The following is a 55867-nucleotide window of genomic DNA, read 5'->3' on the forward strand; positions in this document are numbered from 1 at the left end:
GGACGAACTCTTCACCGTGAACCCCGACCTCGGGCCGCCGCCGGAGCCGGCCGAGCCGAGGGACGTCGCTGTACCCGCGGGCTCACCGCTGGCGGTGCGGATGCGGCCGCGTTCGCTCGACGAGGTCGTCGGCCAGCAGCACCTGCTGCGCGAGGGCGCGCCGCTGCGGCGGCTCGTCGAAGGCGCGGCTCCCGCTTCCGTGCTGCTCTACGGTCCGCCGGGCACGGGCAAGACCACGCTGGCGAACCTCGTCTCGGCCGCGACCGGCCGCCGCTTCGTGGCGATGTCGGCGCTCTCGGCCGGGGTCAAGGAGGTGCGCGGGGTCATCGAAGAAGCCCGCCGCCGCCGGAACTACAACGCCGAGAACACGGTGCTGTTCATCGACGAGGTCCACCGGTTCTCCAAGACCCAGCAGGACGCCCTGCTCGGCGCGGTGGAGGACCGGACGGTACTGCTGGTCGCCGCCACCACGGAGAACCCGTCGTTCTCCGTCGTCTCGCCGCTGCTCTCACGGTCGCTGGTGCTGCAATTGCGGCCGCTGACCGACGCCGACATCGTCGCGCTGATCGAGCGCGCGATGGCCGACGAACGGGGTCTCGGCGGCGAGCTAACCCTGACTGAAGACGCGCGGGACCATCTGGTGCGGCTGGCCTCCGGTGACGCGCGGCGCGCGCTCACCGCACTGGAAGCGGCCGCCGACGCGGCGAGCGCGACCGAGGCCAAGACGATCGACCTCGCCATCGTCGAGTCCACAGTGGACAAGGCGGCGGTGCGCTACGACCGAGATGGTGATCAGCACTACGACGTCATCAGCGCGTTCATCAAATCGATCCGAGGGTCCGATGTGGACGCCGCGCTGCACTATCTGGCGCGGATGATCGAGGCGGGGGAGGATCCGCGGTTCCTGGCGCGTCGCCTGGTGGTGCACGCGAGCGAGGACATCGGCATGGCCGACCCGACCGCGTTGCAGGCGGCCGTCGCGGCGGCGCACGCGGTGCAGTTCATCGGGATGCCGGAAGGCCGTCTCGCGCTGGCGCAGGCGACCGTGCACCTGGCGACGGCGCCGAAGTCGAACGCCGTCATCACCGGTATCGACGCCGCGCTCAGCGATGTCCGGTCCGGGCGGATCGGGACGGTTCCGCCGCATCTGCGGGACGGACATTACGCGGGGGCGGAGAAACTCGGCAACGCGAAGGGCTACCGGCATCCGCAAAAGGTGCCGGAAGGTGTTCTGGCGCAGCAGTATCCGCCGGACGAGCTGGTGGGGCGGGATTATTACGAGCCGACCCAGCGCGGGGCGGAGCGGACGTTGTACGAGCGAGTACCGAAGCTGCGGCGTACGGTCCGGGGTGAGCGATGATTTCGCATTCGGAGCAATGTCGGGATGATCGGTAACGTTCGACGATCATGAGGCTATATCCCTGGTGGCTGGGGGATGCCGGGTTGTCACGCTGGGTGGGGTCCCCCGTGCTCGACCACGACGGCGAGCAGAACTGAACCGACAACCTCAACCTATGACTTGTTCCGGATTTCGCGTTCTCGTCGCTGCTTCCGTCGCGGCTTTCGCCGTGGCGACCGCGGCCCCCGCTGTGGCGACCGCAGCTCCGGCCGGGCCTTCGATCGTGACACAGACGCCGGACGAGGTGCGTACCAACGCCGCCGCCGTCGTCGGGCTCACGGTCACCCCGGAACTGTTGCGGATCAACGAACGTGACTTCGTCTACGAGCTCTACCGGACCGCGAAGCAGCGTGGCGAGATCGCTCAGGAGGTCCAGTTCGCCGCGCTCGACGCCTACAACGGCGGATGGACCTCGTTGTTCCTCAAGACCGGGATCTACGAGGCGCATCAGCGGGACCTGGACCGGGAAGCGGTCTACCAGGTCCGGCGTGCGGAGCGGCAGCCCGCCGCCGCGCTGCTCGGGTTCGAGCTGACCTCGATCCTGCTGGCCAAGGACGACGGGAACTTCGTCTTCGCGTTGTGGGAGCGGGCCGCCAAGGGTTCGTTCGTGAAGGCGGGCGCGGCTGCCGCTTTCAGCGCAACGCCGGCGGAGCAGAAGGACTTCATCGTCCGCGGCATCTTCGTCGAGCACCAGCGTGACGTGGACGCGGCGAAGGAAGCGGCGGAGAAGGAAGCCGCGGAAAAGAAGCTCCGCGACGCACGGGTGAAAGCAGCCGCCGTCGTCGGCATGGATCCGGCGCTGGCCGCGCAGCTGACGGACGAGTACTTCGTCCAGCACATCTGGACCCGCGACCTGGCGCCTGAGGATTCCGAGGTCTGGTACCAGGCGTTCCACAGCCGGACGCCGGAGCAGTGGCGAGCCTTCATCGACACCGGCATCTTCGAGGCCGCGGCCAAGGACAAGGTGGACGCCATCAAGGTCCGCGCCGCCGCCGTCGTCGGTATCGAGGCCCGATACGCCAGGTACCTTCAGGAAGGTCCGTTGGTTCGCGAAATCTGGACCCGGGCGCGGTCCGGCAGCCAGGTCCAGGCGGCCGCCTATCGGGCCCTGCAAAGCGAATCTGCCGCCCAGTGGCGCGTCTTCCTGGAAACGGAGATCTTCGTCGCCGAGGCGGCGGACCGGCCCTGAGGATCCTCGCTGGTCCGGGGTCTCGGTATTGGGGTGTGGATTTTGGGAGGTCAGATGTCCCGGAATCCACATGGTCACCGACTGCGGGCATGGCGAGGGGCCCGTCGCCGGTGTGGCTGGCGGGCTCCTCGGGGGTTCAGCGGTGGTGCAGGGTGTTGCGGCGGGGTTGTCGGAGCGGATCTCGGTACTGGGGTGGGATGAACTCCGGTAACCCGTCGGCGGCCATCCGTACTGCCCAATCACCGTGATGGATCAACCGGTGATGAAAACCGCACAGCAGCACCAGATTCCGAAGATCCGTCGGTCCGCCGTCCACCCAGTGCTCGATATGGTGGGCGTGACAATTCTTCGGCTTCCGATCACATCCAGGGAACGCGCAGCCACCGTCGCGGATGTTCAACGCCCGGCGTTGCCCTGGGGTGACGAACCGTCTCAGCCGTCCCATATCCAGCGGTTCACCCGAGGCGCTCATCACGATCGGGAGCATCAGGCAGTCGCAGGCCGCTAGCCGAGCTTCGCGGGCGGTCATCGTCCCGACGAAATCCAGGCACGCGGTCCCGAGACCGGATTTGAGTTCCTCAAGGCCGATGGTGACATGAACAAGCGTGCGGTAGCCGCTCGTGCCCGGTTGATCCGGGCAGGCGATCGCCAGATCGAGCAGATCGACCCAGGCGTCGCCCATGCGTTCGCACTTCATCCGCAGATCCGCTTGCCCGAACTCGTCCACCGGCCGCGGCTGCGCATGAGCCTCCAACGCCGCCGCCGTGCGAGCCCCGGTCTCATCGTCCAAAAGGCCGGTCAGCTTCCAGAAGCCGTCCTTGCGGCGCTCCAACGTGATTTCCCGGCGTGGTTCCTTGGGTTCGGGTTCCTTGGGTTCGTTGCCGTCGGGGTCGAGCCAGCCCAGGAGGTTCGCCTCGGCCTCGACGAGTTGGTGAGGACCGGCGTTAGGGGCGAGATCGGCGAGGATCTTCTCCGCGGTGGCGCGGTCTTCGGTGGAGGTGTCGGCGGGAAGGTTCTTCAAGATCTCCAGGATCTGATCGATCCGCTCGTCCCCCACCAGTCCCTGAGCGGCGACAGCGGCGGTGGCGGGAGCGACCGGTGGAACCTCGGTACCGTCCAGGGCGCGGGTGGGGTTCAAGGCGAGGGCACGGTTCACCACCGCACGCGCCTCACCCACCGATAGCCCCGCCATATCGGCGAACCACTTATCCGTACGGCCATACCCGTACAAGTCTTTGGGGCCCCGATTCTCGATCTCCGCCAAAAACTGCCCCAACCCGGCAGTCGCTATCCGAATCACCCGCAAGGACTGCTGCACACCATGCGCAAGCTCCAGCTTGCCAGCACGCCACAGTTCTTGCGGCAACTCGGGGAGAAAGGTCTCGGACACGTCTCCAGAATACCAGGATTCGTCGAACAAGTGTTCGTAATTTTAAGCAACCAGTGAAACGCGCCGACAACACTGAAGGGTGACTAAGCCTCGTTTGGAGATCACGCAATGAAGGCGTGCCGCAATTAGTCGGCTAAATGCGCTCGGTCTCGGGCCGAAGTCTCGTCAGGTGATCGACGGGCCGGTCGGACCCGGCTGTTGTCGCTGCCTGTGAAGCCGCTGCGACCATGGCGCCGACTCTCGTCAAGGCCGCGCAAAGAAAGCGTGCCGCAATCAGTCGGCTAAATGCGGCGCGGTCGAGCGACGAAAAGGTAAAGGAAGGTTGGGAATTCCTTGAGTCCATCCTGGACGGTTCGACCACTCCCGTTCGTCTCACCGTCGCGAGCCGAACACATTCGTCGGCGAACATCCCGCGTATGGAAATCCCGAGGGTCGGTGTTCCCGACGCGCTGGCTTCGCACCTGTCGATGGCCGAACAACACGAGTACCTGAGCCGCCGCACGGTGCTCAAGGGGACCCTCGCGGCCGGGCCGCTTCTCTTGCAGGGCACCGCGTACGCCGACGGCGACAAGGTCGTCCCGGCCGGGCGCCATCTCGCGTTCGGCCGGAATCCGCGGACGTCGATGCGGGTCGCTTGGCAGGTGCCGGCACCGGTGCGGAAGCCGTTCCTGCGGATCGCCGACGGCCACGGCGGCTGGAGTCACCGCATCCCGGCCGAGGTCCGCGCGCTGCACTCCGAGGTCGCCGGGGTCATCGCGCCGTACGACCAGTACTACCTGCACGCCGAGGCCGACCGCCTCTGGCCCGGCCACACCTACCGTTACGCCGTCGGGCACGAGGGTTTCGACCCGGCTTCGGGGGATGGCGGGCCCGCCGCGATCTCGACCTTCACCACCGCGCCCGCGCGGGGGATCCCGGCGGGCAAGTTCACTTTCACCGCGTTCGGCGACCAGGGTGTCTCGACGACGGCGCTCGCGCAGGACGGTGCCGTCGCGCGGCAGAACCCGCGCTTCCATCTACTGGCGGGCGACATCGCCTACGCCGACCCGAGCGGCGCGGGCAAGCCGCCCGGGTCCAAGCCCGACGCCGGCCATGATCTCTTCGACCCCAAGGTCTGGGACGCCTACTACCGGCAGATCGAGGGCGTCGCGGCGTCGGTGCCGTGGATGGTCACCACCGGCAACCACGACATGGAGGCCCTCTATTCGCCCGACGGCTACGGCGGCCAGGTCAAGCGTTGGGACTTCCCCGGCGGCGGCCCGCACGACTGCCCCAGCGTCTACTCCTTCATCTACGGCAACGTCGGGGTGATCTCGCTCGACGCCAACGACGTCTCCTACGAGATCCCCGCCAACCTCGGCTACTCGCACGGCTCCCAGACCGCGTGGCTCAAGCGCCGCCTGCGGTATCTGCGCTCGCAGCCGGACGTCGATTTCATCGTGGTGTTCTTCCACCACTGCGCCTACTCGACGACCGATCAGCACGCCTCCGAGGGTGGCGTCCGCGAGCAGTGGGTGCCGCTGTTCGACGAGTACCGCGTTGACCTCGTGATCAACGGGCACAACCACATCTACGAGCGCACCGACGCCCTGCGCGGCGGTGAGGTGACCCGTGAGGTGAAGATCGGCGACACCGTCGAGCCGGAACAAGACGGCACCGTGTACGCGACCTGTGGTGGCGGCGGGAAGAGTCTCTACAGCTTCCCGGTGCCCGACACGTTCGCGGGGGAGTTCCAGTCGTACCACTGGGTCAAGGGTGGTGAGAAGGTGACGGAGACCGTGTCCTGGTCACGGGTGCGCTACACCGGCTACTCGTTCCTCGCGATCGACGTCGAGCCCGCCTGGCCCGGCCGCCGGACGACGCTGACCGTGCGGACCCTGCGCAACGATGGTGCCGAGATCGACCGCTTCACCCTGCGCCGCACCGCCGGGCTCCCTCGGTCGCGACACGCTGTCCTCGGCGCCGACCCGGGCGACGTATAACGACCTACACGGTTCCGCATGGTGGGAATCGGTGTCATATCGTGGACCGGCGACATACAGTCCGGGACATGTCGCCGAGAACCCTCCTGCGGGCCGTCATGGCCGTTTCCGCCGTCACGCTCCTCGCCGCGTGCAACGCCTCGGCCAAGGATCCGGCCGCCCGGAACGCCGCGGGGCCGGCGCTGGTCCTGATCACGCCGAGCCCGGTCGGGGTCAACGACTTCCTCAAACTCGCCGTCGAGGGCATCGAGGATTCGGCCAAGAAGCACAACGGGACGCAGAAGGTGTACCAGAGCACCGATCCGGCGTCGATCCAGCAGAACCTCGCGGCCGCGGTGCGCGAGAAGCCCGCCGTGATCGTCGCCGTCGGCTTCAACTTCGCCGACGCGATCGCGGCCGAGGCCGAGCGCAACCCCGAGCAGAAGTTCCTGTTCGTGGACTCCTGCACCACCAAACCGTTCCCGAACGTCACCTGCGCGACGTTCCGTGAGCACGAGGGCAGCTACCTCGCGGGCGCCGAAGCCGGGCTGCTGAGCAAGAGCGGCAAGGTCGGCGCGGTCGTCGTGCTCGACGCGCCCCAGTTCCGCCGGTACTCGATCCCGTTCGGGCAGGGCGCCGAGAAGGCCAAGCCGGGCACCACGCTCGCCCCGCTGTTCATCGGCGGAGCGAACCCGTTCAACGATCCGGCCCGCGCGAAGGCGCTGGCCGGCACGCTCGCCGGTCAGGGCGTCGACCACGTCATGGGCGCGGCCTCCGCGGCGGGCAACCTCGGCGTGTTCGAGGCGGCGAAACAGGGCGGGTTCTTCGCGTTCGGGGTCGACGCCAATCAGTGCCCGGCCAGTCCCGGACAGGTCGTGGACAACGTCATCAAGCGCACCAACGTCGTCGTCGGCGACGGGGTCGACGCGATCCTCGCTGGCAAGGCCGGCGAGACGAAGTCCTACGGCCTCAAGGAGAAGGGTATTTCCCTGACCGGGCTGGAGCCGGACGCCGCGACTTCGCAGTGCGTCGTCTCGGGCCACCCCGACGTGCTGGCCAAGGTCGGCGAACTGCGGGACCAGATCATCTCGGGCGCGATCGTCGTCGATGACCCCGCCAAATCCTGACGCCGTCTCGCTCCGGGGGATCGTCAAGCGGTTCCCCGGAGTACTCGCGAACGACCACGTGGATCTCGACGTCGGCCGAGGTGAGATCCACGCCCTGATGGGTGAGAACGGCGCGGGCAAATCGACGCTCATGTCCGTGCTCTACGGTCTGCACCGGCCCGACGAGGGCACGATCTCGTTGCACGGCAAGGAAGTCTCCTTCGGCTCGCCCGCGCAGGCGATCGATGCCGGTGTCGGCATGGTGCAGCAGGGTTTCGCGCTGTTCGGCGAGCTCACCGTCACCGAGAACGTCGTGTTCGGCAGCGAACCGACCCGCCGCGGCCTGCTGGACCGCAAGGCGGCGACGGCCCGCGTCACCGAACTGATCGAACGGCACGAACTGCGGCTGCGGCCCGGCGACCGCGTCCGTGACCTGCCGGTCGGGCTCCGGCAGCGCGTCGAGATCCTCAAACTGCTGTACCGCGAGGCCGGCGTGCTGATCCTCGACGAACCCACCGCCGTGCTGACCCCGTCCGAGACCGAGCGGTTGTTCGGCGTACTGCGCGCCCTCGCGGCCGAGAATCGCACGATTCTGCTGGTGTCGCACAAACTGCAGGAGGTCCTCGCCGTCAGCGACCACGTCACGGTGCTGCGGGACGGCCGGGTCAGCGCGCGCGGGCGCACCGCGGAGCAGACGGCCGCCGGGCTCGCCGCGGCGATGACCGGACGCGAGGTCGACCTCGGCCGGGTCCACCCGGCCGGGAGGCCCGGTGACGGCGTCCTCGAAGCCCGTTCCCTGACAGTTCCCGGTATGGAAGGAAAACCGTTGCTGGACAACGTGTCCTTGACCGTTCGCGCCGGGGAGATCGTCGGCGTCGCCGGTGTGGCGGGCAACGGACAGGCGGAGCTTTGCGCCGCCATCACCGGACTGTTGAAGACCAGCGGCAGCATCGTCCTCAAAGGACAGAGGCTCGACGGTCTGTCGGTCCGCGCACGCAGGGACGCCGGGCTCGCCCATGTCCCGGAAGACCGCGCCGAGGTCGGCTCCGCGCCCACGGCGAGCCTCCGGGAGAATCTGGCCGTCGGCTTCCACCGCAAGCGACCGTTGGCGCGCAAGGGATTCCTGCGCCGCAAGGCGATCGACGACCACGCATCGGCGATCATCGAGGACTACGACGTCCGCGCGTCCGGCCCCGCCGCCGCGATGGGCACGTTGTCCGGCGGCAACCAGCAGAAGGCGATCTTCGGCCGGGAACTCACCCACGACGCACCCTTCCTGCTGGTCGAACAGCCCACGCGTGGGGTCGACGTCGGCGCGATCGAGAACATCCACGCGAGGCTCGTCGCCCATCGCGACGCCGGGCACGCCGTCCTGCTGATCTCCGCCGAGCTCAGCGAGATCCTCGCGTTGTCCGACCGGGTGCTGGTGCTGTTCGAGGGCCGGATCGTCGCGGAGTTCATCAAGGACGAGGCCGATCAGCACACGATCGGCCTCGCGATGGCCGGTGGTGCCGGATGACCCGCGTCCGCCTTGTCGCCGTCCCGGTCGCCGCCGCGCTCGTGCTCGGCGCGATCCTGTTGCTGGCCACCGGAACCGATCCGCTGGCCGCGTACGGCGCGATCGTCTCCGGCGCGTTCGGCCCCGACGGCATCGGCGACACCCTCGCCTACGCCGTCCCCGTCGCGGGGATGGCGACCGCGCTGGCGATCCCGCTGCGCGCGGGCATGGTGAACCTCGGCGGTGAGGGGCAGCTGGTGCTCGGCGCGGTCAGCGCGCTCGCCGTCGGCCTGTACGTGCCCGGTCCCGGGCCGGTCAAGGTGATCCTCGCGCTGCTCGCCGGCATCGTCGCCGGAGCCGCGTACGCCGCGCTGGCCGCGGTCTGCGAGAACCGCCTCGGTGTCCCGTTGCTGATCAGCACGCTGCTGTTGAGCTATCCGGCGATGTCGCTCGCCGGGTATCTGGTGCGTTTCCCGATGAAGGACGCCGGCTCCAGCCTCCCGCAGAGCCCGCAATTGGCCGAAGGCGCGAGGCTGCCCGAAATCGACGGCGTGACGACCGGGATCTTCCTGGTGGTGGCGGTGATCGCGGTCTACACGGTCATCGACGCCCGCACTCCCGCCGGTTTCGAGACCAAGGTGACCGGCTGGGCCCCGCGGTTCGCCGCCTACGCCGGCATCGACCGGCCGAAACTCACCCTCCGGCTCCTGGCCGCCTCGGGCGGGACGGCCGGGCTGGTCGGCGCGATCGCCGTCCTCGGCTTCCCGTACCGGTTCATCGACGGCGCGCTGATCACGCCGCAGTACACCTGGATCGGCCTGCTCGCGGCGCTGCTCGCCGGGGCCAGCCCGCTCGGGACGCTGCTCGCGGCGGTCTTCTTCGCGGCGCTGACCAGCGGCGGATTCGCGATGGAACGCGCCACCCAGGTGCCGCGAGAACTGACCGCCGTCCTGCAAGCTGTGCTCATCATCTTCCTGGCGGCGGCTTCGGGCGTCTTCAAGCGGAAGGCGAGGCGGGCATGATCGACGCGAGCCTGTTCTCCTCGGCGCTCACCGCGTTGACGCCGATCCTGTTCGCCGCGCTCGCGGGCGCGCTGTGTCAGCGGGCCGGGGTCTTCAACATCTCGCTCGAAGGTTCGCTTTTGGTCGGCTGCTTCGGCGCGGTCGCGGGCAGTTGGTACACCGGCAGCGCCTGGATCGGCGTCGTCGTGGCGGTGTTCGCGGCGACGGCGTACTCGCTGATCCTCGCGATCGGCTCGATCACCTTCGACGGCGACCCGATCGTCCTGGGCGTCGCGAGCAACCTGCTCGCGGTCGGCCTGACGAGCTTCCTCATCCGCACCGTCTTCGGCACCGAAGGCTCCTTCAGCGACCCGTCGCTGCAAGGGCTGGGCCAGTTCGGCCCGATCCCGGGGCAATCGTTGCTGGTCTACCTGTCGTGGCTGGCCGTGCCCGCGCTCGCGGTGCTGCTGTACCGGCATCCGTGGGGGCTGCGGCTGCGCGGCGTCGGAGAGCGTCCGGAAGCCGCGTCCAGCCTCGGCGTCAACGTGACCAAGTACCGCTACGGGGTGATCCTGGCCGGGGGAGCGCTGTGCGGTCTCGGCGGCGCGCAGCTGGCACTGGGCTCGGTGACGCTCTTCGCCGAGAACATGACCGCGGGCCGCGGCTGGATCGCCGTCGTCGCGGTCATGCTGGGCCGCGCGCATCCGCTCGGGGTGCTGCTCGCGGCGCTGCTGTTCGGCCTCGCCGAGGCGTTCGGTTTCCGGCTCCAGGGCATCGGGTTGCCGCAGCAGGCCACCGACGCCGCTCCCTATGTCGTCACGCTCGTGGCGCTGTTCCTGTCCAATCTCAAGCGCAAGAAGGGACAGCCCGCGTGAGCGACGTCCTGCCCATCACCAAGATCCCCCGGCACGGGCTGCCACCGCGCGCCCTCGTCGTCGGCGACCCGGACCGCGCCACCGCGGTGGCCGGATCGCTGACCGACGCCGTCCTCGTCGGGCAGAACCGCGAGTACCGCAGTTACACCGGCACCTGGAAGGGCATCCCGGTCGTCGTGTCGTCGCACGGTGTCGGCGGGCCCGGCGCGCTGTGCCAGTTCGGCGAGCTGGCCGAGGCGGGCGTCGGCACGTTCCTCCGGCTCGGCACCGCCGGTTCGCTGGCCGACGGCATCACCGACGGCGACCTCGTCATCGCCGAGGCGGCGGTCCGCGACGACGGCGTCACCCAGCAGCTCATCCATCCGGAGTACCCGGCGTTCGCCACTCCGGAGCTCGTCGTGGCGTTGAGCCGCCAGGCACCGGAAGCGCACCGGGGCGTGGTGTGGACGCGGGCCGCGTTCAGCCCGCTGGTGCTCACCCTCCCGATGACCGAGTACCTCGCCGCGCGGGTGATCGCCATTGAGATGGAACTCTCCACGTTGCTGGTGTTCGCGGCATTGCGTGGCCTTCGGGCCGGTGGTGTGCTCGTGATCGACGGCGACGCGCGGCCCGAGCACCCCGACCCGTCGGCCTACGACCCGCATCGCGACGTCGTGGCCGAAGGGGTGGCGAGGGCGACCCGCGTGGCGCTGGACGCGCTCATCGACGTGGAAGGGGCGGAATGACCGAAGTGTGGCGAAAAGCGGCGCTCGAACTGGCGAGCACCCTGGCGGCGGACGCGGCCGAGCGGGACCTCACCGGAGATCTCCCGGTCCGTGAGGTCGGCCTGCTGCGCGAGTCCGGGCTGCTGCCGTTGCTCGACACCTCGGGCTGGGCGGCCGCGAACGAGGCCACCCGGATCGTCTCCGCCGCGGACGCGTCGGTCGGCCATCTGCTCGGTTACCACTACCTGCAGCTGTGGCGCACCGGCCTGTTCGGGCCGCGCGCGGCGAGCGAAGCGGGCTGGTTCTGGGCCGGCGTGAGCAATCCGCTCGACGCCGCCCTGCTCCTGACCCCGGCCGACGGCGGGTTCACCGTCGAGGGCACCAAGACCTTCGCCACCGGCGCGGCCGTCGCCGACCGCTTGGTCGTCAGCGCGACGAGAACCGACAACGGCGAGAAGCTGACCTTCGTCGTCGACGCGCGGGCCGACGGGATCACCTTCCCCGGTGAGTGGGACAACATCGGCCAGCGGCTCACCGCGAGCGGTGCGGTGCGGTTCGAGGACGTCCGCGTCGCCAAGGACGACGTGCTCGGCGCCCAGCCGGAGGACCAGTCCGATTCGAAGGTGCCCCGCATCTCCCTGGCGGCGATCGGCTTCCAGCTCATGCTCGCGCAGGTCTACGTCGGCCTCGCGTTCGGCGCGCTCGACGCCGCGGCCGTCTACACGCGGGAGTCCGCGCGGCCCTGGACACTGTCCGATGTGGACAAAGCGGCCCAGGACCCCTACATCCTCGCCGGATACGGCGAGCTGGTCGCGACGGCACGGGCGGCCGGTTTCGCCGTGGACGCGGCGGTTTCCGCGCTCGGCGAGGCGGACGAACGCGGCTTCGACCTGACCCCGGCCGAGCGTGCCGAAGCGGCGATCGCCATCTCGTCGGCGAAGATCGTGGCGAGCCGGGCCGCGGTCGAGACCACGAGCAAGGTCTTCGAGTTCACCGGCGCGCGGGCCACCGCGACGAAGTACGGCTTCGACCGCTTCTGGCGCAACGCCCGCACGCTGACCTTGCACGACCCCGTGACGTACAAGGCGCGCGAGGTCGGCGACCACTTCCTCAACGGGATCCCGCCGTGCCTTTCGGGGTACAGCTGATGACGCCGCCGATCCTCGCCGAAAGCGTCCACCTCGACGACGAAGGCGTGCACATCCTCGACCGCCGGGTCTTCCCGTTCAAGCGCGAGTGGGTGCTCTGCCGGACTTCGGAAGAGGTCGCGGTGGCCATCGAAGAGATGGTCACGCAGTCTTCCGGGCCGTATTTCGCCGCGTTGGGCGCAATGGTGCTCGCCGCGCGCGAGGCGTCCGGCCTCGCGGACCCGCGGGCGTATCTGGAGCGGGCGGGGGAGCGGATCGTCGCGACCCGCGAGACCAACAACCACCTGCGCAAGGCCGTCGCCGTCGTACTGTCCGAAGTGGACAAGTCGGCGGACGATCTCGTCGAGGCCGCGACGGCCGGGGCACGGGTGGGTGACGAGTTGTATCGGTCGCGCAGCCGTGCGCTCGGTGAGCACGCGGCCGCGCTGGTGCCGGGCGGGGCGACCGTGCTGACGCATTGCTGGGCCGACCTGTACCTGGTCGAATTCGTGCTCGCCGCGCGGCGGCAGGGCAAGGAGTTCTCCTTCCTGTGCACGGAAACCCGGCCGTATCTGCAGGGTGCGCGGCTGACCGCCGAGACCCTCGCCGAGATGGGCGCCGACACCCGGCTGATCACCGACGGGATGGGCGCCGCGGTGCTGTCCTCCGGCGAGGTCGGCGCGCTGGTGACGGCGGCCGACCGGGTCACCATGGACGGCCACGTCGTCAACAAGATCGGCACCCTGGGGCTCGCGGTGGCGGCGGAGGCGTTCGGCGTGCCGTTCCTCGCGATGGTCCAGGCGCCCGACCAGGCCACGCCGACCGGCGCCGACGTGCCGATCGAATACCGCGACGGCGACGAGGTGCTGAGCGCGCTCGGCCACCGCGTCGCGAGCGAACGCGTCCGTGGGCACTATCCGGCCTTCGACGTGACGCCACCGCGGTTCGTGACCGCGGTGGTGACCGACCGCGGGGCCTTCGGGCCCGGACGGCTCCGCGAGTACTACGCAGAAGGGGAAGCGAACCAGTGACCGCAACGCTGAACGCCCGATGGGTGGTCCTCGACATCGAGGGCACGCTGACCGCCACCAGCTACGTGCACGTGACCCTCTACGACTACGCGCGCCCGCGGCTGGGCCCGTGGATCGACGAGCACGCGGAAGACCCCGAAGTCGCCCGCGCCGTCGCCGAGATCAAGGAACTCGGCGGGCTCGCGGCGGACGCGTCCACAGTGGACGTCGTGCGGGTGCTGCACGGCTGGATGGACGCGGATCAGAAGATCGCGCCGCTGAAGACGTTGCAGGGGCTCATCTGGCAGCGCGGGTACGCCGAGGGTGACCTCACGACGGAGTTCTTCGGCGACGTCGCTCCGGCGCTGCGGTCGTGGCACGAGTCCGGGCTGCGGCTCGCGGTGTTCTCCTCCGGTTCGGCCGCCGGGCAGATCGCGTCGTTCTCGCGGACCACCGACGGCGACGTCACCGGCCTGTTCGAGAAGCATTTCGACACCGTCAACGCCGGGCCGAAACGTGAGGCGCCGTCCTACCGCGCGATCGCCACCGCCCTGGACGCCGAGCCGGGTGACATCGTGTTCTTCTCCGACGTCCCGGCCGAACTCGACGGGGCCGCCGCCGACGGCTGGCAGACCGTCGGCCTCGCCCGGGAGGGTGAACCTTTCGGCGACGCCGATTTCGGGGCGCACCGGACCATCCGGACGTTCGACGAGGTCAAGGTCGTTCCTCAGTGACGACGCCGAGCGTGCTGGAACTGGCCGGAAGCGCGCTGGCCGAGGAGTCCGCCCGGTTCGCCGGGCTGGGCTGGATGCGGGGCACGTCCGGCAACCTCTCGGTGGTGCTCGGGCGTGATCCGCTGCGGGTCGCGGTCACCGTCAGCGGCCGGGACAAAGGCGAGCTGACCAGCGACGACGTCGTGGTGGTCGGGGAGGACGGGCTGGCCGTCGCCGACCAGCCGCATCCCGACAAGGTGCCGTCGGCCGAGTCCGGACTGCACGCCCGGATCGCGGCGGTGTCGGGCGCGGGCGCGGTGATCCACGTGCACGCCCTCGCGCCGGTGGTGGCCGCCGAGCACTGGCCGGACGGCGTCGAACTGCGGGACCTGGAGATGCTCAAGGGCTTCGGCCGCGCCGCGCACGACGACCTGGTGACCATCCCGGTGATCGCCAACGGCCAGGACATGCGCGTCCTCGGCGACGCCTTCGAGGCGGGGTTCCGGGCCGACACGCCGGCGGTGATCGTCGCGCGGCACGGGATCTACGTCTGGGGTGATGACCTGCGCCACGCGCGCCATCGCCTGGAATGTTTGGAGTGGTTGCTCCGGTTCCGGGTAGAGACAAGACTTGTCGGTGGAGAAAGGGGAGTGCGATGACCCTGCTGACCGTGTGGCCGGACGACCGGCCCGGCGAGATCGCGCTCAGGACCGAGGACCCGGCCGTGATCACCGGGGAACTGGGGCGGCTCGGCGTCCGGTTCGAGCGGTGGGACCTCGTCCCGGATCTGCCGCGCGAAGTGACGCCCGAGCAGGTGCTGGCCGCCTACGAGGAGCCGATCGGCAAGGTCTCGGCGGCCGAGGGCTACACGTTCGTGGACGCCGTCCGCATGACCCCGTCGGACGAGCCCGGCTGGGCGGCCGAGGCCGCCGAAGCGCGGCAGAAGTTCCTCGCCGAGCACACCCACGACGATGACGAAGACCGCTTCTTCGCGCGCGGGTCCGGCGTGTTCTACCTGCACGTCGGGGGGAAGGTGTACGCGGTGCTGTGCGAGGCGGGGGACCTGCTGAGCGTGCCCGCGAACACCACGCACTGGTTCGACATGGGGACGCGGCCCGACTATGTGTCCATCCGGTTCTTCCACGACGACGGCGGGTGGGTCGGCAACTTCACCGGCGCGACCCTGGCGGGGGACTTCCCGGGGTACGACGAGTTGACGGCCGGGCGGTACTGAAGGCTTTGGGCCTCGTGAGTGGTAAGGACGGTTAGAACCGTCCTTACCACTCACGAGGCCCTTCAGCGCGCTGCCGGGCTCGGTCAGGCGGGGGACCAGAGGGCAGGCACGTTCGGCGGCTCCCAGCCGGGCAGCGACCGGTGGCCCTGACGGCACACGTAGGCCGCGCCGTTGTGGGTCACGCGAGTACCGGTGGCGTAGTCGACGTTCGGCTTCCAGGCATCGGACGGCACCGACGTGGTCGTCGTCGGACTGGTGGTGGTCGTCGGACTGGTCGTGGTGGTGGTCGACGTCCCGGTGGTCGTGGTGGGCGTGGTCGTCGTCGGCGGGGCACCGCCGCCACGCGGGTGATCCGACGCGATCGCGTACGTCGTCCCGCCGAAGGTGAACGTGAAGTTCGACGGCGACGCGATCGGCATGTAGTAGTTCAGCCGGATCTCGACGGTGGCGCCCGGGGCGATGTTCTGCCAGGTCGGCACGGTCACCGCGACATGCTGGAAGTCTCCCTTCATCCCGCCGACGTTGGGCCCGCTGTGGCCCTTGCTCGTGACCGTCAGGCCGAAGCCGGACTGGTCGGACATGCTGCCGGGCGCGCTCGTGCCGTAGTCGAACTCGATCTTCGTCCCACCCGGGATGGTGGTGGCCGAATTGTTGGTGATGCGCATCCGCGGGGTGATCGGGTAGTTCGCGTCGCCCAGCGCGAAACCGGTCAGGTTGACGTTCGCGTTCAGCACCGACGACGGAGCGGGACGCGGCGACTTGGCGTTGCCGTACGGGGCGGCTCCGCGCAGGCCGTCGTTGATCTTCGTGATCAGCGTGTCGCCCATGAAGTATTGGCCCTTGGCTTCGTCGAAGGCGTAGTCGCCGGCCAGCTCCCAGATCATGATGCCGCCGATGCCCTTGTCGGCCACGTACTTGGCCTTCGTGGCGAGCGACGCTTCGTCCTCAGTGGACAGGAACACCTTCTTGTCGTTGTTCCACAGCCACGGCGTCACCATCGTGTTGTCGTAATACCGGTTGTAGGAGCCGGAGATCCGGTCCGACGGGTCGGTCTTCGGGGTCAGCCCGTACGCCTCCAGGTAGTCCGGGGTGATCTCGTTCTCGAGGTTCTTCGCGTGCCACATCGGGTTCGCGCCCGCGGGGACCTCGCCGCCCGCCAGGCCGAGGTCGTGCCAGAGGTTGTCGATGCCGATCGCGCCGTTGCCGCACGGCACCGTCGAGCCGACGTGTGACCCGGTGCCCGGTGGACACTGTTTCTGATCCGGTAGCGGAGCCTTGCCCCACAACCCGTTCGTCCCGCCGGACACGCCTTGCCAGCCGCGGGTGTAGAACCCGACGCCGACGTTGATCCGGCCGGCCTGCATGGCGCCGCGGAAGTAGTGATAGGCCCAGTCGGTGTTGAGATAGCCCTGCCCGTCGTACTGCGGTGTCGTGTACACCTGCCAGTGCGCGAGTTCCGCGTCGTTGCCGGAGTCGTAGAGCGCGGCGTTCGGCCCGACGAACTGGTTCCACGCGCCGTGCAGGTCGTAGCTCATCATGTTGGCGTAGTCGAGATACCGCGTGACGCCGTAGACCTCCTGGCCGCGCAGCAACCAGCCGGACGCGGGTACGGCGGCGGTCAGCAGGTAGTGCTTGCCGTCGGCGGAACCCGCCCGGTCGAGCTTCTCGCGCAGCGTGCGCATCAGGTTCTCGTAACCCGCCCAGAGGGTGCCCCGGTTGGCCTGCGCGATCCAGTAGTCGTCCGGGTTTCCGGCGTAGTTCGCCGAGGTCGCGTACTCGTAGTCGATGTCCGCGCCGTTGAAACCGTAGGTGCGCAGGAATTCCACGACGGAATCCGCGAAGACGTCGATACCCGCCTGGGTCTGCGTCATCTTGTAGAACCCGCCGGAGGCGTTGCGGGTGCCGTCGGGGTTCAGGAAGCCGCCGGTCTCGGCCCAGCCGCCGATCGAGATCAGCGACTTCACGTTCGGGTGCTGCTTCTTGTACTTGGTCAGCAGGTTGAAATGTCCCTTGTAGGGCAACGACGGATCCATTTCGGCGCCGGGCACGCCCGGCCATTCCATGCCGATGGACTCGTTGGTCGCGCTCGGCGCGCCGACCGAGACCTTGTTCTGCGCGTCCACATGCGCGAACGCGTAGTTGAGGTGGGTGACCTTCGACCACGGGATGTTGTTGACCAGATAGGCCGGTGCGCCGTTCTTCCCGGTGCGCCAGCTGGTGAAGTAGCCGATCACGCGGCGGGAATGCCCTTCTCCCAGGGATTCGCGGCCCGCGGTGTCGTAGACGGTGCAGTACGGGGTGTCGACGCCGGGTGTCCGGTACAGCCCGTCCGGACGGCAGTCCTCATGGCCCGCCGCGCTCGACGGGGACGGGGTGACGACGACGATCATGAGTCCGGCCAGCGTGACGAGCGACGCCAGCAGGGGGAGTAGTTTCCTGGTTCTCCTTGGCACGCCGAACCTCCGACACTGGAAGATGGCCCTCGGTCCCAGCAGCTTGAGCCGCTGACCTGCCGCGCGTCAATAGGTGTAGACCAATTTCCATCCGGTGCCGTACGGCGGAGCGTACCTGTGGTTCGTCAGGTCCGGCTTCGGTGGCGGTGGCCATACTCCCGGCCACATCCCGTGTGTGTTATGCCCGTACCACGAAGGAAAACTCGTTCCCGTCGGGATCCGCCATCTCCGCGGGCCCCTTCCGGGTGGCGCCGAGCGCGACCAGCCGCTCGATTTCGGAAAGCGGGCCGGTCAGGACGAAACGCAACCGGTTGGGCCCGGTTTTCGGGGTGAAGGGCGGGCCGCCCCAGGTGATCTTCGGGCCGCCGTGCGGCGAGCGGATCGCCGTCTCCTGGTCCTGGTCCCACACCAGCGGCCAGCCGAGCGCCTCGCTCCAGAAGTGGCCGACCTCTTGCGAACCGTCGCACGCGACGGCGCCGACGAAACCACAGTCGGCGAGGAAGTCGTTGCCCGGCCCGATGACGCAGAACTCGTTGCCCTCGGGGTCGGCGAGCACCACGTGCTTCTCCTCGGGGCGCTGGCCGACGTCGATATGCCGTCCGCCGAGTTCGAGCGCCCTGGCGACCGTCCGCCGCTGGTCTTCGAGAGACTCGCTCGTCAGGTCGAAATGCATCTGGTTCTGGCGGGTCTTCGGCTCTTCGGAGGGCACGAAACCGAGCCGGAAACCGGTGTCGTCGATTTCCCGGCCGAGCAGTCCGGACCAGAAGCGTTCGAGGGCGTGCGGATCGTGCGCGGCGACGCGGAGCGCGTGCAGGGTGGCGGCCATAAGCGACGTTAAGAACAGCGGCGACCGGCACGCAACCCGATTAGAGCTCGTGAGTGGTAAGGACGGTTCTAACCGTCCTTACCACTCACGAGGTTTAGCGAGTCCGCCCGTTCTCCACCCGCGCGGTCAGCGTCCGCAGGAACGACGGATCCCCGTCCGCGGTGACCTTCACGTCGTACCAGCCGCCCGAAACCGGCCAGTCCACCGTGACCGAACGCCCGGCCCCGACCCGCACCACGCGCGTGAACCGCGAAGACGACAGCCGCAGCGTCAGCGCCGACGTGCCCGAGTTGGACAGCTTGAACTCGACACCCGAGCGCCACGTGAGGAACCGCGTCCGGACATCGACACCCGCGGCGGCCCCGCGACGGTTTCCGCGAAACTCCCACCACGACCGGTTCGGCCCCTGGACGACGACGCGGTATTCGTCACCGGCCGGCCGGACGAGTTCCGGCACCTCGCCGCGGACGTCGCGATGCGCGGGCTCGGCGAATTCGCCCTTGTACGGGTACAGCGCGAAATGCGCGGACGACGAGCCGCTGTTGGCCAGCGAAAGCGCCAGGTTCCCCGCCTTGTCCACCGCGCCGGACACCGACACCTGATACGGCAGCGGACGGGACGGCCGGTTGCCGGGTTCGGCCACGGGCAGGCTCTGCTCCGCCGGCGCGGACGGCCGCCAGCGGCTGATCGGCGCGGGCACCGGGCCCGGCCGGGTCACACGCGGCTGACGTCCGGCGCGCGAGAAGTCGAAGGCGCCGGTGAGGTCGCCCGCGACGGTCCGCCGCCATTCGCTGATGTTGGGCTCGGCGATCCCGGTCCAGCGTTCGAGGAACCGCAGCACCGACGTGTGGTCGTACACGGTGGAGTCGACGTTGCCGCCGATCGACCACGGCGAGACGATCGTCATCGGTACGCGCGGCCCGAAGCCGAGCGGCTGGCCGTTGAAGTGGTCCGCGTCGTTGGCCGCGTTCCCGGGCGGCATCGGCGGCGGGACGTGGTCGAAGTAGCCGTCGTTCTCGTCGAAATTGATCAGCAGCACCGTTTTCGACCACGTCTCGCGGTCGGACGCCAGCGCGTCGAGCACGCGGTAGATCAGGTTCGCGCTGCCGACCGGAGTGGACGCGCCGGGATGCTCGGAGTCCTTCGCGGACGGCACCAGCCAGCTGACCGCGGGCAGGCGCCGAGCCTGGATGTCCGCCTTGAGCCGGGTCACCAGCGTCTCGGGCTCGCTGCGGTACATGGCCTTCTTGAACAGGTTCCGCTCGGCGGGCGTCAGTTTCGCGACCCCGGCGTCGAACTGCGCCAGCAGCTTGGTGCGCTCTTCGGGGGTCTTCTTGAGCAGGGTGTCGTAGAACTCTTCGGTGGTGCGGAACCTTCCCTCGACCGAAGCGAGGATCTTCGTGCCGACCTTCTTGAACGGCACGAAGTACTCGACCGCGTTGTCGGTGAAGTTGTCCCACTCCTGGTAGATCTGCCACGGCACCCCGGCGGCTTCGAGACGCTCCGGGTACGTCGTCCAGTCGTAGCCCTTGTGGTCGTAGGAGTACGCCGCGTTCGTGACCGCGCGGTTCGTCGTGCTGCCCGGTTCGAACCCGGTGGTCCCGGTCCACAGGAAGTTCCGGTTCGGGTTGGTGGAGCCGAAGATCGAGCAGTGGTAGGCGTCACAGATGGTGAACGTGTCCGCGAGTTCGTACTGGAGCGCGATGTCGCGGCGCTCGTAGTAGGTCATGGTGGCCGGCGTCTTCGCCGCGATCCAGCCGTTGTTCCAGCCGCGCGCCCATGCCTTGCCGCTGCCGTTCCAGCTGTGGTCGAGGTCGCCGAGGTACTGGATCTCGTCCGGTTTCCGCCCGGCGAGTTCGGCCGCCTTGCGCACCGAGAACGGCAGCACCGTGCCGCCGGCCGGATTCGGCTGCTCGAACACCGACGTCCCCGACGGCAGTTCGAGCGGACGGGGGTCGGAGAAGCCCCGGACACCGCGCAGGCTGCCGTAGTAGTGATCGAACGACCGGTTCTCCTGCATCAGCACGATCACGTGCTCGATGGCGTCGAGTCCGCCCCGGCGCATGGGTTCGGCCATGGCGGCGTGCACGGAGGGCGGGAGGAGAGTGGTGGCGGCCGCGGCGCCGGTGGCGCCCAGCAACATGCGGCGTGACAGTTCAGGCATGCCGGAACCTTGACCCAGTAACATGAACGTCACAAGAACCGAACAGGTCGACTCGGCGTCCGTAGCCCGAGGGCCGTGGTTCCCGGGCAGCACGACGAAACGACGGCGGGGAGGCCTCGTGAGACCGATGTTCGCCGACCCCAATGGCCGTCGTCGCGTCTTCGTCCGCCGGGTCGCGATCAGCGCCGGCGCCGCCGCCTCTTACGGGGTTCTCCTCCTCGTCGCGTTCTCCGGCGTGCCGGATCTGCCCAGCGCGCTGGAGCCCCGGCCGTTCCCCACGCCCCAGCCGCCCGTGACGGCGCCGCCCACCGCGACACCGCCCACGACGACGCCATCCACCACGACGCCGGCCGGGCCATCTCGTTCGGCTTCGCCGCCGGAATCGCAGGAAGCGCCCGAGCCGGTTCACGAGACTCCCCGCACGAGCGCCGGGCCGCCTCCGGCCGGGACCACGGCATCGCCCGCCACGCCTGAGACGCCTGAGACGCGGGCACCCGACACCTCCTCGCGGCCGGACAACGACCGGCGCAACAGCCGCGCGCCCGAAGACCCGCCCAAGCACGCGAAGACCACGCCGCCCAAGAGCGGGCGCTGACCTCCGATTCCCGCCCGCCGGTCGTGAGGTCACTGCGCTGAGTGACCGTTCGGCGGGGTGACACCGCTGAACGGGCGCCTGCGCGGTAACCTCACGGGCACCAAAGACCGCAGACCCTTGAGGAGGGCCCGTGTCGGCAGGGCAGATCGCCGCGCTGATCGCCGCAGGAGCATTCGTCGTACTCGTCGTGCTGCTGGCGATCGTGCTGTTCAAGCTCGGCCGGACCCTGGACGAGGCCACGATCGCCATCCGCAAGGCGCACGAGAACACCGACCCGCTGCTGATCGGCGCGAACGAGACGATCACGCACGTCAACACGCAGCTGGAGCGGGTCGACGGCATCACCGCCAACGCGCAGGCCGTGTCCGGCAACGTGTCCGCGCTGTCGTCGGTGTTCACCGCGACGCTCGGCGGGCCGCTGGTGAAGACGGCCGCGCTGTCCTACGGCCTGAGCAAGGCCATCAAGGCGCGCCGGAAGAAAGCGGAAGCGAAAGCCTCTCGTCCGGCGAAGAAGCGGGGCCGCAAATGAAGCGCCTGTTCTGGCTCGGCGTCGGCGTGGTCGCCGGCGTCGCCCTGTCACGCAAAGCGACGGAAACCGCTCGCCAGGCCACTCCCGCGGGGTTAGCCTCGAACCTGGGCGACGCCGTGCGCGAACTCGCGGGCGCCGTCGGTTCGTTCGGCGCGGAGGTCCGCGCCGGGATGAGCGAACGGGAACAGGAGTTGCACGACATGGTGTCCGAACGGACCGGCTTGAGCACGGCCCCCGTGACCGAGGGCAGGCACGCGGCGTCGTCGCGGCGCCCGGTCCGGCGAGCTCGCCGGGCGGAGGGCTGATCCGGCCGCGTCCGGAAGCCCAGCCCTTCGCCGTTCCCGCCTGTCCGCATTCCCAGCGCCTTCGCGCGAGCCCGTATACAAGGACGATCCCGTGGAAACACACGAAATCACCCAGCGTTTTCTGAGCCATTTCGAGAACAAGGGACACACGCGCGTCCCCAGCGCGCCGCTGATCCTCGACGACCCGAACCTGCTGTTCGTCAACGCGGGCATGGTCCAGTTCAAGCCGTACTTCCTCGGCGAGGCCCCGCCGCCGTACCCGCGCGCGACCAGCGTCCAGAAATGCGTCCGCACGCCGGACATCGACGAGGTCGGCAAGACCACGCGGCACAACACGTTCTTCCAGATGGCCGGGAACTTCTCTTTCGGCGACTACTTCAAGGAAGGCGCCATCGAGGCGGCTTGGGAGCTGATCACCAAGCCCCAGAGCGAAGGCGGCTACGGCCTCGACCCGAACCGCATCTGGGCGACCGTCTACGAGGACGACTCCGAGGCCGCGGGCCTGTGGAAGAAGCTCACCGGCCTGCCCGGCGAGCGCATCCAGTCCCGTGACGGCAAAGACAACTACTGGGACATGGGCGTACCCGGTCCCGGTGGCCCGTGCTCGGAGATCTACTACGACCGCGGCCCGGACTACGGCCGCGAGGGCGGCCCGGTCGCCGACGAGGACCGCTACATCGAGATCTGGAACCTCGTCTTCATGCAGGACGTGCGGGGCGACAAGAGCCCGAAGCACGGCCACAAGCCGATCGGTGAGCTGCCGAAGAAGAACATCGACACCGGTATGGGTGTCGAGCGGGTCGCGACGATCCTCCAGGGCGTCGAGAACGTCTACGAGACCGACCTCGTCCGCCCGGTGATCGGCCGCGCCGAGGAGTTCTCCGGCCGGCGCTACGGCTCCGACCACACGGACGACGTCCGCTTCCGCGTCATCGCCGACCACGCCCGCACCGGCGTCCTGCTCATCGGTGACGGCGTCACCCCGGGCAACGACGGCCGCGGCTACGTGCTGCGCCGCCTGCTTCGCCGCATCATCCGCTCCGCGCGCCTGCTCGGCGTGCACGAGCCGGTACTGCCCGCCTTCGCCGCGGTCGTCCGCGACACCATGGGCCCGACGTACCCCGAGCTGGTCTCCGGTTTCGACCGCATCGAGGACGTCGTGCGCGTCGAGGAGGAGGCCTTCCTCTCCACGCTCACCAGCGGCTCGCGCATCTTCGACATGGCGGCCGAAGAGACCAAGCGTGCCGGTGGTTCGCTGCTGGCCGGGGACAAGGCGTTCCAGCTGCACGACACCTACGGCTTCCCGATCGACCTGACGCTGGAGATGGCGTCCGAGCAGGGCCTGTCCGTCGACGAAGAGGGCTTCCGCACGCTCATGAACGAGCAGCGGCAGCGCGCGAAGGCCGACGCCGCGTCGCGAAAGACCGGCCACGGCGACCTTTCCGAGTACCGCAAGGTGCTGGAGCGCAACGGCGAGACCGAGTTCCTCGGCTACACCGACCTGCAGGCCGAGGCCAAGGTCGTCGCGCTGCTCGAAGACGGCGTGCCGGTCTCCAGCGTCGGCGCGGGCAAGAAGGCGGAGCTGGTCCTGGACCGCACGCCGTTCTACGCCGAGAGCGGTGGCCAGGTCGCCGACACCGGCGTGCTGCTCGGCGACGGCGTCGAGCTCAAGGTCCACGACGTGCAGAAGATCGTGCCGGGCCTGTTCGTGCACCGCGTCGAGGTGACCGACGGCGAGGTCGGCATCGGCAGCTCGCTGACCGGTTCGGTCGACCAGCACCGCCGCCTGTCGATCGAGCGGTCGCACTCCGCGACGCACCTGGTGCACGCCGCCGTGCGCGGCGCGTACGGCAAGCGCGCGGCGCAGGCCGGTTCGCTGAACTCGCCGGGCCGGATGCGCTTCGACTTCACCACCTCCGGCGGGGTGTCGGCCGACGTGCTGACCGAGGTCGAGGAGGAGGTCAACGACTACCTCCAGACCAACGTCGAGGTGAACACCTTCGTCACCACCAAGGACAAGGCCCTCGAACTGGGCGCGGTCGCGCTCTTCGGCGAGAAGTACGGCAACGACGTCCGCGTCGTCGACATGGGCGAGTACTCCCGCGAACTCTGCGGTGGCACCCACGTCGACCGTATCGGCCAGCTCGGCCTGGTGAAGCTGGTGGGCGACTCGTCCATCGGTTCCGGCGTGCACCGCGTCGAGGCGCTGGTCGGCACGGACGCGCTCAAGTACGTCCGCAAGGAGCAGCTGCTCGTCTCGCAGCTCGCGAACACCTTCAAGGTGCCCTCGGAGCAGCTGCCGTCGCGGATCGAAGACGTGCTCACCCGGCTCAAGAACGCCGAGAAGGAGATCGAGCAGCTGCGCACCCAGCAGGTGCTCGGCTCGGCGGGTTCGCTCGCGGACAAGGCCGAGGACATCGGCGGCGTCGCGGTCGTCGCGGAGAAGCTGGGCGAGGGCGTCGACTCGAACGGTCTGCGCGCGCTGGCTTCGGACATCCGCGGCAGGCTCGGCGACCGGCCGGGCATCGTCGCGCTGTTCGCCCCGCAGGGCGAGAAGGTCGCCTTCGTCGTCGCCACCACCAAGGCGGCGCAGGCCAAGGGCATCGCGGCGGGCAAGCTCGTCCCGTCGTTCGCCGAGGCGATCGGTGGCCGTGGCGGCGGCAAGCCGGACATGGCACAGGGCGGGGGCACCAACCCGGCCGGGGCCGAGCAGGCCATCGCCTCCCTGCGCGCGGCGGTCGCCCAAGTTGGCTGACGACGCCCCCCAGCGGCGCCCGGATCGACCAGGAGAGTCCGATCCGGGGCGTGGCAGGCGGCTTGGCGTGGATGTCGGATCCGTCCGGGTCGGGGTCGCGTTGAGCGATCCCGACCCCATCCTCGCGAGCCCTCTCGTTACCCTCACTCGCGACGCGGCGGGCGACAAGGACGTCGACCTGCTCGTCGGACTCGTCACGGAACACGACGTGGTCGAGGTCGTCGTCGGCTTGCCGAGGACGCTCAAGGACCGTCATGGCCCGGCGGCCGAAGCGGCGCTGGACTATGCCGAAAAGGTCGCCGCCAGGATCGCGCCGGTGCCGGTGCGACTGGCCGACGAGCGGTTGACCACGGTGACGGCATCCAGGATGCTGTCGCAGCGTGGGGTGAAGGGACGTAAGCAACGTGCCGTCGTCGATCAGGCGGCCGCGGTCGAGATCCTGCAGGCGTGGATCGACGCGGTAGCGGCACATCGCGCACGGAAGGGCGATACATGACCGAGCCCCACGGCCGGCCCGAGCGCCGTCAGGGCGGTAGACGACGGTTGCGAGAGCCTGAGGAAGCCGGCCCGCCACCGGCCCCGCCGCGTCGACGGCCCGAACCCCAGCCGACGGGACGACGGCACATCCGGCAGGAACCGCCCGAGGCGCCGCCCGTCCGGCGTCCGGCGGAAGAACCGCCGCGTGCCCGACGGTCGCCGGAAGAGCCGCCGCCGCGTGCCCGGCGAGCCGCCGGCGAGCCGCCGCGTCCGGTTCCACCGAGGCGGGCCCCGGAACCCGCGGTCCCGCCACCGCCCCCCGCGCCGCAGCGGCGGTCCGCCCAGCCGGGTGACCGGGGTCTTGCCATGCCCGCCTACGCCCAGGACGAGGAACCCCGCCCCGGCCGTCGCAGGCGCCGTGAAGACGACGGCCCACTCCCGGACGAGCGGCCGACCGACATCCTCCCCGCGATCCAGCAGGCGCCGATCGCCCGGCGTCCCGGCGCGAACCCCGCTTCGCCCCCCGAGGGCAGCGAAGAGGAATACAACGAGATCTTCGGCGACGACCCGTACGACGACTATGACGAGTACGACGACTACGAGGATTACGACGACCTCGAGGACGAAGACCGGGCCGAGCCCGAACGCATCGAGGACGAGCGCCCGGAACGTCAAGGGCCGCCGCCCAAGAAGCGCAAGAAGAAGCGCGCGCTGGGCTGGGTCGCCGCGCTGGCCGTGCTCGTCCTGCTCGCCGGTGGCGCCTACTACGGCTTCACCGAGATCTTCGGGTACGACGACTACGAAGGCGCCGGCGAGAGCGATGTCCTCGTCCAGGTGGAGAAGGGCGATTCGACGTCGGCGATCGGTAACCGGCTGCAGGCGGCCGGGGTGGTCGCCAGCGGCAAGGCGTTCGTGAAGGCGGGCGAGGACAACACCGCCGTCTCGAAGCTCCAGCAGGGCTACTACGTCATGAAGACGAAGATGTCCGGTGCCAGCGCGGTCGAGAAGATGCTCGCGCCCGCGACGAAGGTCGGCCAGGTCGAGATCCGGCCGTACACCCAGTTCCACGACATCACCCAGCCGGACGGCAAGGTGACGCCGGGGGTGTATTCGTTGCTGTCCAAGGCTTCCTGCGCCGACCTGAACGGCACGAGCACCTGCATCCCGGTCGAGGAACTCCGCAAGACGATCGAGACCGCGGATCTGGCGAAGCTGGGCGTCCCGTCGTGGGCCGTCGAGGCCGCCACGAACGCCGAGCACAAGGACCGGCGGCTCGAAGGGCTGATCGCGGCGGGCATCTACAACGTCAAGCCCGGCTGGACGGCCGAAGAACTGCTGACGTTCGTCGTCAAGACCTCGGCGGAGCGCATCCTGAACGCCGGGCTGAGCGATCAGTCGAAGGGGGAGGGCAAGACACCGTACGAGACGCTCGTCATCGCGTCGATCATCGAACGCGAGGCGGTGAAGGCCGACTTCGGGAAGATCTCGCGGGTCATCTACAACCGGCTCGACAAGAAGATGCGGCTCGAGATGGACTCGACGGTCAACTACGTCCTCGACCGGCCGACCCTGCTCACCAAACCCGAAGAACGGGAAAAGGCGGGCGCCTACAACACCTACAAGCTGGTCGGCCTGACCCCGACGCCGATCGCGGTCGTGAGCGCGGAGGCGATCCAGGCCGCGTTGAAGCCGGCGGCGGGGGATTGGCTGTTCTTCGTCAAATGCGAGAAGAACGGGCTTTCCTGCTTCGCGGTGACCTTCGGAGACCACCTGAAGAACCGAGACGACGCGGTGAGGCGAGGTGTCATCTGACCGCAAGGCGGCGATCCTCGGGAAACCGGTCGAACACTCGCTCTCGCCCGTCCTGCACGGCGCCGCCTTCCGCGCGCTGGGGCTGGACGGCTGGACCTACGAACGGGTCGAGATGGACGGTCCCGGGCTGCCCGCGTTCGTCGACGGCCTCGGTCCGGAGTGGGCCGGCCTTTCGGTGACCATGCCCGGGAAACGGGCGGCGCTGGAGCGTGCCGACGAGGTCACGCCGCGCGCGTCGGCCGTCGGCGCGGCGAACACGCTGGTGCGCCGGGAAACCGGCTGGCTCGCCGACTGCACCGACGTCGACGGGGTCACCGAGGCGCTGCGGATCGCGGGTGAGTACTCGCCCGGTGCAGATGACGCAGCCGTCGTTCTCGGCGCGGGTGGGACCGCGGCCGCCGCCGTCGTCGGGCTGGCGTCGCTCGGCGTGCGGACGGTGCGGCTCGTCGTGCGGGATCCCGCACGGGCGACGGAGACGGTCGAGGCGGCTCAGCGGGCCGGGCTCGACGCCGAGGTCCTTCGCTGGGCGGACGCCGACTTCCGGAAACTCGCGGCCGATTCGGCGGTGCTGGTGAACACCGTGCCGGCGGACGCCGTCCGGCCGCATCTGGCGGAGCTGTCCCGGATCGGGTGCGTCCTCGACGTCATCTACCATCCTTGGCCGACCGCGCTCGCCGAAGCGGTCGCCGAGCGGGGAGGGCGGCTCGCGACCGGCCTGGACATGTTGCTGCATCAGGCTTTCGGACAATCCGAGTACTTCACCGGGCAGCCGGCGCCACGGGCCGAGATGCGGGACGCGCTGCGCGAGGCGACCGGCGGGATCCTTTCCCTGCCGATCGGCTGAGCGGACCACGGGGCCCAGGTCGCACGGCTGTCCGGTCCGTGAAGGCCTCCTTCACTACCCTCAGGGTAGGCAAGGAGGCCTTCACGGACCGGTGAGCGTTCCCGCACGGGCTGTCCGGAACCGGTCTTCGGTGAAAGCGGCTGACAAGCTCGCCCGGGTTCGATAATCTGGCCGACTGCCTTGAGAGAGGAACAAGGGGTCGATGCCTAAACCCGATCGAGACGACTACACCGAAGAAGACATCAACGACTCGTGGGTCGATGAGCCGCCGGTACTGAATTCCACCGTCGCCCTGGCCGAATACGACCCGGAGTGGCCCGAGCTGTTCGACCGCGAAGCGAAGCGCATCAGGGGGATCCTGGGGGAGCGCGCGCTGGTCCTGGAGCACGTCGGGTCCACGTCGGTGCCGGGTCTCTGCGCGAAACCGATCGTCGACATCATGCTGATCGTCGCCGATTCGGACGACGAGGACGCTTACGTGCCGCAGCTGGAGGCCGAGGGCTACAAGCTCGTCATCCGCGAACCGGACTGGGAGAAGCACCGCTGCTTCAAAGGCCCGGACACCAACATCAATCTGCACGTCTACTCGCCGGACAACGGCCAAACCGAGCGCTACCGGCTTTTCCGTGACCGCCTGATCGCGCACGAGGACGAGCGGAAGCTCTACGAGGACAGGAAACGCGAGCTGGCGTCGCGCACCTGGAAGTACATCCAGCAGTACGCCGACGCCAAGACCGAAGTGGTCGACGAGATCATCGAACGGGCGCGCGCCGCCCAGTACGACGGGTTCGCGCGGCTCTACGCGGCGCACGCCGAAACCAGCAGCACCAACGCCCACTACGACCGTCCCGCCATCGTGGAGCTGGCCGGGGACGTGGCGGGCAAACGGGTGCTGGACGTCGGCAGCGCGGCCGGACACCTCAGCGCCCTGCTCGCGGCGAAGGGCGCGGACGTCCTCGGTGTCGACGCCAGCGAGGGCATGGTCACCGTCGCCAGGGAGAAGTTCGGGGGCGTCGCCCGATTCGAGACGGCGGACGTTTCGCGGCCGATGTCCTTTTTGGAGGACGCCTCGATCGACGTCGTCACGGCGTCGCTGGTGCTGCATTACCTGAAGGACTGGGCGCCGGCGCTGGCCGAGTTCCGGCGGGTGCTCAAACCGGGCGGGCTCCTGGTGTTCTCGGTGCACCATCCCGGTGAGGACTGGCGCTGGTTCGGCAAGCGGAACTACTTCGAGCTCGAACTGCTGGAGGACGAGTTCCCGGCGGGTCAGCAGGTCCGGTTCTACCGGCGGCCGCTGAGCTGGACGTTCGACGCGGTCCGGGACGCCGGTTTCGCGGTCGACCGGCTGGTCGAGCCGATGCCGGACGAAGCGATCGCCGAATCGGACCCGAAGTGGTACGCGAAACTGCGGACCGAGCCGAGGTTCCTGTACTTCCGGACCGTCCGGGACTCCCGCGTTTAGTCCTCTGAATGCGGCTCGCCCGGGAAACCGGAGGCGTCGCGAAAGCCACTTTCGGGACATCGGACGTCGCGAAAGTGGCTTTCGCGACATGGGCTGCCGCTCAGACGTCGTCCCGCTTCGAGAGATCCCGGATCAGCGAAACGATCTCCCGGCTCACCGGCCGCAGCACCCGCAGCCGCGAAAGCCCCACCAGCCGCGCGATCAGCGGGACCGTCCGTTCCACCAGGATCCGGCTGCGTTTCTGCCCGGCGGACCGGTCGTGGACCCAGAACAGTACGACCCCCATCTGGTACAGCCACAGCAGATCGGGCAGGTCGTCACGCAGGTCCGGATCGAGTTTGACGTCGGAATCGGCGATGACGTCGCGCATCAGCCCGACGGAGGCGTCCCGGGCCGGCGAAGACTCCTCGCTGAACGGGCTCAGCGGCGAGTCCGGGTCGGCGGCGTTGACGAAGAGCTGGGTGCCGAAGCGGTGATAAGGCTCGGCGACGTCGAGCCAGGTGAGCAGGACGGTCCTGAGGCGGGCGCTGAAGTCCCGCTCACCCGCGATCGTCTCGCGCGCGGTGGTCAGGTGCGCGTTGGCGATCTCGTCGTAGAAACCTTGGATCAGCTGGTCTTTGGAGGCGAAGTAGTAGTAGGCGTTTCCCACCGACACGCCCGCTTCGGCGGCGATGGCCCGCATGGTCGTGCGGTCGTAGCCGTTCTCGGCGAACAACCGCAACGCCGTCGCCACGATCAGTGACTTGGTTTCCTCACTCTTCGCCACCACTGCACGGTATCCGGTCAGGGCGCGGGGTGTGGAGCGGGCGCCGGGTAGCCGGGGTAGGGCGGCGGCACCGGCACGGGCCGCGCGGCGGCGTGGCTGAGGTGCTTGCGCCGGATGCCGTTGAACACCAGCACGTTCCCGACGTGCATCACGCCGAGCACGAGGGCCACGGTGCCGACCTTGACCGACAGCATCTCGAAGACGTCGCGCGCGTCGAGGACGGTGTCGTCGCTGGTCAGGAACAGGGTCACGAAACCCAGGCTGACCAGGTAGAACCCGACGACGAGCAGCTGGTTGACCGAATGCGCCAGTGCTTGTTTGTCCTGGAAGACGTCTTCCAGGAACGTCTTGCCGTGCCTGCTCAGCGTGCGGGCGACCAGCACGGTCAGGGGAACGGCGATGGCCAGGTAGAGCGCGTAGGCCACGACTACGGGTTGCATGGGGACCTCCTTTTGAACGTGTTCAAGAAGAACCGTAGCCCAGATTTTGAACGCGTTCAAGAGATGCTGTTCACCTGAAGCTCACCCGTACGGCCGCGCGGAGTGCGTAAGGTCGCACCGGACTCTGGGAGGTAAGACCGTGAAACGCATCGCCGCCGTGCTCACATCGGGCGCCTTGCTGGCCGGGACGCTGCTGGCCGCCACACCGGCGGAAGCCACCGTCGGGCAGAACATCCGCTTCGCGACGTACAACGCTTCGCTCAACCGCGGGGCCGCCGGTCAGCTGGTGACCGATCTGTCGCAGCCGGGTAACGCGCAGGCGGGCGAGGTGGCCGAGGTGATCCAGCGCAACCGGCCGGACGTGCTGCTGATCAACGAGTTCGACTACGTGCCCGGCAACCGCGCCGCGGACCTGTTCCGCGAGAACTACCTCGCCCGCGGCCAGAACGGGGCGGCGCCGATCGACTACCCGTACGCCTTCACCGCGCCGTCGAACACCGGCGTCGCGACCGGTTTCGACCTCGACCGCAACGGCCAGGTCGGCGGCGGCAACGACGCGCACGGCTTCGGCCTCTTCGAGGGCCAGTACGGCATGCTCGTGCTGTCCAAGTACCCGATCGACACCAAGAACGCCCGGACGTTCCAGAAGTTCCTCTGGAAGGACATGCCGGGCGCGCTGATCCCGGACGACCCGGCCACCGCGGCGCCGAACGACTGGTACTCGCCGCAGGCGCTCGACGTGCTGCGCCTGTCGTCGAAGTCCCATTGGGACGTTCCGATCCGGATCGGCCGCTCGACCGTGCACTTCCTGGCCTCGCATCCGACGCCGCCCACCTTCGACGGTCCCGAAGACCGCAACGGCACCCGCAACCACGACGAGATCCGCTTCTGGGCGGACTACGTGACCCCGGGCAAGGGCCGCTACATCCGCGACGACAGCGGCCGCCGCGGCGGGCTGGGCGCGCACGAGAAGTTCGTCATCGCCGGTGACCAGAACTCCGACCCGCTCGACGGCGACAGCGTTCCCGGCGCCATCTCCCGCCTGCTGAACGCCCCGCGCGTCATCGAGACCCGGCCGGGCAGCGAAGGCGGCGTGCGGGCCGCGCAGGACCAGGCCGGCGCCAACATCGGCCAGAAGGGCGACCCGTACTTCGACACCGGCGACTTCAACGACAACGCGCCGGGGAACCTGCGGATCGACTACGTCCTGCCGTCGAAGGGCCTGTTCCCCTGGCGCGCCGAGGTCTTCTGGCCGCTGCCCGATTCACCGCTGGCCCGGCTCAACGACGCTTCGGACCACCACCTGGTGCGCGTCGACGTATTCGTCCCGCGCTGGTAGCCGCTCAGCGGGCGCCGAGCAGCGCGGCGCCCGGGCCGGTGAGCGCGGCCAGCCCGGCGTTGCGCCCGCTCACCGACAGGAGCAGGTCGGCGAGCGGGCCCCGCACCTCTTCGGTGCCCGCTCCGCCGGACCAGTCGGCGTCGGTGGCGATCAGCCTGAGGTCCCGGCAGCGTTTCTTGGCGCCCCAGAACGGGCTGACGAGCAGGTGTTCCAGGGCCGCGATCGCCGGCTTCTCCGGCATCGGCCGGTCGATACCGAGCGGACGGGCGACGTCCTGGCCGTGGATGAGGACGTCGGCGAGCGGGTCGACCGGTTTGGCGCCGGGCGAGCGGCGGGCCGATCCGGCGTCCTCGCGGATCTGGGCGACGAGTTCGGCCGGGGTGTACCGCGCGGCGTAGGCGATGGCCTGGTCGGTGTTCATCCGGTCCCAGTTCCCCCTGGCCTTCACGATGCCGGCGAGGGTGTCCTTGAGCCGGTTCCTGGTGGTCTGCGCGAGGTGGCCCGCCATCGCGTGGACCGTCCACTCCGTACAGAGGGTCCTCGCCGGCCAGTCCCGCTCGGCGAGGCTCTCCAGCAGATCCGCGAAGCTCCGCCGTTCGGTCTCGGTCCAGGCCAGGATCTCGCCCTCGCGCATCCCCGCTCCTCGTTCCCGGTCATGGATCAAGGTGGCCTCCCCAGGCATGGCTTCGGCGCCGACTCTAGCCTGGGGAGCATGAAGATCGCGATTCTCGACGACTACCAGGAAGTGGCGCTCGGTTTCGGGGACTGGGGCTCCCTCGGCGCCGAGATCGAGGTGTTCACGACGCCGTTCGCGGATCCCGCCGACGTGGTGGGCCGCCTCCGGGATTTCGACGTCGTGGTCGCGATGCGCGAGCGCACCCGTTTTCCCGCCGAGGTCCTCGACCGGCTGCCCGCGCTCAAGCTGCTGGTGAGCACCGGCCACCGCAACGCCGCGATCGACGTGGCCGCCGCCCGGCGCAACGGCGTGGTCGTCTGCTCCACCGGCTACATCGCCGCCCCGGCGGCCGAACACACCTGGGCGCTGATCCTCGCCGCCGCGCGGAACGTGCCGGTGGAGTCGCGGAACATGCGTGAGGGCGGCTGGCAGACCACCGTCGGCACGATCCTGTCCGGCAAGACCCTCGGGTTGCTCGGGCTCGGCAGGCTCGGCGGCGGAGCGGCCAGGATCGGCCAGGCGTTCGGCATGGAGACCATCGCCTGGAGCCAGAACCTGACCCAGGAGAAGGCCGACGCCCACGGGGTGACGGCGGTGTCGAAAGACGAACTGTTCGCCCGCGCGGACGTGCTGTCGATCCACCTGGTGCTCAGCCGCCGCAGCCGCGGGCTGGTCGGCGCGCCCGAACTCGCCGCGATGAAACCGACGGCGATGCTGGTCAACACCTCGCGCGGACCGATCGTGGACGAGGCCGCGCTGGTGGACGCCTTGCGCCGCAAGGAGATCGCGGTCGCCGCGCTGGACGTGTACGACGTCGAGCCGCTGCCCTCGGACCATCCGCTGCGGACACTGGACAACGTCGTGCTCACCCCGCACATCGGCTATGTCACCCGGGAGGCCTACGAGATCTTCTACCGCGACGCGGTCGAGGACATCGCGGCCTTCCAGGCGGGTTCACCGATCCGGGTCATGGAGTGAGGCCGCGCTTGGCGAGCTGCACGGCCCGACGTCACATGAGCAGCGGGGCGTGCGAATTCGCGGGAAGCTGAAACCTCGCTCACGACCCCAGTTCGGCCAGTACGGCGTCGGTGTAGGGCGGCCACACCTCGGCCGCCCACGGGCCGAAAGCCCGGTCGGTGAGCGCGACGCAGGCGGCGCCGGCGTCCGGATCGACCCAGAGGAACGTGCCGGACTGTCCGAAGTGACCAAAGGTCCGCGGCGAGCTCGACGAGCCGGTCCAATGTGGACTCTTCTCGCCGCGGATCTCGAAGCCGAGGCCCCAGTCGTTCGGCTTCTGGTGGCCGAAACCCGGCAGGACACCGGAAAGCCCGGGGAAGACCACGGAGGTCGCCTCGCGCACCGTTTCGGCGGCGATGAGCTTCGGCGCCTGCAGTTCGGCGGCGAACGCGATCAGGTCGTCCACAGTGGACTCGGCACCCGAAGCGGGGGAGTCGGTCAGCTTGGTCGCCTTCATGCCCAGCGGCTGGAAGAGCGCTTCGGCCTGGTAGTCGGCGAAGGGGATGCCGGAGTGCTCGGTGAGCGCGTCGGCGAGCTGTTCGAACCCGGCGTTGGAGTACAGACGCCGGTTACCCGGCGCGGCCATCGGCTTGTGCTCGTTGAAGGCGAGGCCCGAGGTGTGCGCGAGCAGATGCCGGATCGTGGAGCCCTCCGGCCCGGCGGGGGTGTCGAGCTCGACGACGCCCTCTTCGATGGCGATCAACGCGGCGTAGGCCGTGAGCGGTTTGGTCACCGAGGCCAGCCGGTACACCTTTGTCGTGTCGCCGTGCGTGCCCAGCACGTCACCGGCGGCGGTCACCACGGCCGTGGCGGCGTCGTCCACCGGCCACTGTTCGATCCTGCGCACGCTTTCCATGCCCACACCCTACGAAGCCCGGGCCGGTCGGGGCGGCCCGGGCTTCGCAGAGTTCGGGATCAGGCGTCGAGGTCGGTCGCCACCAGCTCGGCGATGGCGTCGACGGCCGCCTCGGCCCCCTCACCCTCGGCACTGATGATGACCTCGTCGCCGTAACCGGCGGCGAGCGTCATCAGGTTCAGCACGCTGCCGGCCGCGACCGGGTCACCGCCCGCCTTGGCGATGTGCACCGCGACGGGCTGCGCCGCGGCCGCCTTGGCGACCGTCGCCGCGGGCCTGGCGTGCAGGCCCACCTTGCTGGCCACGGTGACGCGTTTCTCCGGCATGTTCTTTTCCCTTTCGTGCCTTGTGTTCTGTGGAGCTGAAACTACTTGACGGGCTTGGCCGCGGTGGCTTCGAGATCGGCCTCGATCGCGTCGTCCTCGCGGCCGGGGGTCCGCAGGTTCCACTTCTTGATCACGAACCGGAAGATCACGTAGTAGATGACAGCGTAGGCGAGACCGATCGGGATGAGCAGCCAGACGTTGCCGCTCGCCGCCGGGAGACCGCTGTTGAGCGCGAAGTCGATCGCACCGGCCGAGAAACCGAAGCCGAGGTGGATGTCGAGCGCGTTCACCAGCGCCAGCGACGTGCCGGTCAGTACCGCGTGGATCAGGTACAGCGGCCACGCGACGAACATGAACGAGAACTCGATCGGCTCGGTGATACCGGTCAGGAACGAGGTCAGCGCACCGGCGATCATCACACCGCCGACGATCTTCTTCTGGCTGGGCTTGGCGCTCTGCCAGATCGCCAGCGCGGCGGCGGGGATGGCGAACATGAAGATCGGGAAGAAGCCGGTCATGAACGTGCCGCGGGTGGGGTCACCGTTGAAGAACTCGGTCAGGTCGCCACCGTCGAAGATGAACCACACCGGCACGTTCAGCAGCTGGTGCAGACCGACCGGGATCAGCAACCGGTTCAGCACGCCGTAGATACCGCCACCGACGACCGGGGCCCCGGTGACCGCTTCGCCCGCGGCCTGGATGCCGTCGTTGACCCAGTGGAAGACCAGGCCCAGCGGCACCGCGAGGACCATCAAGGTCACCGCGGTGACGATCGGCACGAACCGGCGGCCACCGAAGAAGGCGAGGTACGGCGGCAGCTTGATCCGGTAGAACTTCTGCCACAGCAGCGCGGTGACCAGGCCGACGATCACACCGGCCAGCACACTGTAGGGCCACTTCATCGGGTTGAGCATCAGGCCCGCGGGTTTCTCGGGGTCCCAGCCCGGCAGTTCCGAGAACGGCGCGAAGACCTGGAGGACGCTGGTGAACACGAAGAAGCCGACCACGGCGGCCAGCCCGGTCGCGCCGTCGCTCTTCCGGGCGAAGCCGACGGCGATACCCACCGCGAACAGGAGCGGCAGCCAGCTGAACAGCGAGTTGCCCGCCGCGCCGAGAACCTCGGCCACTTTGATCCAGCCGAGCCCTTTCTCGCCGAGCAGGTCGGGTTGGCCGAACCTGTTGAGGAGCGCGGCGGCGGGCAGGGCGGCGATGGGGAGCATGAGGCTGCGGCCGAAGCGCTGAAGCCCGGCCAGTCCCTTGCCTTTGCCCTTCGCCCCCTCCGCGGTGGTGGAGCTCATCGGGTACCTCCGTAGTGAGGATGGTGACCGGAATCCGGGGTGTTCCGGTCCAGCTGCATGGTGACCTGGTAGTGATCGCCCCGGTACCAGGAAGTCATGTCTTCGATCGGTTCCCCGTTGACGCTGGAGACCCGGCGGAAGACGAGAAGCGGACTGCCGGCGCGCATGCCGAGCAGGCGTGCCGTTTCGCGGTCCGCGGATTCGGCCCAGACCGTCTGCCACGCGTGGTCCGGGCGCAGGTCGTACGACTGGGCGAGTTGGACGTACAACGATCGGGTGAGATCGAGGTCGAGCAGGCCGGGCATCCGGCCGGCGTGATACCAGCCGCGTTCGACCGCCAGTGGCACCCCGTCGGCACGGCGGAGCCGCACCAGGTGATGTGCCGGTGTCCCGGCGGTCAGGCCGAGCGCGTGCGCCGAGGGGGCGGGCGGGACCTCGGTGGCGGTCTTGACGACCTCCGTGGTCGGCGTCATCCCGCGACGGCGCATGTCCTCGGTGAAGGACATCAGGTAGAGCTGCAGTTCCATCCGCCTCGCGGCGGTGAACGTCCCCTTGCCGCGCACCCGCGACAAGAGCCCTTCTTCGACCAGCTTGCCGATCGCCGACCGGACCGTGAGCCTCGACACCTGGTAGGTCTCGGCGAGGTCACGTTCCGAGGGGATCGGTGAGCCGGGGGGTAGCTCACGCTCCACCGTGCGGCGCAGAATCTCCCGCAGCTGGGCGTGCTTGGGCGTCGGTCCGTTGATCACACGGTCGGACGGCGGCAGCTGCGCCGAAGCGCTCATGACGGTCACCGTCCTTTCGGGCCGGTCGGTCGGGGAACCCGTACTCGCATCTGGACCGGAAGATTGGTACGTTCCGGTCTAGACCAATGATCCGATGGGGCAGGATGCTCCGTCGCACGAGCGGGTGTCAACCACCGTTACGCGTTCGTGGCCAGGGATCACGTGCGAGTCGGCGAACGGCGTAGTACAGCTGGTTCGCATGTGGGAAACCGACAGGGAACAGGGAGACCGCGATGGCGGATGACAGGGCGGAAAAGATCCTCGCGGGGCTCGGCGGTGCCGAGAACGTCATCGAGGTCGAGGGGTGCATCACCCGGCTCCGCTGTGAGCTCGAAGACATGAGCCTGCTCGACGAGGCGGCGCTGAAGGCCGCCGGTGCGATGGGCGTCGTGCGCATGGGGGCCGGTGTCCAGGTCATCGTGGGTCCGGAGGCCGACAACATCGCGAGTGAGATCGAGGATCTGCTGTGAGTCTCGAGATCCTCAGCCCGGTGAGCGGTAAGACGACCGCTATGACCGAAGTGCCCGATCCGGTCTTCGCGCAGGCGATGGTCGGCCCCGGCATCGCGGTCCTGCCCTCGGGCGGTCGCCAGGACGCGGTCGCCCCGGTGGACGGGACGGTCGTCACGCTGCACCCGCACGCTTTCGTGGTGGCCACCGAGGACGGCCGCGGCGTGCTGGTCCACCTGGGGATCGACACGGTGAAGCAGAAGGGCGAGGGGTTCACCCTCCACGTCGTCAAGGGCGAGGCCGTCCGTGCCGGGCAGCCGGTCGTCGGCTGGGACCCGGCCGCGGTCGAGGCCGCGGGTTATTCGCCGATCGTTCCCGTGGTGGCGCTCGACGCGAAGGCGGAAGTCCTTTCCGGACTGCTCACCGGCGGCGACGTCGAGGCGGGCGACCCGATTTTCACCTGGGACAGCTGAAAGCTTGCCGAAAGGGTCCCTTTAGGACGGGATTTTGGTCCTAAAGGGACCCCTTTACGTGATTCTCAGGCCGTGACGACCTGGCCGTTCGTGACCTTGACCGCGATCGAGGGCAGCGGCTGGTCCGCCGGGCCCTTTTTGACCGCGCCGGTCGCGGCGTCGAAGATCGAGTTGTGGCAGGGACATTTCAGCTCCGCGCCCTCGGGCACGACCGCGCACCCCTGATGCGTGCAGATCGCGCTGAACGCGGCCGCCGTGCCTTCGGCGGTCCTGGTGACGATGACGTCCTTGCCGTCGGCGGTCTTGGCGGCCTTCGCCTTGCCGACCTCGATGTCGGAGAGCGCGGTCAGAGTCTCGCCCGGTGCGGCGGCGGGCGGTGCGGCGGTCGAACCGGACGGTGGGTTGCTGTCGCTTCCGCAGGCCGTGAGGGCCACGGTCCCGACGGCCGCGCCGGCGACGGCGGCCCCGGTGGTCAGGACGGTGCGGCGGGAGTGGAGTTCGGCAGTCATGCCCCTACACACGGTCCAGGCGGCCATCCGGTTCAATTTCGGCGGCCATTGGGTGCCGGATTGAACCGGGAGCCCCTTTTTTCCGTGTTCAAAGGCATAGGGGAACCGAACACGCGGAAAGAGATACGGACATGATCCGGTGGTTGTTGCGGGCGGTCGTGGCGGCGGGCCTGCTCGGCTCGGCATGGGTGCATTACGTCGTATGGCAGGACTGGGCCTCGGAAACGGACGTGGTCGGCCCGCTGTTCCTGGTGAACGTGGTGGCGGGCGTGATCATCGCGGTCGCCGTCCTGGTCTGGCACCACTGGTTGCCCGCGCTCGCGGCGATCGGCTTCGGCTTGGCGACGCTGGGCGCGTACGTGCTCTCGCTGACCACGGGGTTCTTCGGCGTGTCGGAACGCTTCACCACCCAGGCCGAGCTGTGGGGCCTGATCACCGAGGTGGCTTGCGTGGTCTTCGCGCTCCCGCTGCTCCTGAACCGGGAAAGCACGGATCGGTGAAGGAATTCGCGGAGGACCGGCTGATGCGGGCTTTGCACGACGAGCACGCGGCGGCACTCTGGTCCTACGCACTGCACCTCACCAGCGGCGACCGGGTCCGCGCGGAGGACGTCGTCCAGGAGACGCTCCTGCGGGCCTGGCGCAACGCCAAGGTGCTCGACCAGACCGAAGGGTCGGCGCGGGGCTGGCTGTTCACCGTCGCGAGACGGATCGCCATCGACGACTGGCGCGCTTCCGAGGCCCATCCCGAGGTGGTGACCGGCCAACCGCCCGAAACGGCGGTCACCGACGGCACCGAACGGGCCGTTCAAGGCTGGCTGGTCGCCGAAGCCCTCGGCGAACTCTCGCCGAGACATCGGGACGTCCTCGTCCTGTGCTATTTCCAGGGTTACTCCGTCGCCGACGCCGCGAAACGGCTGGGTGTCGCCGAAGGGACGATCAAGTCGCGGACGCACTACGCCTTGCGGGCGCTGCGACTGATATTGGAGGAAAGAGGGGTGACTCAATGACCGACCCCTTCGCCACCTACGACGCGGCCTACGTGCTCGGGGCGTTGTCCCCGGACGACCGGTCCGCCTACGAGCAGCACCTGCGCGTCTGCGACCGGTGCGCGGCGTCCGTGCGCGACCTGGCCGGGATCCCCGGACTGCTCGCCCAGGCCGGGGCCCCCGCACTGCTGGAGGACGAACCGGCGCCCTCGCCGGACCTGCTGCCGACCGTGCTCAAACGGGTCCGCCGGGGAAGGCGGATCCAACGGGCGATCACCACCACGTCGGCCGGGGCGGCCGTCGCCGCCTGCGTGGCGCTCGCGGTCGTCCTGACCGGGCCGGTCGCGGCGGCGGGCGACCCGATGACCCCGCTCGGCGACTATCCGGTGACCGCCGAAGTCGCCATGTCGGCCACGGAGACCGGCACGAAGGTCGACATGACCTGCAGTTACGGCGGCAACCGGGCCGGGGACTACATCCTGGTCGCCGTCGGCGCCGACGGCGGCACCAGCGAGCTGGCGTCCTGGCGCGCGATGCCCAAGGACACCGCGCACATCGTGGTCGGTACCGCGATGCGCACCGGGGACATCAAGGCGCTGGAGATCCGTACGCCCTCGGGTCTCCCGCTGCTGCGGATGAACCCCTGATCCCGGTGTCATGACAGGTCTTCGGCGCCGGGCCCGGTGCGGATTGGGGTGATTTTCGGGCGTGGCGTCAGAGGTCGCGAAAGCCACTTTCGGGACGTCAGACGTCGCGAAAGTGGCTTTTCGCGACGCGGCTGGGCCTTGGGACTCGCCGAAGCCACCTCGGTGGCGTAGTGAAGGCCTCCTTCGCGACTTTCCCGCCTCCGCCGACGTTGCGAAAGCCACTTTCGCAACCTTCAACGTTGCGAAAGTGGCTTTCGCAACGTGCCTCTTTGCCTTGCCCTTCAAGGGAGGCCTCGATCCTTAAGGCGCCGCCTCCCGCGGGGGCGAAGGGAGCTTTTCCCGCGTCTCATGCGACGAAAGCTCCTTCACCGCATGAGACGCGGTGAAGGGACCTTTCAGTCCACTGCCGCGCACCTGGCTCCCGTCGGCTCCCACCGCCGCACCCGGCTCCCGTCGGTTCTCACCGCCGCACCCGGCTCCGCCCGGCTCCCGCCGCCGCCGCGCCCGGCTCCCGCCGCCGCGCCCGGCTCCCGCCGCTCCGCCCGGCTCCCGCCGCCGCCGCGCCCGGCTCCTGTCGGCTCCCACCGCCGCCGCGCCCGGATCCCTTCACCCCAGCTTCCGCGCGCCCGTGCATGAACGGTCCGTTCACGACTTCCGTACCACGCCCGACCTGCCGAAAGCACGTGAAAGTCCCGGTCACGAAAAGGAATCCTTGCCGCACCGAGCGCGACCGGCGCACTCTTGATCTTGTGTTCACGCCGATCGCCTTCGCGGTGGCGGGCGCCGGATCGGCGCTCGCCACGCGCTCCTGCCTGCGCCGGGCCGGAGCACCGATCACGGCGTGGGCCGCTGCCCTCACCGCAGCGGCGCTCGTCGCGGTCTGGCTCCGGCACGACGCCGGAGCCTGGCCGGCGTGGTGGCTCGCCGTCCCGGCCGTGCTGACCGTCTTCGCCGTCCCGCTGGCGCTCGCCGATCTGAAGTACCGCCGCCTGCCCGACGTCCTCACGCTGCCCGCGTACCCGGCACTGGCCGCCGCCCTCGCGGTCGCCGCGCAGGGAGGAGGAGCGGCCATCGCGTGGCGGGCTGTACTCGGCGCGCTGATCTTCGGCGGGGCGCACGCGCTCGTGCACGCGGTGTCGCCGCGCTCGCTCGGCGCCGGGGACGTGAAGCTCGCGGGCAGCCTGGGAGCGGTCCTCGCCGCCACGGGCTGGCCGTCGGTCGTGCTCGGCGCCGTCGCCGCGGCGCTACTGAGCGTGGCGCTCGCGGTGGGCGGGCCCCGGCATCCCACGGTGCCACACGGGCCCGGTCTTCTGGTCGCGGCGTGGGTACTCGCCGTCGTCGCCGGACCAGGCCCTGGATAGCGGGACAGAGAGGAGGTTGTGACAGGATCTGTCAGGTGTTGCGCTGGATAACCGCAGGGGAATCGCACGGACCCGCCCTCGCCGCCATCCTGGAAGGGATGCCCGCCGGGGTCGAGGTCACCACCGCCGAAGTGGGCGAGCAGCTCGCGCGCCGGAGGCTCGGCTTCGGCCGTAGCCCCCGGATGGGCTTCGAGACCGACCACATCGAGTTCACCGGCGGCGTCCGGCACGGGCTCACCCAGGGCGGCCCCGTCGCGGTCCAGATCGAGAACGCCGAGTGGCCCAAGTGGGAGAAGGTCATGTCGGCCGATCCCGTGCCCGCCGAGGAGCTGGAAGGCCTCGCGCGCAACGAGCCGCTGACGCGTCCCCGGCCCGGCCACGCGGATCTGCCCGGGATGCAGAAGTACGGCTTCCCGGAGGCCCGGCCGGTGCTGGAGCGCGCGAGCGCCCGCGAGACGGCGTCCCGCACGGCGCTCGGCACGGTGGCCCGCGCGTACCTCAAGCAGCTGCTCGGGGTCGAGATCCTCAGCCACGTCGTGTCCATCGGCGGCGCGTCGGCGCCCGAGGGCCCGTTGCCGGTGCCGTCGGACCTGCCCGGCATCGACGAGAGCCCGGTCCGCGCCTTCGGCCAGGAGGGGACCGACGCGATGGTCGCCGAGGTCGACGCGGTGCGGAAGGCGGGTGACACCGTCGGCGGCGTGATCGAGGTGATCGCCTACGGCCTGCCGCCGGGTCTCGGCTCGCACGTCCACTGGGACCGCAGGCTCGACGCCCGGCTCGCCGGCGCGCTCATGGGCGTCCAGGCGATGAAGGGCGTGGAGGTCGGCGACGGCTTCACCACGGCCAAGCGCTGGGGCAGCCAGGCCCACGACGAGATCGACCGCGGCACCGGCCCGGTCGGGGTGACCCGCCGGTCCAACCGCGCGGGCGGCCTCGAAGGCGGCATCACCAACGGTGAGCCGCTGCGCGTGCGCGTCGCCATGAAGCCGATCTCGACCGTCCCCAAGGCACTGTCCACTGTGGATGTCACCACCGGCGAACCCGCGGTGGCCATCCACCAGCGCTCCGACGTCTGCGCGGTGCCCAGGGCCGGGGTCGTGCTGGAGTCGGTGGTCGCGCTGGTGCTCGCGGACGCCGCGCTGGAGAAGTTCGGCGGCGACTCGCTGGCCGAGGGCAAGCGCAACGCCGAGGCCTACCTGAAGGCGCTCGAGGAGCGCTGGTGACTCCTCGCGCGGTGATCATCGGGCCACCGGGATCGGGCAAGAGCACGGTCGGCCCGGCGCTCGCCGCCCGGCTCGGTCTCGCGTTCCGCGACAGCGACGACGACATCGTCGCGAGCGCGGGCAAGCCCATCACCGACATCTTCGCCGAGGAGGGCGAGCCCGCCTTCCGCGCGCTGGAGGAGGAGATGGTCGCGAAGGCGCTGGCCGAGCACGACGGTGTCCTCTCGCTGGGCGGGGGAGCGCCGATCACGCCGGGCACCCGCGAACGGCTGGCCGGGCACACCGTGATCTTCCTGAACGTCGGGATGGCCGCGGGCGTCCAGCGCGCCGGGCTCTCGACCGCGCGCCCGCTGCTGGCCGGGGTGAACCCCCGCGCCACCTACAAGGCGCTCCTCGACGCGCGCCTGCCGGTGTACCGCGAGGTCGCCACGTTCGAGATCGAGACCGACCGCCTGACCGCCGACGAGGTCGTCGAGGCCGCCCTCATCGAGCTGCACGAGATCAGCAAGGATCGAGCATGAAACGCACCACCGCCGGCGTACTGCTCGCCGTCGTGGCCCTCACCTTGACCGCGTGTGGCGAGGAGAAGCAGCCCGCGGGCGCCGACGTCGTCCAGACCGGAGCGGCCACCAGCGGCGCACCCGCGTCGGCCGCTCCGGAAGCGGATGTCGCGGCCGACGTGAAGGTCACCAAATGCGACAGTGGCAGCTACACGCCGAAGATCACCATCGAGGTCACCAACAGCACCGCGGAAGACGCGCGGTACGCCGTCACCATCGCGATCAAGGACGCCGACGGCAAGGCCTCCGGTGAGGCGCTGTTCGCGAAGAACCGGATGACGCCCGGCCAGAAGGTGACCGAAGAGATCCCGGGGGACACCCCGGTCAAGGGCAAGATCACCTGCGAGGTCGCGAGGGCCAAGCGGCTTCCGCCGAAGTGAGGGGAACGATGACCGAGCCGGTCCGCATCACCGTCAACACCGCCAAGCCCTACGACGTCGTCATCGGCCGCGGCTTGCTCGGCGAGCTCACCGAGCAGCTCGCCGACGCCTCCAAGGTCGCGCTGATCCACCCGCCGACGCTGACGACCACCGCCGAGGCCATCCGCGACGAACTGGCCGAGGCAGGCATCGACGCGCACCGGGTCGAGATCCCCGACGCCGAGGACGGCAAGGCGCTCACCGTCGCCAGCTTCTGCTGGGAAGTCCTCGGCCGTATCGGCCTCGACCGCCAGGGTGTGGTCGTCGGGCTCGGCGGCGGCGCCGTGACCGACCTCGCCGGGTTCGTCGCCGCCACCTGGATGCGCGGTGTCCGCCTGGTCAACGTGCCCACCACGCTGCTGGGCATGGTCGACGCCTCCCTCGGCGGGAAGACCGGCATCAACACCGAGGCGGGCAAGAACCTGGTCGGCGTCTTCCACGAGCCGAGCGCGGTCCTCGTCGACCTCGCGACGCTGGAAACGTTGCCCCCCAACGAACTCGTGGCCGGAATGGCCGAGGTGGTCAAGGCCGGGTTCATCGCCGACCCGCGCATCGTCGAACTCGTCGAGCAGGATCCCGCGGCGGCGCTGGACACCACCGGCGAGGTCCTCGGTGAGCTGGTCCGCCGATCGATCCAGGTCAAGGCCGACGTCGTCGCCGCGGATCTGCGCGAGTCGGATCTGCGCGAGATCCTCAACTACGGCCACACACTCGCCCACGCCATCGAGCGCCGCGAGCGGTACCGGTGGCGCCACGGCGCGGCGGTCAGTGTCGGCCTGGTGTTCGCCGCCGAACTCGCGCGGCTGGCCGGCCGTCTCGACGACGCCACCGCCGAGCGGCACGCGAAGGTCCTCAAGATGCTGGGCCTGCCGACCACCTACGACCCCGACGCGCTCCCGCAGCTGCTGGAGACGATGAAGGGCGACAAGAAGACCCGTTCGGGCGTGCTGCGCTTCGTCGTCCTCGACGGGCTCGCGAAACCGGGCAGGCTGGAAGGCCCGGACCCGTCGCTGCTCGCCGCGGCGTACTCGGTCGTGGCGGGCGAAGCGCCCAAGCCCGGCGGGAGCGTGCTGCTGTGAAGGTGCTCGTCCTCAACGGACCCAACCTGGGCAGGCTCGGCCTGCGCGAGCCCGGCATCTACGGTTCGGCCACGCACGCGGACCTGGTCTCCACTTGCCTCGACACCGGCAAGGAACTGGGGATCGACGTCGAGGTCCGGCAGACCGACCACGAGGGCGAGATGGTCGGCTGGCTGCACGAAGCCGCCGACGCGGGCTGGCCGGTGGTGCTCAACGCGGCCGCGTGGACGCACTACTCGATCGCGGTGCGCGACGCCGCCGCCCAGCTCAAGGCACCGCTGATCGAGCTGCACATCTCCAACGTGCACAAGCGCGAGCAGTTCCGGCACCACAGCGTGCTGTCGGATGTCGCCACCGCGGTCATCGCCGGGCTCGGGGTCGACGGATACCCGCTGGCCCTGCGCTGGATGGCCGCGAACGCGGCGTGAACAACCCGCCCACGCTCGAGACCGCGAGGCTGCGGTTACGTGCGCTGACGGAGGCGGACACCGACGCGATCGTCGAGCTCTTCGCCGATCCGGAGATGAGCGCGCATTTCGCGGTGCCGCTCACCGAGCCGGACCGAGTCCGCGAGATGGTCGGTCGCAGGTTGTCCTACGACGGCCCGGCGAGCATGGGGCACTGGGCGATCGAACGCGACGGAGAGGTGATCGGCCTCGCGCATCTCCGCCCGTCGCGGGAACTGCCCGGGGACGTGCCGGAGCTCGGCTATTACCTGTCGCGGGCACACGGCGGGCAGGGCCTCGCGACCGAGGCCGCGAAGGCACTGCTGGCGCACGGACTCGTCGGGCTCGGCCTGTCGTCGGTGTGGGCACTGGTCGGCGAGTCCAATGTATCCAGTCAGAACCTGTTGCGGCGCTTGGGTTTTCTCGATGTCGGTGGTGGCGACCACTACGGCAGCGGGCCGCATCGGGTCTTCGTCGCGTTGCCGTCGGACCACGGCCGCGCGCACCACATCGAGCTGTGGGTGCCCGATCTCGGCCGCGCGGAGGAGAGCTGGGGCTGGCTGCTCGGCGAGCTCGGCTGGCGGGAGTTCCAGCGCTGGCCCGCCGGGGTCAGCTGGAAACACGGCGCGACCTATCTCGTCGTCGAGCGTTCTCCGGCGCTCAGCGGTGAAAAGCACGACCGCACCGCCCCGGGCCTGAACCATCTCGCCCTGCACGTCGAGTCCCGCGAACGGGTGAACGAACTGGCCGCGAAGGCCCTCGAACACGGCTGGTCGCCGATGTTCGCGGACAAGTATCCGTATGCGGGCGGTGATCGCCACTACGCCGCCTACCTCGAAAACGCCGACGGTTTCGAAGTGGAATTGGTCGCTCTCCCGGGTACTGACGTCACTCGACCGGATTAAGGCTCGCTACACTCGGCCATCATGCGCCTTTTTCGTGGGGGTCGGCGACCCGCCCGTGCCGTGGTGGCCATCCTCGCGGCCGGCGCGGTCCTCGTGGCGTGCAGTGACGGCACTGTGCAGTCCCAGGCCGACGGCAAGGGCGGCGGGATCGGCGGAGCCCAGCAGGCGCCCAAGGAAAAGCCGCGCCCGATGGACGTCGAGCTCGCGACGAGCGATCCGCGGGCGAGCGGCGGTGTGGTGGCCGCGGGCGATCAGGACGCGGTCTACAACTACGGCCCGACCGTGATGCGGGACGGCGGCAAGCTCAAGATGTGGTGGTGCAGCCAGTACGGCAGTGCCCAGCCGCCCGGTGACGACGTCCTCTACGCGCAGTCGTCCTCGCTCGACGGTCCGTTCACCGGTCCGTCCGGTGGTGGCCCGGCGGCGGTGTTCTCGGGCGCGCCCGGCGGTTTCGACGGCATGCACACCTGCGATCCGTCGGTGATCAAGGTCGGCTCGACCTACTACATGTATTACACCGGCGCGGCGGGCGACCACGCGCTCGGCAACTCGATCGGCCTCGCGACCAGTCCCGACGGGCTCACCTGGACGCGGGCGGCGGGTGGGAAGCCGATCATCGGGCCGTCGCACGACGTGCACCGCGCCAACGTCTACGGCGCCGGTCAGCCCTCGGCGGTGTACCTCGACGGCTGGTTCTACGTGCTCTTCACCGACACCACGGCGAAGGGCGCCGGATGGAACGGCGCCGGGCAGTTCCTGCTCCGCGCCAAGGACGCGGCCTTCACCCGTGGCGTGGAAACGCTGGGGGAGCAGGGCTTCGTCGCCAAGCCCAGCACGACCTCGCCGCGTCCCCGTTCGCTGGTCGACGGGTTCAGCACCGATCTGATGTGGGTCGGTTCGCTCGACGCCTTCGTGATCGCGCACGAGACCGAAAAGGGCACCACGCTCACGTTCTGGACCAGGGATTTCTCTGCGCAGCCGTACCGGCAGGCGCTCATCCCCGGCGCGTGGAAGGAAGGCCCTGGCCTGGTCCGGCGGCCCGACGGCCACGCGCCGCTCTCCTCGGGTGACGTGTGCGACCGGGTCCCGTTCGACGTCGTCCGCGCCACGGTCATCGGCGGCGCGGCGGCGCCGACCGACCTGAAGCACTTCGGCCTGGATGTCCGCGGTTCGCGGGCGTGCGACGGCGACGCCCGGATCCGGACCTCGTTCGAAGGCGTCGCGATGCCGTCGCCGCAGCGGACCATCGACCTGGTTGCCGACGGCGCCCTGGTGCGGGTCGACCGGCGCTCGGTGGCGGCGGCGCTCGCGGGCGAGGTGCTGAACCAGCGGCTCAAGTTCGTGGAAAACCTCCCGCTGGCGGCGCGGTTGAGCGCCGGTGCGCGGATGGTGCACGCGCCGGGCCGGGGGTTCGGCGTGGTGCTCGACGGCAAGCTCTTCGCGCTGCCCGACGGCGGGGCGGCGGCGCTGAACGACTCGTCCGTCGAAGAGATCGCCGATCAGGCCTGGGACGGCTTCCCGGTGGGTTTCTCGCTCGCGGGCTGATCGGCCTTGGTGATGCGGCCGCCGACGAACAGGCCGAGCCCGGCCGGGATGAGCACCAGCAGGGCCGAGAAGGCGGCGCCGCCGGTGAGCGCGCCGCCGAGTTCCGAGGCACCGGTCTGATCGACGAACACCGCGCGGCCGATCACGTACAGCACGCCGGAGACCGGACCGGCGATCAGCGCCGCGATGAACCAGTTCTTGCCGCGTTCGGGTTTGCCCTGCCAGGCGTCGACGGCGCCCCAGCCCGCGGCCGCGCCGACCAGCACGGCGAGGGTGAGGGCGGTGACGAGGGTCTTGTCGGTGGGGTTGAAGACCTCGTACTTGGCCAGCACGGTGACGGCCGCGCCGTGCAGCAGCGCCATCACGAGTCCACGAGTCAGCCACGGTGCCATTGGGGGAGTTTAACTCGCCAGTAGCGGCCGGTGGAAAGTCCGTGAAGGCCCCCTTCCCTCGGCTCAGCCGCGTGAAGGGGGCCTTCACGCGGCGACGCTGTTGCGGGAGGTGCTGCTGAGGCCGGCACGGACCCCGCGGCACAGGTGGCGCGAGCGGCAGGCGAAACCCCCTAAACTCCATCACGTGCGTGAATACTTCTCTCGCCGCCGCGCGGCGCTGCGTTCCCTGCTGGCCGACTCCGGGGTGGACGCGCTGCTGGTCACGGACCTGCTCAACATCAGGTACCTGACCGGCTTCACCGGGTCCAACGCCGCTCTCCTCGTCCACGGGAGCGGCGACGACAAGACGATCTTCTGCACCGACGGCCGCTACCAGGTCCAGTCGGCGACGGAGGTGCCCGATCTCGAACGGGTGCTGGACCGCGCGAGCGCGGCGAAGCTGGCCGATCTGGCGGCCGAGAAGAAGCTCGGCAAGACCGGCTTCGAGAGCCAGCACGTCAGCGTCGAGCAGCACGAAGACCTCAAGGTCCGCTTCGACCGCGTCGAGCTGGTCCGGACGCCCGGCCTCGTCGAGCAGCTGCGGCTGGTCAAGGACGAGCAGGAGATCGAGGCGCTGCGCCAGGCGTGCGCGGCGGCCGACCGGGCGCTGGAGGACCTGGTGTCCGCCGGCGGGCTCCGGCCGGGCCGCACCGAGCTGGACGTCGCCCGTGACCTCGAGAACCGCATGCTCGGCCACGGCTCGACGGGGCCTTCGTTCGACACGATCGTCGCGGCGGGCGCCAATTCGGCGATCCCGCACCACCGGCCCACCTCGGCCGTGCTGGCGACCGGCGATTTCGTCAAGATCGACTTCGGCGCCACGGTCGACGGCTACCACTCCGACATGACCCGCACGTTCGTGCTCGGCAAGCCCGCGGCCTGGCAGGAGGAGATCTACGAGCTGGTCCAGCGCGCGCAGGCGGCGGGCTGCGACGCCGTCCTCCCCGGCGCCGAAGTGTCCGAAGTGGACAAAGCGGCCCGTGGGGTGATCGTCGGCGCGGGACGCGGCGAGGAGTTCGGCCACGGCCTCGGCCACGGCGTCGGACTGCAGGTGCACGAGGCGCCCAGTCTCGCCGCCACCGGCGTCGGTACACTGTCCGCCGGTATGGCCGTCACCGTCGAGCCTGGTGTGTATCTGCCCGGACGCGGAGGCGTGCGCATCGAGGACACGCTGGTCGTGCGGGAAGGTACGCCCGAACTCCTCACGCTGAGCACCAAGGAACTCGTGGTCGTCTGACGGCGGCCCGGAAGATCGACACAGGAGACTGCACACTCGTGGCCACCACCAACGACCTGAAGAACGGGCTCGTCCTCAACCTCGACGGCCAGCTCTGGACCGTCACCGCGTTCCAGCACGTCAAGCCGGGCAAGGGCGGCGCGTTCGTCCGCACCACGCTCAAGCACGTGCTCACCGGCAAGGTCGTCGACAAGACCTTCAACGCGGGGACGAAGGTCGACACGGCCACCGTCGACCGCCGCAACATGACGTACCTGTACAAGGACGGCGCGGACTTCGTGTTCATGGACGCGGAGACCTACGACCAGATCACCGTCCTGGCCGAGACCGTCGGCGACAACGCGAACTACCTGCTCGAGAACTTCGAGGTCCAGGTCGCGGTGCACGAGGGTGTCCCGCTGTACATCGAGCTGCCGACCTCGGTCGAGCTGATCGTCCAGCACACCGACCCCGGCCTGCAGGGCGACCGCTCCACCGGTGGCACCAAGCCCGCCACCCTGGAGACCGGCGCCGAGATCCAGGTGCCGCTGTTCCTCACCACCGGCGAGAAGATCAAGGTCGACACCCGTGACGGCCGCTACCTGGGCCGCGTCTCCAGCTGATGGCCGGTTCAGACAAGTCCGGCAAGTCGCCGAACCGCGGCGGGCCGATCAGCCGCCGCCAGGCCCGCAAGCGCGCGGTCGAGATGATGTACGAGGCCGCCCAGCGCGGTGCCGACGCGGTGACGCTGCTGGCGGACCGGGTCGGTTCGGTCGAGGTCGACCCGATCGCGGACTACACGATCTCGCTGGTCGAAGGCGTCACCGGCCGCAAGACCCAGATCGACGAGCTGCTCTCCGAGCACGCTCAGGGCTGGACGCTGGACCGGATGCCGCCGGTGGACCTGGCGGTGCTCCGCGTCGGCGTCTACGAGCTGCTGTGGGCCGAGGACGTGCCGGACCCGGTCGCCATCGACGAGGCCGTCGGGCTGGCGAAGGAGCTGTCGACCGACGACTCGCCGCGTTTCGTGAACGGCGTGCTCGGCCGGATCGGCACCATCGCGGACCGGCTCCGCGCGGTCCTGTAGAAGACGTACTACAACGGGCCGTGTCCTCTGCCGAGGGCACGGCCCGTTCTCGTGCTCGGTGGTGCCGGTTGGCGTTTCCGGTCCCCCCGGACCGAAAACGTCGCCATCTCTAGTCCTCTTTGGACGGTCGAGCCTCGGGCGGCAGCACACCCCAGTCGATCAGCTGCTCGGTGAGCTCGCCGGGGGTCATGTCGTAGATGATCGCCAGCGAACGGAGGTCCTCGGTGCGGATCGAGAGCACCTTGCCGTTGTAGTCGCCGCGCTGGCTCTGGATGGTGGCGGCGTAGCGGGCGAGCGGCCCGACCTTCTCCGCCGGGAGCTGCTGGAGACGCTCCAGGTTGATGACGATCTTCGTGGCGGGCTCGGCGCCTGACGGCACCCGGCCCTCCGGCAGCAGCTCGACCACCGGGACGCCGTAGAAATCGGCGAGCTCGGCGAGCTTCTGCACGGTGACGGCACGGTCTCCGCGCTCGTACGAACCGACGACGACGGCCTTCCAGCGGCCTCCGGACTTCTGCTCGACCCCGTGCAGGGACAGGCCCTGCTGCTGGCGGATCCCGCGGAGCTTGGCCCCGAGCGCCTTGGCGTAATCGCCCATCTGGTGGTTCTCCGTTTCCTCACCCCCAACCGGTCGGGGTGACCGATCCAGGGGACTCCTAGAGTCGAATACTCAGAGTAATGGTTACGCATAGTTGTCACCAGGTCAAGCGGGTGCTTTCGAGAGGTCTTCGTCACCTGGGGCGCGCCACTCGTAAGAATGAGCCTCCGCTCCTGCTAGTGTCGGTTCGATTTCCTCGCCAAGCAGGAAGTCGACGTCCTTTAAGGACCCGTCCAGAGAGGCGGGGAAGGAGGTCCGCCTTGTCGTCACGCCCGCGTGGCGCGGCGGAACCGGCGGGAGAGCGCGAGCTGCTCTCGTCCGGCGATGTCGCGCGCACGATCGCCCGAATGGCCCACCAGGTCATCGAGAAGACCGCTCTCGGTGCCGGTGGCTCGACTCCGCCCGTGTTGCTGGGCATCCCCACCCGGGGGACCCCGCTCGCCCTGCGGCTCGCGGACAAGATCGCCGAGTTCTCCGGCATCCGTCCGCCGACCGGCGCGCTGGACATCACGCTCTACCGCGATGATCTCCGCCGCCGCCCGCCCCGCGCGCTCGAACATTCGCAGCTGCCGCCGACCGGTATCGACGACGCGGTGGTGATCCTGGTCGACGACGTGCTGTTCTCCGGCCGCACCATCCGCGCCGCCCTCGACGCCCTGCGCGACCACGGCCGCCCGCGCGCGGTCCAGCTGGCCGTGCTGGTCGACCGCGGTCACCGCGAACTGCCGATCCGCGCCGACTACGTGGGCAAGAACGTGCCCACCTCGCGCGCCGAGGGAATCGAGGTCCTGCTGTCCGAAGTGGACGGACGGGACTCGGTTCTGCTTCGCGCGCAACCAGAAGGAGATCGATAGTGAAGCACCTGCTCGCCACCGACGGGCTCGACCCGGCGCTCGCGACAGCCGTGCTGGACACCGCGGAAGAGCTCAAGCACACCTTGCTGGGCCGCGAGGTCCGCAAACTGCCGACGTTGCGCGGCCGCACCGTCATCACGCTGTTCTACGAGAACTCGACCCGCACCCGTGTCTCGTTCGAGATCGCGGGGAAGTGGATGAGCGCCGACGTGATCAACGTCTCCGCGTCCAGTTCCTCGGTCAACAAGGGCGAATCGCTGCGGGACACCGCGCTGACGCTGGCCGCGGCCGGCGCCGACTGCGTGATCATCCGGCATCCCGCCTCCGGTGCGGCGCAGCGGCTTTCGGGCTGGCTCGCCGAAGCGGGGACGGCGGTCGTCAACGCCGGGGACGGCACCCACGAGCATCCGACGCAGGCGCTGCTCGACGCGGCCACGCTGCGGGAGCGCCTCGGATCGTTCGAAGGCCGCCGCATCGGGATCGTCGGCGACGTCCTGCACAGCCGGGTCGCGCGGTCGAACATCCACCTGCTGTCCTCGCTGGGCGCGGAGGTGGTGCTCGTCGCGCCGCCGACGCTGCTGCCGGCGGGGGTGGAGAGCCTGCCGGTCACGGTGTCGCACGAACTCGACGCCGAACTGCCCGCGCTCGACGCGGTCATGATGCTGCGGGTCCAGGCGGAGCGCATGCACGGGGGCTTCTTCCCGAGCGCCCGCGAGTACTCGATCGCGTACGGCCTCAACGAACGGCGGATGAAGCTGCTGCCCGAGCACGCCGTCGTCCTGCACCCCGGCCCGATGCTGCGCGGGATGGAGATCGCCTCGGCGGTCGCCGACTCCCCGGCCTCGGCCATCACCGAACAGGTCCGCAACGGCGTCCACGTGCGCATGGCGGTCCTCTACCACCTGCTCGCCAGCGAAGGAGCCGCCGCGTGACCACCGTCCTGATCAAGGGCGCCCGACCCTACGGCGAGGGCGATCCGGTCGACGTGCTCGTCGAGGACGGCGTGATCACCGACATCGGCGCCCTTGACGTTCCTGACGACGCCGAAGTGATCGACGCGGGCGGCCAGGTGCTGCTCCCCGGTTTCGTCGACCTGCACACCCACCTGCGCGAACCGGGCCGCGAGGACACCGAGACGATCGCCACCGGTTCGGCCGCGGCCGCGCTCGGCGGCTACACCGCGGTGTTCGCCATGGCCAACACCGACCCGGTGGCCGACAACGCGGTGATCGTCGACCACGTGTGGCGCCGCGGCCAGGAGGCCGGGCTGGTCGACGTGCACCCGGTCGGCGCGGTCACCGTGGGCCTCAAGGGCGAGAAGCTCGCCGAGCTGGGCACCATGGCGAAGTCCGAAGCCCAGGTGAAGGTGTTCTCCGACGACGGCCTCTGCGTCGCGGACCCGCTGCTCATGCGCCGCGCGCTGGAGTACTCGACGGCGCTCGGCGTGGTCATCGCCCAGCACGCCGAGGAGCCGCGGCTGACCGTCGGCGCTCAGGCGCACGAAGGTGAGCAGGCCGCGCGCCTGGGCTACACCGGCTGGCCCGCTTCGGCGGAGGAGTCGATCGTCGCCCGTGACTGCCTGCTCGCCGAGCACGCGAACGCGCGGCTGCACGTCTGCCATGTTTCGACCTCGGGTACCGCGGACATCCTCAAGTGGGCCAAGGACCGCGGCACCAAGGTCTCGGCCGAGGTCACCCCGCACCACCTGCTGCTGACCGACGAGCGGCTCGCGACCTACGATCCGGTCAACAAGGTCAACCCGCCGCTGCGCACGGAGTCCGACGCGGAGAAGCTGCGCGCCGCGCTGGCCGAGGGCGTCATCGACTGCGTCGCGACCGACCACGCGCCGCACGCTGTCCAGGACAAGGACTGCGAGTGGAGTTCGGCCAGGCCGGGCATGCTCGGTTTGCAGACCGCGCTGTCGATCGTGGTCGAGACCATGGTCCGCACCGGTCTGCTGGACTGGCGGGGCGTCGCGCGGGTGATGAGCGAGCGGCCCGCCGAGATCGGCAACCTGTCCGACCACGGCCGTCCGATCGAGGTCGGCGAACCGGCCAACCTGACGCTGGTGGACCCGGAAACCGAATGGACCGTGCGGGGCGCCGAGTTCGCGAGCATCGCGGCGAACACCCCGTACGAAGGAATGCGGCTCCCCGGCGTGGTGACGGCGACGTTGCTGCGCGGGCGGATCACCGCGCGGGAAGGGAAGATCGCGCAATGAGCGACCGGATTCTGCTGACCCTGGCGGTCTTCGCCTTCTTCCTGTTCTGCGTCTTCCTGATGTGGCGCGGCTGGCGCCGCAAGTCCCGTGCGCAGAGCGTGCAGGTGCCGCCGTTCCCGGAGATCCCCGCGGAGCCCGGTGAGGCGTCGCTCGAATCGACCGGCGTCTACATCAGCACCACCACGGCGGGGCACTGGCAGGAGCGCGTGGTCACCCGCGGCGCCGGCCTGCGCACCGGCGCGGTGTGGCGCCTGCACGAAGACGGCATCGCCATCGAACGCGGTGGCGCCCCGGACTTCTGGATCCCGCGCGCCTCGGTCACCGGCGTCCGCAAGGACAAGGGGATGGCCGGGAAGGTGATGGGCATCGACGCGCTGCTCGTCGTCACCTGGCTGGCAGGCGACGTCGAACTGGACACCGGATTCCGCGGCGACGACGTCGACGACTATCCACAGTGGATCGAAGCTTTGCAAGACACCCGCAACGACATCAAGGGAGGTGCCTGATGAACACGGCGCAAAAACACGGCACCAGGACTGCGCTGACCGGTTCTCGGCTGGAAAGCGCACCTCGAAGCCCCGCCGCGCTGGTCCTCGAAGACGGCCGCGTGTTCCGCGGCTCCGCGTACGGCGCCCGCGGCCGCAGCCTGGGTGAGGCGGTGTTCTGCACCGGGATGACCGGCTACCAGGAGACGCTGACCGACCCCTCCTACCACCGGCAGATCGTGGTCCAGACCGCGCCGCAGATCGGCAACACCGGCTGGAACGACGAGGACGACGAGTCCTCGCGGATCTGGGTCTCGGGCTACGTCGTCCGCGACCCCGCGCGCACCCCGTCCAACTGGCGATCCAAGCGCACGCTGGACGAGGAACTGGAGCGCCAGGGCGTCGTCGGGATCTCCGAGGTGGACACCCGCACGCTGACCCGGCACCTGCGCGAGCAGGGCGCCATGCGGTCCGGTGTGTTCTCGGGCGACGCGCTCGGCACCGACGAGGAGATGCTCGCGCAGGTGCAGGCGAGCCCGCAGATGAAGGGCGCCGACCTCGCCGGTGAAGTCACCACGAAGCAGGCGTACGTCGTCGAGGCGCAGGGCGAGCGGAAGTTCCGCGTGGCCGCGCTGGACCTGGGCATCAAGTCCAACACCCCGCGCCTGATGGCCGCGCGCGGCATCGAGGTGCACGTGCTGCCCTCGTCGTCCACTGTGGACGATCTGCTCGCGGTCGAGGCCGACGGCGTGTTCCTGTCCAACGGCCCCGGCGACCCGGCGACCACCGCGCACGCCACCGAGCTGACGAAATCGGTGCTGCAGCGGGAGATCCCGCTGTTCGGCATCTGCTTCGGCAACCAGATCCTCGGCCGCGCGCTGGGGCTGGGCACCTACAAGATGCGCTACGGCCACCGCGGCATCAACATCCCGGTGATCGACGTGGCCACCAAACGCGTCGCGATCACCGCGCAGAATCACGGTTTCGCCCTCGAAGGCGAGCCGGGCCAGCGGTTCGAGTCGCCGTTCGGCGCCGCGCAGATCTCGCACTACTGCCCGAACGACGACACCGTCGAAGGTGTCCGCGCGTTCGACGTCCCCGCGTTCTCGGTGCAGTACCACCCCGAGGCCGCCGCCGGCCCGCACGACGCGGCCCCCCTGTTCGATGAGTTCGTGAGCTTGATGGAGAAGGCCAAGTAATGCCGAAGAGGACAGACATCCAGCACGTGCTGGTGATCGGCTCCGGGCCGATCGTGATCGGCCAGGCGGCGGAGTTCGACTACTCCGGCACCCAGGCCTGCCGCGTACTCCGCGAAGAGGGACTGCGCGTCTCGCTGGTGAACTCGAACCCGGCGACCATCATGACCGACCCCGAGTTCGCCGACGCCACCTACATCGAGCCGGTCACGCCGGAATTCGTCGAGAAGGTCATCGCCGAGG

58 protein-coding genes and 1 pseudogene (2 of these 59 running past the window's edge) are annotated in these 55867 nt (G+C 69.5%); 45 read left to right on the forward strand and 14 right to left on the reverse strand.

Translation table 11 applies throughout. The features are described 5' to 3' along the window. Together ACZ3HL_RS05650 and ACZ3HL_RS05655 are read left to right on the forward strand one after the other, a co-directional pair. Nucleotides 1-1360, forward strand: the 3' portion of a protein-coding gene (locus ACZ3HL_RS05650; protein WP_465528990.1) for a replication-associated recombination protein A. It extends 8 nt beyond the left edge of the window; only the last 1360 of its 1368 coding nucleotides appear in the window; its start codon lies off the left edge, out of view; its stop codon occupies nucleotides 1358-1360. A 262-nt stretch (nucleotides 1361-1622) separates the two neighbouring features. Then, nucleotides 1623-2588 (forward strand): hypothetical protein, encoded by a 966-nt coding sequence (locus ACZ3HL_RS05655; RefSeq protein WP_465528992.1) that lies wholly within the window; start codon nucleotides 1623-1625, stop codon nucleotides 2586-2588. Nucleotides 2589-2724: 136 nt separating this feature from the next. Here the strand turns inward: ACZ3HL_RS05655 and ACZ3HL_RS05660 are convergent, their stop codons facing one another. Further along, the gene (locus tag ACZ3HL_RS05660) at nucleotides 2725-3978 is read right to left on the reverse strand and encodes an HNH endonuclease signature motif containing protein (RefSeq protein ID WP_465528994.1); all 1254 of its coding nucleotides are present in this window, start codon (nucleotides 3976-3978) and stop codon (nucleotides 2725-2727) included. A gap of 416 nt (nucleotides 3979-4394) precedes the next feature. Between ACZ3HL_RS05660 and ACZ3HL_RS05665 the strand changes: the two genes are divergently transcribed. From ACZ3HL_RS05665 to ACZ3HL_RS05715, 11 genes are all read left to right on the forward strand, one after another. Further along, nucleotides 4395-5960 (forward strand): purple acid phosphatase family protein, encoded by a 1566-nt coding sequence (locus tag ACZ3HL_RS05665; RefSeq protein WP_465528996.1) that lies wholly within the window; start codon nucleotides 4395-4397, stop codon nucleotides 5958-5960. A 68-nt stretch (nucleotides 5961-6028) separates the two neighbouring features. Continuing rightward, complete coding sequence (locus ACZ3HL_RS05670; protein ID WP_465528998.1) at nucleotides 6029-7066, forward strand: BMP family ABC transporter substrate-binding protein; 1038 nt, start codon at nucleotides 6029-6031, stop codon at nucleotides 7064-7066. Beyond that, nucleotides 7047-8564 (forward strand): ABC transporter ATP-binding protein, encoded by a 1518-nt coding sequence (locus tag ACZ3HL_RS05675; RefSeq protein ID WP_465529000.1) that lies wholly within the window; start codon nucleotides 7047-7049, stop codon nucleotides 8562-8564. Before ACZ3HL_RS05670 ends, ACZ3HL_RS05675 begins: the two co-directional genes overlap by 20 nt. Beyond that, nucleotides 8561-9565, forward strand: coding sequence for an ABC transporter permease (locus ACZ3HL_RS05680; protein WP_465529002.1), 1005 nt, complete (start codon nucleotides 8561-8563; stop codon nucleotides 9563-9565). The genes ACZ3HL_RS05675 and ACZ3HL_RS05680 overlap by 4 nt, the downstream gene beginning before the upstream one ends. Further along, a complete protein-coding gene (locus tag ACZ3HL_RS05685) occupies nucleotides 9562-10419 on the forward strand; it encodes an ABC transporter permease (RefSeq protein ID WP_465529004.1) in 858 nt (285 codons plus the stop codon). Before ACZ3HL_RS05680 ends, ACZ3HL_RS05685 begins: the two co-directional genes overlap by 4 nt. After that, a complete protein-coding gene (locus ACZ3HL_RS05690) occupies nucleotides 10416-11144 on the forward strand; it encodes a nucleoside phosphorylase (protein ID WP_465529006.1) in 729 nt (242 codons plus the stop codon). The genes ACZ3HL_RS05685 and ACZ3HL_RS05690 overlap by 4 nt, the downstream gene beginning before the upstream one ends. Beyond that, complete coding sequence (locus tag ACZ3HL_RS05695) at nucleotides 11141-12271, forward strand: acyl-CoA dehydrogenase family protein (RefSeq protein ID WP_465412283.1); 1131 nt, start codon at nucleotides 11141-11143, stop codon at nucleotides 12269-12271. The genes ACZ3HL_RS05690 and ACZ3HL_RS05695 overlap by 4 nt, the downstream gene beginning before the upstream one ends. Then, nucleotides 12271-13281, forward strand: a complete 1011-nt coding sequence (locus ACZ3HL_RS05700) for a translation initiation factor eIF-2B alpha/beta/delta subunit family protein (RefSeq protein WP_465412517.1) — start codon at nucleotides 12271-12273, stop codon at nucleotides 13279-13281. Before ACZ3HL_RS05695 ends, ACZ3HL_RS05700 begins: the two co-directional genes overlap by 1 nt. Beyond that, nucleotides 13278-13994, forward strand: coding sequence for an acireductone synthase (mtnC, locus tag ACZ3HL_RS05705; protein ID WP_465529008.1), 717 nt, complete (start codon nucleotides 13278-13280; stop codon nucleotides 13992-13994). The genes ACZ3HL_RS05700 and mtnC overlap by 4 nt, the downstream gene beginning before the upstream one ends. Next, nucleotides 13991-14632: a methylthioribulose 1-phosphate dehydratase gene (gene mtnB / locus ACZ3HL_RS05710; RefSeq protein ID WP_465529010.1), complete on the forward strand. Its 642-nt coding sequence runs from the start codon at nucleotides 13991-13993 to the stop codon at nucleotides 14630-14632. Before mtnC ends, mtnB begins: the two co-directional genes overlap by 4 nt. Further along, nucleotides 14629-15207, forward strand: coding sequence for a 1,2-dihydroxy-3-keto-5-methylthiopentene dioxygenase (locus tag ACZ3HL_RS05715; protein ID WP_465412286.1), 579 nt, complete (start codon nucleotides 14629-14631; stop codon nucleotides 15205-15207). The genes mtnB and ACZ3HL_RS05715 overlap by 4 nt, the downstream gene beginning before the upstream one ends. Nucleotides 15208-15290: 83 nt before the next feature. On the opposite strand, the gene ACZ3HL_RS05720 is transcribed toward ACZ3HL_RS05715, so the two are convergent. The 3 genes from ACZ3HL_RS05720 to ACZ3HL_RS05730 all read right to left on the reverse strand — a co-directional run bounded on the left by ACZ3HL_RS05720 (nucleotide 15291) and on the right by ACZ3HL_RS05730 (nucleotide 20650). Next, on the reverse strand, nucleotides 15291-17660 hold the full coding sequence (locus tag ACZ3HL_RS05720) for a chitinase C-terminal domain-containing protein (RefSeq protein ID WP_465529012.1): 2370 nt from the start codon (nucleotides 17658-17660) through the stop codon (nucleotides 15291-15293). Nucleotides 17661-17838: 178 nt separating this feature from the next. Then, on the reverse strand, nucleotides 17839-18486 hold the full coding sequence (locus ACZ3HL_RS05725) for a VOC family protein (protein ID WP_465529014.1): 648 nt from the start codon (nucleotides 18484-18486) through the stop codon (nucleotides 17839-17841). Between the two features lie 94 nt (nucleotides 18487-18580). Continuing rightward, nucleotides 18581-20650 (reverse strand): phosphocholine-specific phospholipase C, encoded by a 2070-nt coding sequence (locus tag ACZ3HL_RS05730; protein WP_465529016.1) that lies wholly within the window; start codon nucleotides 20648-20650, stop codon nucleotides 18581-18583. Nucleotides 20651-20768: 118 nt separating this feature from the next. On the opposite strand from ACZ3HL_RS05730, the gene ACZ3HL_RS05735 reads away from it, so the two are divergent. The 8 genes from ACZ3HL_RS05735 (at nucleotide 20769) to ACZ3HL_RS05770 (ending at nucleotide 29429) form a co-directional block, all read left to right on the forward strand. Continuing rightward, on the forward strand, nucleotides 20769-21245 hold the full coding sequence (locus tag ACZ3HL_RS05735) for a hypothetical protein (RefSeq protein WP_465529018.1): 477 nt from the start codon (nucleotides 20769-20771) through the stop codon (nucleotides 21243-21245). A gap of 130 nt (nucleotides 21246-21375) precedes the next feature. Next, nucleotides 21376-21774: a DUF948 domain-containing protein gene (locus tag ACZ3HL_RS05740; RefSeq protein WP_007031187.1), complete on the forward strand. Its 399-nt coding sequence runs from the start codon at nucleotides 21376-21378 to the stop codon at nucleotides 21772-21774. After that, entirely contained in the window at nucleotides 21771-22079 is a 309-nt protein-coding gene (locus ACZ3HL_RS05745) for a hypothetical protein (protein WP_016333063.1), read from the forward strand. Before ACZ3HL_RS05740 ends, ACZ3HL_RS05745 begins: the two co-directional genes overlap by 4 nt. Before the next feature lie 91 nt (nucleotides 22080-22170). Then, nucleotides 22171-24834, forward strand: a complete 2664-nt coding sequence (alaS, locus tag ACZ3HL_RS05750) for an alanine--tRNA ligase (protein WP_465412291.1) — start codon at nucleotides 22171-22173, stop codon at nucleotides 24832-24834. Further along, on the forward strand, nucleotides 24827-25330 hold the full coding sequence (ruvX, locus tag ACZ3HL_RS05755) for a Holliday junction resolvase RuvX (protein ID WP_034318271.1): 504 nt from the start codon (nucleotides 24827-24829) through the stop codon (nucleotides 25328-25330). Before alaS ends, ruvX begins: the two co-directional genes overlap by 8 nt. 347 nt (nucleotides 25331-25677) lie before the next feature. Continuing rightward, nucleotides 25678-27123, forward strand: a complete 1446-nt coding sequence (gene mltG / locus ACZ3HL_RS05760; RefSeq protein WP_465412292.1) for an endolytic transglycosylase MltG — start codon at nucleotides 25678-25680, stop codon at nucleotides 27121-27123. A gap of 13 nt (nucleotides 27124-27136) precedes the next feature. After that, nucleotides 27137-27967 (forward strand): shikimate dehydrogenase, encoded by an 831-nt coding sequence (locus ACZ3HL_RS05765; RefSeq protein WP_465529129.1) that lies wholly within the window; start codon nucleotides 27137-27139, stop codon nucleotides 27965-27967. A gap of 202 nt (nucleotides 27968-28169) precedes the next feature. Further along, nucleotides 28170-29429 (forward strand): GrpB family protein, encoded by a 1260-nt coding sequence (locus ACZ3HL_RS05770; protein ID WP_465529020.1) that lies wholly within the window; start codon nucleotides 28170-28172, stop codon nucleotides 29427-29429. A 100-nt stretch (nucleotides 29430-29529) separates the two neighbouring features. Here the strand turns inward: ACZ3HL_RS05770 and ACZ3HL_RS05775 are convergent, their stop codons facing one another. Next, complete coding sequence (locus ACZ3HL_RS05775; RefSeq protein WP_465529022.1) at nucleotides 29530-30195, reverse strand: TetR/AcrR family transcriptional regulator; 666 nt, start codon at nucleotides 30193-30195, stop codon at nucleotides 29530-29532. Nucleotides 30196-30212: 17 nt separating this feature from the next. Then, complete coding sequence (locus ACZ3HL_RS05780; RefSeq protein ID WP_465412295.1) at nucleotides 30213-30635, reverse strand: hypothetical protein; 423 nt, start codon at nucleotides 30633-30635, stop codon at nucleotides 30213-30215. Nucleotides 30636-30774: 139 nt separating this feature from the next. On the opposite strand from ACZ3HL_RS05780, the gene ACZ3HL_RS05785 reads away from it, so the two are divergent. Further along, the gene (locus tag ACZ3HL_RS05785) at nucleotides 30775-31974 is read left to right on the forward strand and encodes an endonuclease/exonuclease/phosphatase family protein (RefSeq protein WP_465412296.1); all 1200 of its coding nucleotides are present in this window, start codon (nucleotides 30775-30777) and stop codon (nucleotides 31972-31974) included. A 4-nt stretch (nucleotides 31975-31978) separates the two neighbouring features. On the opposite strand, the gene ACZ3HL_RS05790 is transcribed toward ACZ3HL_RS05785, so the two are convergent. Then, nucleotides 31979-32608 (reverse strand): maleylpyruvate isomerase family mycothiol-dependent enzyme, encoded by a 630-nt coding sequence (locus tag ACZ3HL_RS05790; protein ID WP_465412297.1) that lies wholly within the window; start codon nucleotides 32606-32608, stop codon nucleotides 31979-31981. Nucleotides 32609-32686: 78 nt separating this feature from the next. Here ACZ3HL_RS05790 and ACZ3HL_RS05795 point away from each other — a divergent pair, with 78 nt between their 5' ends. Further along, nucleotides 32687-33628, forward strand: coding sequence for a D-2-hydroxyacid dehydrogenase family protein (locus ACZ3HL_RS05795; RefSeq protein WP_465412298.1), 942 nt, complete (start codon nucleotides 32687-32689; stop codon nucleotides 33626-33628). 79 nt (nucleotides 33629-33707) lie between these two features. On the opposite strand, the gene ACZ3HL_RS05800 is transcribed toward ACZ3HL_RS05795, so the two are convergent. The 4 genes from ACZ3HL_RS05800 to ACZ3HL_RS05815 are packed head-to-tail and all read right to left on the reverse strand — an operon-like array spanning nucleotide 33708 to nucleotide 36932. Next, a complete protein-coding gene (locus tag ACZ3HL_RS05800; RefSeq protein WP_465529024.1) occupies nucleotides 33708-34523 on the reverse strand; it encodes a serine hydrolase domain-containing protein in 816 nt (271 codons plus the stop codon). A 59-nt stretch (nucleotides 34524-34582) separates the two neighbouring features. Next, nucleotides 34583-34849, reverse strand: coding sequence for an HPr family phosphocarrier protein (locus ACZ3HL_RS05805; RefSeq protein WP_007031200.1), 267 nt, complete (start codon nucleotides 34847-34849; stop codon nucleotides 34583-34585). A gap of 41 nt (nucleotides 34850-34890) precedes the next feature. Then, nucleotides 34891-36147, reverse strand: a complete 1257-nt coding sequence (locus ACZ3HL_RS05810) for a PTS transporter subunit EIIC (protein WP_465529026.1) — start codon at nucleotides 36145-36147, stop codon at nucleotides 34891-34893. Beyond that, nucleotides 36144-36932: a GntR family transcriptional regulator gene (locus ACZ3HL_RS05815; RefSeq protein WP_465412301.1), complete on the reverse strand. Its 789-nt coding sequence runs from the start codon at nucleotides 36930-36932 to the stop codon at nucleotides 36144-36146. The genes ACZ3HL_RS05810 and ACZ3HL_RS05815 overlap by 4 nt, the downstream gene beginning before the upstream one ends. A 224-nt stretch (nucleotides 36933-37156) precedes the next feature. Here ACZ3HL_RS05815 and ACZ3HL_RS05820 point away from each other — a divergent pair. Together ACZ3HL_RS05820 and ACZ3HL_RS05825 are read left to right on the forward strand one after the other, a co-directional pair. Next, nucleotides 37157-37402: pseudogene (locus ACZ3HL_RS05820) on the forward strand (PTS sugar transporter subunit IIB); the annotation flags it as partial. Beyond that, complete coding sequence (locus ACZ3HL_RS05825; RefSeq protein WP_465529028.1) at nucleotides 37399-37854, forward strand: PTS sugar transporter subunit IIA; 456 nt, start codon at nucleotides 37399-37401, stop codon at nucleotides 37852-37854. The pseudogene ACZ3HL_RS05820 and the gene ACZ3HL_RS05825, both read left to right, overlap by 4 nt. A gap of 65 nt (nucleotides 37855-37919) precedes the next feature. Here ACZ3HL_RS05825 and ACZ3HL_RS05830 read toward each other — a convergent pair whose 3' ends face one another. Continuing rightward, nucleotides 37920-38363: a QcrA and Rieske domain-containing protein gene (locus tag ACZ3HL_RS05830; RefSeq protein WP_465412303.1), complete on the reverse strand. Its 444-nt coding sequence runs from the start codon at nucleotides 38361-38363 to the stop codon at nucleotides 37920-37922. 131 nt (nucleotides 38364-38494) lie between these two features. Between ACZ3HL_RS05830 and ACZ3HL_RS05835 the strand changes: the two genes are divergently transcribed. The 11 genes from ACZ3HL_RS05835 to ACZ3HL_RS05885 all read left to right on the forward strand — a co-directional run bounded on the left by ACZ3HL_RS05835 (nucleotide 38495) and on the right by ACZ3HL_RS05885 (nucleotide 47536). After that, nucleotides 38495-38863, forward strand: coding sequence for a hypothetical protein (locus tag ACZ3HL_RS05835; RefSeq protein WP_465412304.1), 369 nt, complete (start codon nucleotides 38495-38497; stop codon nucleotides 38861-38863). Continuing rightward, nucleotides 38860-39372 carry a sigma-70 family RNA polymerase sigma factor gene (locus ACZ3HL_RS05840; RefSeq protein ID WP_016333085.1) on the forward strand — a complete coding sequence of 171 codons (513 nt, stop codon included), beginning with the start codon at nucleotides 38860-38862 and terminating at the stop codon, nucleotides 39370-39372. The genes ACZ3HL_RS05835 and ACZ3HL_RS05840 overlap by 4 nt, the downstream gene beginning before the upstream one ends. Then, nucleotides 39369-39998, forward strand: a complete 630-nt coding sequence (locus ACZ3HL_RS05845; RefSeq protein WP_465412306.1) for an anti-sigma factor family protein — start codon at nucleotides 39369-39371, stop codon at nucleotides 39996-39998. Before ACZ3HL_RS05840 ends, ACZ3HL_RS05845 begins: the two co-directional genes overlap by 4 nt. A 749-nt stretch (nucleotides 39999-40747) precedes the next feature. Then, the gene (locus ACZ3HL_RS05850; protein WP_465529031.1) at nucleotides 40748-41359 is read left to right on the forward strand and encodes a prepilin peptidase; all 612 of its coding nucleotides are present in this window, start codon (nucleotides 40748-40750) and stop codon (nucleotides 41357-41359) included. A 35-nt stretch (nucleotides 41360-41394) separates the two neighbouring features. Then, nucleotides 41395-42582, forward strand: coding sequence for a chorismate synthase (aroC, locus tag ACZ3HL_RS05855; protein WP_465412308.1), 1188 nt, complete (start codon nucleotides 41395-41397; stop codon nucleotides 42580-42582). Then, on the forward strand, nucleotides 42579-43103 hold the full coding sequence (locus tag ACZ3HL_RS05860) for a shikimate kinase (RefSeq protein WP_465529033.1): 525 nt from the start codon (nucleotides 42579-42581) through the stop codon (nucleotides 43101-43103). Before aroC ends, ACZ3HL_RS05860 begins: the two co-directional genes overlap by 4 nt. Then, nucleotides 43100-43522 carry a hypothetical protein gene (locus ACZ3HL_RS05865; protein ID WP_465412310.1) on the forward strand — a complete coding sequence of 141 codons (423 nt, stop codon included), beginning with the start codon at nucleotides 43100-43102 and terminating at the stop codon, nucleotides 43520-43522. Before ACZ3HL_RS05860 ends, ACZ3HL_RS05865 begins: the two co-directional genes overlap by 4 nt. 8 nt (nucleotides 43523-43530) lie before the next feature. Next, complete coding sequence (gene aroB / locus ACZ3HL_RS05870) at nucleotides 43531-44640, forward strand: 3-dehydroquinate synthase (RefSeq protein WP_465412311.1); 1110 nt, start codon at nucleotides 43531-43533, stop codon at nucleotides 44638-44640. Continuing rightward, nucleotides 44637-45068: a type II 3-dehydroquinate dehydratase gene (gene aroQ / locus ACZ3HL_RS05875; protein WP_465529035.1), complete on the forward strand. Its 432-nt coding sequence runs from the start codon at nucleotides 44637-44639 to the stop codon at nucleotides 45066-45068. The genes aroB and aroQ overlap by 4 nt, the downstream gene beginning before the upstream one ends. After that, on the forward strand, nucleotides 45065-45991 hold the full coding sequence (locus ACZ3HL_RS05880) for a GNAT family N-acetyltransferase (protein WP_465529037.1): 927 nt from the start codon (nucleotides 45065-45067) through the stop codon (nucleotides 45989-45991). The genes aroQ and ACZ3HL_RS05880 overlap by 4 nt, the downstream gene beginning before the upstream one ends. Nucleotides 45992-46051: 60 nt before the next feature. Then, complete coding sequence (locus ACZ3HL_RS05885) at nucleotides 46052-47536, forward strand: glycoside hydrolase family protein (RefSeq protein WP_465529131.1); 1485 nt, start codon at nucleotides 46052-46054, stop codon at nucleotides 47534-47536. Here the strand turns inward: ACZ3HL_RS05885 and ACZ3HL_RS05890 are convergent. After that, entirely contained in the window at nucleotides 47491-47898 is a 408-nt protein-coding gene (locus ACZ3HL_RS05890) for a B-4DMT family transporter (protein ID WP_465412520.1), read from the reverse strand. The genes ACZ3HL_RS05885 and ACZ3HL_RS05890 overlap by 46 nt on opposite strands. A gap of 214 nt (nucleotides 47899-48112) precedes the next feature. Between ACZ3HL_RS05890 and ACZ3HL_RS05895 the strand changes: the two genes are divergently transcribed. The 3 genes from ACZ3HL_RS05895 to nusB are packed head-to-tail and all read left to right on the forward strand — an operon-like array spanning nucleotide 48113 to nucleotide 50270. Beyond that, on the forward strand, nucleotides 48113-49204 hold the full coding sequence (locus ACZ3HL_RS05895) for a M24 family metallopeptidase (RefSeq protein WP_465529039.1): 1092 nt from the start codon (nucleotides 48113-48115) through the stop codon (nucleotides 49202-49204). A gap of 38 nt (nucleotides 49205-49242) precedes the next feature. Next, entirely contained in the window at nucleotides 49243-49806 is a 564-nt protein-coding gene (efp, locus tag ACZ3HL_RS05900; RefSeq protein ID WP_005152384.1) for an elongation factor P, read from the forward strand. Next, on the forward strand, nucleotides 49806-50270 hold the full coding sequence (nusB, locus tag ACZ3HL_RS05905) for a transcription antitermination factor NusB (RefSeq protein WP_005152382.1): 465 nt from the start codon (nucleotides 49806-49808) through the stop codon (nucleotides 50268-50270). The genes efp and nusB overlap by 1 nt, the downstream gene beginning before the upstream one ends. A gap of 109 nt (nucleotides 50271-50379) precedes the next feature. On the opposite strand, the gene bldD is transcribed toward nusB, so the two are convergent. Continuing rightward, entirely contained in the window at nucleotides 50380-50868 is a 489-nt protein-coding gene (gene bldD, locus ACZ3HL_RS05910) for a transcriptional regulator BldD (RefSeq protein ID WP_003096372.1), read from the reverse strand. A 260-nt stretch (nucleotides 50869-51128) separates the two neighbouring features. Between bldD and pyrR the strand changes: the two genes are divergently transcribed. The 6 genes in view from pyrR to carB are tightly spaced (each overlapping or abutting the next) and all read left to right on the forward strand, a layout consistent with a single transcriptional unit that may run on beyond the window. After that, nucleotides 51129-51722: a bifunctional pyr operon transcriptional regulator/uracil phosphoribosyltransferase PyrR gene (gene pyrR, locus ACZ3HL_RS05915; protein ID WP_126731718.1), complete on the forward strand. Its 594-nt coding sequence runs from the start codon at nucleotides 51129-51131 to the stop codon at nucleotides 51720-51722. After that, complete coding sequence (locus tag ACZ3HL_RS05920; RefSeq protein ID WP_034311667.1) at nucleotides 51722-52654, forward strand: aspartate carbamoyltransferase catalytic subunit; 933 nt, start codon at nucleotides 51722-51724, stop codon at nucleotides 52652-52654. The genes pyrR and ACZ3HL_RS05920 overlap by 1 nt, the downstream gene beginning before the upstream one ends. Continuing rightward, nucleotides 52651-53943 carry a dihydroorotase gene (locus ACZ3HL_RS05925; RefSeq protein WP_465529041.1) on the forward strand — a complete coding sequence of 431 codons (1293 nt, stop codon included), beginning with the start codon at nucleotides 52651-52653 and terminating at the stop codon, nucleotides 53941-53943. Before ACZ3HL_RS05920 ends, ACZ3HL_RS05925 begins: the two co-directional genes overlap by 4 nt. Continuing rightward, nucleotides 53940-54449, forward strand: coding sequence for a PH-like domain-containing protein (locus ACZ3HL_RS05930; RefSeq protein WP_125675032.1), 510 nt, complete (start codon nucleotides 53940-53942; stop codon nucleotides 54447-54449). Before ACZ3HL_RS05925 ends, ACZ3HL_RS05930 begins: the two co-directional genes overlap by 4 nt. Beyond that, nucleotides 54449-55627 (forward strand): glutamine-hydrolyzing carbamoyl-phosphate synthase small subunit, encoded by a 1179-nt coding sequence (carA, locus tag ACZ3HL_RS05935; RefSeq protein ID WP_465529043.1) that lies wholly within the window; start codon nucleotides 54449-54451, stop codon nucleotides 55625-55627. The genes ACZ3HL_RS05930 and carA overlap by 1 nt, the downstream gene beginning before the upstream one ends. Continuing rightward, nucleotides 55627-55867, forward strand: the start of a protein-coding gene (gene carB / locus ACZ3HL_RS05940; RefSeq protein WP_465412317.1) for a carbamoyl-phosphate synthase large subunit. The gene runs 3074 nt beyond the window's last position; the window shows 241 of its 3315 coding nt (coding positions 1-241); its start codon is at nucleotides 55627-55629; its stop codon lies off the right edge, out of view. Before carA ends, carB begins: the two co-directional genes overlap by 1 nt.

The organism is Amycolatopsis sp. NPDC000009 (genome assembly GCF_055563465.1).

Coding starts and splice junctions, on each gene's coding strand:
- ACZ3HL_RS05700 (WP_465412517.1), top strand. CDS start 12,271: ATGACGCCGCCGATCCTCGCCGAAAGCGTCCACCTCGACGACGAAGGC.
- ACZ3HL_RS05665 (WP_465528996.1), top strand. CDS start 4,395: ATGGAAATCCCGAGGGTCGGTGTTCCCGACGCGCTGGCTTCGCACCTG.
- ACZ3HL_RS05805 (WP_007031200.1), bottom strand. CDS start 34,849: ATGCCGGAGAAACGCGTCACCGTGGCCAGCAAGGTGGGCCTGCACGCC.
- ACZ3HL_RS05845 (WP_465412306.1), top strand. CDS start 39,369: ATGACCGACCCCTTCGCCACCTACGACGCGGCCTACGTGCTCGGGGCG.
- ACZ3HL_RS05815 (WP_465412301.1), bottom strand. CDS start 36,932: ATGAGCGCTTCGGCGCAGCTGCCGCCGTCCGACCGTGTGATCAACGGA.
- ACZ3HL_RS05675 (WP_465529000.1), top strand. CDS start 7,047: ATGACCCCGCCAAATCCTGACGCCGTCTCGCTCCGGGGGATCGTCAAG.
- aroB (WP_465412311.1), top strand. CDS start 43,531: ATGACCGAGCCGGTCCGCATCACCGTCAACACCGCCAAGCCCTACGAC.
- ACZ3HL_RS05715 (WP_465412286.1), top strand. CDS start 14,629: ATGACCCTGCTGACCGTGTGGCCGGACGACCGGCCCGGCGAGATCGCG.
- ACZ3HL_RS05725 (WP_465529014.1), bottom strand. CDS start 18,486: ATGGCCGCCACCCTGCACGCGCTCCGCGTCGCCGCGCACGATCCGCAC.
- ACZ3HL_RS05680 (WP_465529002.1), top strand. CDS start 8,561: ATGACCCGCGTCCGCCTTGTCGCCGTCCCGGTCGCCGCCGCGCTCGTG.
- bldD (WP_003096372.1), bottom strand. CDS start 50,868: ATGGGCGATTACGCCAAGGCGCTCGGGGCCAAGCTCCGCGGGATCCGC.
- ACZ3HL_RS05865 (WP_465412310.1), top strand. CDS start 43,100: ATGAAACGCACCACCGCCGGCGTACTGCTCGCCGTCGTGGCCCTCACC.
- ACZ3HL_RS05695 (WP_465412283.1), top strand. CDS start 11,141: ATGACCGAAGTGTGGCGAAAAGCGGCGCTCGAACTGGCGAGCACCCTG.
- ACZ3HL_RS05890 (WP_465412520.1), bottom strand. CDS start 47,898: ATGGCGCTGCTGCACGGCGCGGCCGTCACCGTGCTGGCCAAGTACGAG.
- ACZ3HL_RS05745 (WP_016333063.1), top strand. CDS start 21,771: ATGAAGCGCCTGTTCTGGCTCGGCGTCGGCGTGGTCGCCGGCGTCGCC.
- ACZ3HL_RS05730 (WP_465529016.1), bottom strand. CDS start 20,650: ATGCCTGAACTGTCACGCCGCATGTTGCTGGGCGCCACCGGCGCCGCG.
- ACZ3HL_RS05835 (WP_465412304.1), top strand. CDS start 38,495: ATGATCCGGTGGTTGTTGCGGGCGGTCGTGGCGGCGGGCCTGCTCGGC.
- ACZ3HL_RS05790 (WP_465412297.1), bottom strand. CDS start 32,608: ATGCGCGAGGGCGAGATCCTGGCCTGGACCGAGACCGAACGGCGGAGC.
- ACZ3HL_RS05780 (WP_465412295.1), bottom strand. CDS start 30,635: ATGCAACCCGTAGTCGTGGCCTACGCGCTCTACCTGGCCATCGCCGTT.
- ACZ3HL_RS05930 (WP_125675032.1), top strand. CDS start 53,940: ATGAGCGACCGGATTCTGCTGACCCTGGCGGTCTTCGCCTTCTTCCTG.
- ACZ3HL_RS05830 (WP_465412303.1), bottom strand. CDS start 38,363: ATGACTGCCGAACTCCACTCCCGCCGCACCGTCCTGACCACCGGGGCC.
- ACZ3HL_RS05800 (WP_465529024.1), bottom strand. CDS start 34,523: ATGGAAAGCGTGCGCAGGATCGAACAGTGGCCGGTGGACGACGCCGCC.
- ACZ3HL_RS05795 (WP_465412298.1), top strand. CDS start 32,687: ATGAAGATCGCGATTCTCGACGACTACCAGGAAGTGGCGCTCGGTTTC.
- nusB (WP_005152382.1), top strand. CDS start 49,806: ATGGCCGGTTCAGACAAGTCCGGCAAGTCGCCGAACCGCGGCGGGCCG.
- mltG (WP_465412292.1), top strand. CDS start 25,678: ATGCCCGCCTACGCCCAGGACGAGGAACCCCGCCCCGGCCGTCGCAGG.
- ACZ3HL_RS05810 (WP_465529026.1), bottom strand. CDS start 36,147: ATGAGCTCCACCACCGCGGAGGGGGCGAAGGGCAAAGGCAAGGGACTG.
- carA (WP_465529043.1), top strand. CDS start 54,449: ATGAACACGGCGCAAAAACACGGCACCAGGACTGCGCTGACCGGTTCT.
- ACZ3HL_RS05670 (WP_465528998.1), top strand. CDS start 6,029: ATGTCGCCGAGAACCCTCCTGCGGGCCGTCATGGCCGTTTCCGCCGTC.
- ACZ3HL_RS05685 (WP_465529004.1), top strand. CDS start 9,562: ATGATCGACGCGAGCCTGTTCTCCTCGGCGCTCACCGCGTTGACGCCG.
- ACZ3HL_RS05770 (WP_465529020.1), top strand. CDS start 28,170: ATGCCTAAACCCGATCGAGACGACTACACCGAAGAAGACATCAACGAC.